The organism is Paenibacillus chartarius (genome assembly GCF_042432825.1).
In the GTDB taxonomy this organism is placed as follows: Bacteria; Bacillota; Bacilli; order Paenibacillales; family NBRC-103111; genus Gordoniibacillus; species Gordoniibacillus chartarius.
In genome coordinates this window covers 1-52,145 of sequence record NZ_JBHLWN010000115.1, presented here as the reverse complement: position 1 = coordinate 52,145, position 52,145 = coordinate 1, and the positions used below count along the sequence as shown (strand labels likewise).

At 49.9% G+C, this 52,145-nt stretch carries 48 protein-coding genes, 1 pseudogene and 1 other annotated feature; of the genes and pseudogenes, 12 read left to right on the top strand and 37 right to left on the bottom strand.

Features of this window, described 5'->3' with window-relative positions; translation table 11 throughout:
- Nucleotides 1-613: 613 nt before the first annotated feature.
- The 11 genes from ACFFK0_RS28235 to ACFFK0_RS28185 form a co-directional block, all read right to left on the bottom strand.
- Complete coding sequence (locus tag ACFFK0_RS28235) at nt 614-1,435, bottom strand: ADP-ribosylglycohydrolase family protein (protein WP_377474315.1); 822 nt, start codon at nt 1,433-1,435, stop codon at nt 614-616.
- 693 nt (nt 1,436-2,128) lie between these two features.
- Nucleotides 2,129-3,472, bottom strand: a complete 1,344-nt coding sequence (locus tag ACFFK0_RS28230) for an MFS transporter (protein WP_377474313.1) — start codon at nt 3,470-3,472, stop codon at nt 2,129-2,131.
- A 108-nt stretch (nt 3,473-3,580) separates the two neighbouring features.
- The gene (locus ACFFK0_RS28225; protein WP_377474311.1) at nt 3,581-5,245 is read right to left on the bottom strand and encodes a response regulator transcription factor; all 1,665 of its coding nucleotides are present in this window, start codon (nt 5,243-5,245) and stop codon (nt 3,581-3,583) included.
- Nucleotides 5,232-6,281: a sensor histidine kinase gene (locus ACFFK0_RS28220; protein WP_377474309.1), complete on the bottom strand. Its 1,050-nt coding sequence runs from the start codon at nt 6,279-6,281 to the stop codon at nt 5,232-5,234. Before ACFFK0_RS28220 ends, ACFFK0_RS28225 begins: the two co-directional genes overlap by 14 nt.
- A gap of 56 nt (nt 6,282-6,337) precedes the next feature.
- On the bottom strand, nt 6,338-7,129 hold the full coding sequence (locus ACFFK0_RS28215; protein WP_377474307.1) for a cache domain-containing protein: 792 nt from the start codon (nt 7,127-7,129) through the stop codon (nt 6,338-6,340).
- Nucleotides 7,119-8,180: an autoinducer 2 ABC transporter substrate-binding protein gene (locus ACFFK0_RS28210; RefSeq protein ID WP_377474305.1), complete on the bottom strand. Its 1,062-nt coding sequence runs from the start codon at nt 8,178-8,180 to the stop codon at nt 7,119-7,121. Before ACFFK0_RS28210 ends, ACFFK0_RS28215 begins: the two co-directional genes overlap by 11 nt.
- 109 nt (nt 8,181-8,289) lie before the next feature.
- Nucleotides 8,290-8,604, bottom strand: a complete 315-nt coding sequence (locus tag ACFFK0_RS28205; protein WP_377474303.1) for a DMT family transporter — start codon at nt 8,602-8,604, stop codon at nt 8,290-8,292.
- Nucleotides 8,604-8,945: a DMT family transporter gene (locus ACFFK0_RS28200; protein WP_377474301.1), complete on the bottom strand. Its 342-nt coding sequence runs from the start codon at nt 8,943-8,945 to the stop codon at nt 8,604-8,606. Before ACFFK0_RS28200 ends, ACFFK0_RS28205 begins: the two co-directional genes overlap by 1 nt.
- 13 nt (nt 8,946-8,958) lie before the next feature.
- Complete coding sequence (locus ACFFK0_RS28195) at nt 8,959-9,540, bottom strand: TetR/AcrR family transcriptional regulator (protein WP_377474299.1); 582 nt, start codon at nt 9,538-9,540, stop codon at nt 8,959-8,961.
- Between the two features lie 183 nt (nt 9,541-9,723).
- Complete coding sequence (locus ACFFK0_RS28190) at nt 9,724-10,260, bottom strand: hypothetical protein (RefSeq protein WP_377474297.1); 537 nt, start codon at nt 10,258-10,260, stop codon at nt 9,724-9,726.
- 304 nt (nt 10,261-10,564) lie between these two features.
- Nucleotides 10,565-11,455: a DMT family transporter gene (locus ACFFK0_RS28185; RefSeq protein WP_377474295.1), complete on the bottom strand. Its 891-nt coding sequence runs from the start codon at nt 11,453-11,455 to the stop codon at nt 10,565-10,567.
- A gap of 135 nt (nt 11,456-11,590) precedes the next feature.
- On the opposite strand from ACFFK0_RS28185, the gene ACFFK0_RS28180 reads away from it, so the two are divergent.
- The 3 genes from ACFFK0_RS28180 (at nt 11,591) to ACFFK0_RS28170 (ending at nt 15,089) form a co-directional block, all read left to right on the top strand.
- On the top strand, nt 11,591-12,502 hold the full coding sequence (locus tag ACFFK0_RS28180; protein WP_377474293.1) for a LysR family transcriptional regulator: 912 nt from the start codon (nt 11,591-11,593) through the stop codon (nt 12,500-12,502).
- Between the two features lie 161 nt (nt 12,503-12,663).
- Entirely contained in the window at nt 12,664-14,052 is a 1,389-nt protein-coding gene (locus tag ACFFK0_RS28175) for a cytochrome ubiquinol oxidase subunit I (protein ID WP_377474291.1), read from the top strand.
- The gene (locus ACFFK0_RS28170; RefSeq protein ID WP_377474289.1) at nt 14,049-15,089 is read left to right on the top strand and encodes a cytochrome d ubiquinol oxidase subunit II; all 1,041 of its coding nucleotides are present in this window, start codon (nt 14,049-14,051) and stop codon (nt 15,087-15,089) included. The genes ACFFK0_RS28175 and ACFFK0_RS28170 overlap by 4 nt, the downstream gene beginning before the upstream one ends.
- A gap of 250 nt (nt 15,090-15,339) precedes the next feature.
- Here the strand turns inward: ACFFK0_RS28170 and ACFFK0_RS28165 are convergent.
- The 10 genes and pseudogenes from ACFFK0_RS28165 to ACFFK0_RS28120 all read right to left on the bottom strand — a co-directional run.
- Nucleotides 15,340-15,435 (bottom strand): annotated as a pseudogene (locus ACFFK0_RS28165) (SDR family oxidoreductase); the annotation flags it as partial.
- Between the two features lie 5 nt (nt 15,436-15,440).
- On the bottom strand, nt 15,441-15,869 hold the full coding sequence (locus ACFFK0_RS28160) for a GreA/GreB family elongation factor (RefSeq protein ID WP_377474287.1): 429 nt from the start codon (nt 15,867-15,869) through the stop codon (nt 15,441-15,443).
- Nucleotides 15,870-16,434: 565 nt separating this feature from the next.
- Nucleotides 16,435-17,214 (bottom strand): Cof-type HAD-IIB family hydrolase, encoded by a 780-nt coding sequence (locus ACFFK0_RS28155; RefSeq protein ID WP_377474285.1) that lies wholly within the window; start codon nt 17,212-17,214, stop codon nt 16,435-16,437.
- A 119-nt stretch (nt 17,215-17,333) separates the two neighbouring features.
- Nucleotides 17,334-20,414: an isoleucine--tRNA ligase gene (gene ileS, locus ACFFK0_RS28150; RefSeq protein ID WP_377474283.1), complete on the bottom strand. Its 3,081-nt coding sequence runs from the start codon at nt 20,412-20,414 to the stop codon at nt 17,334-17,336.
- Between the two features lie 57 nt (nt 20,415-20,471).
- Nucleotides 20,472-20,731, bottom strand: a binding site (T-box leader).
- A 596-nt stretch (nt 20,732-21,327) separates the two neighbouring features.
- Nucleotides 21,328-22,827 (bottom strand): alpha/beta hydrolase family protein, encoded by a 1,500-nt coding sequence (locus ACFFK0_RS28145; protein WP_377474281.1) that lies wholly within the window; start codon nt 22,825-22,827, stop codon nt 21,328-21,330.
- A 249-nt stretch (nt 22,828-23,076) separates the two neighbouring features.
- Entirely contained in the window at nt 23,077-24,648 is a 1,572-nt protein-coding gene (locus tag ACFFK0_RS28140; protein ID WP_377474279.1) for a Hint domain-containing protein, read from the bottom strand.
- The gene (locus ACFFK0_RS28135) at nt 24,648-25,154 is read right to left on the bottom strand and encodes a hypothetical protein (protein WP_377474277.1); all 507 of its coding nucleotides are present in this window, start codon (nt 25,152-25,154) and stop codon (nt 24,648-24,650) included. The genes ACFFK0_RS28140 and ACFFK0_RS28135 overlap by 1 nt, the downstream gene beginning before the upstream one ends.
- Nucleotides 25,151-27,670 (bottom strand): hypothetical protein, encoded by a 2,520-nt coding sequence (locus ACFFK0_RS28130; protein WP_377474275.1) that lies wholly within the window; start codon nt 27,668-27,670, stop codon nt 25,151-25,153. Before ACFFK0_RS28130 ends, ACFFK0_RS28135 begins: the two co-directional genes overlap by 4 nt.
- Before the next feature lie 372 nt (nt 27,671-28,042).
- Nucleotides 28,043-28,564, bottom strand: coding sequence for a PadR family transcriptional regulator (locus tag ACFFK0_RS28125; RefSeq protein ID WP_377474273.1), 522 nt, complete (start codon nt 28,562-28,564; stop codon nt 28,043-28,045).
- Nucleotides 28,565-28,577: 13 nt separating this feature from the next.
- Complete coding sequence (locus tag ACFFK0_RS28120) at nt 28,578-29,585, bottom strand: alpha/beta fold hydrolase (RefSeq protein ID WP_377474271.1); 1,008 nt, start codon at nt 29,583-29,585, stop codon at nt 28,578-28,580.
- A gap of 507 nt (nt 29,586-30,092) precedes the next feature.
- On the opposite strand from ACFFK0_RS28120, the gene ACFFK0_RS28115 reads away from it, so the two are divergent.
- Nucleotides 30,093-31,523 (top strand): Calx-beta domain-containing protein, encoded by a 1,431-nt coding sequence (locus ACFFK0_RS28115; RefSeq protein WP_377474269.1) that lies wholly within the window; start codon nt 30,093-30,095, stop codon nt 31,521-31,523.
- 579 nt (nt 31,524-32,102) lie between these two features.
- On the opposite strand, the gene ACFFK0_RS28110 is transcribed toward ACFFK0_RS28115, so the two are convergent.
- The 6 genes from ACFFK0_RS28110 to blaOXA all read right to left on the bottom strand — a co-directional run bounded on the left by ACFFK0_RS28110 (nt 32,103) and on the right by blaOXA (nt 37,105).
- Nucleotides 32,103-32,699 (bottom strand): TetR/AcrR family transcriptional regulator, encoded by a 597-nt coding sequence (locus ACFFK0_RS28110; RefSeq protein ID WP_377474267.1) that lies wholly within the window; start codon nt 32,697-32,699, stop codon nt 32,103-32,105.
- Nucleotides 32,700-32,767: 68 nt separating this feature from the next.
- Nucleotides 32,768-34,243, bottom strand: coding sequence for an FAD-dependent oxidoreductase (locus ACFFK0_RS28105; protein ID WP_377474265.1), 1,476 nt, complete (start codon nt 34,241-34,243; stop codon nt 32,768-32,770).
- A gap of 382 nt (nt 34,244-34,625) precedes the next feature.
- Complete coding sequence (locus ACFFK0_RS28100) at nt 34,626-34,907, bottom strand: hypothetical protein (RefSeq protein WP_377474263.1); 282 nt, start codon at nt 34,905-34,907, stop codon at nt 34,626-34,628.
- 200 nt (nt 34,908-35,107) lie between these two features.
- Nucleotides 35,108-35,560 carry a GyrI-like domain-containing protein gene (locus ACFFK0_RS28095; RefSeq protein ID WP_377474261.1) on the bottom strand — a complete coding sequence of 151 codons (453 nt, stop codon included), beginning with the start codon at nt 35,558-35,560 and terminating at the stop codon, nt 35,108-35,110.
- Between the two features lie 183 nt (nt 35,561-35,743).
- Nucleotides 35,744-36,016 carry a hypothetical protein gene (locus tag ACFFK0_RS28090; RefSeq protein WP_377474259.1) on the bottom strand — a complete coding sequence of 91 codons (273 nt, stop codon included), beginning with the start codon at nt 36,014-36,016 and terminating at the stop codon, nt 35,744-35,746.
- 285 nt (nt 36,017-36,301) lie between these two features.
- Nucleotides 36,302-37,105, bottom strand: a complete 804-nt coding sequence (blaOXA, locus tag ACFFK0_RS28085; RefSeq protein ID WP_377474257.1) for a class D beta-lactamase — start codon at nt 37,103-37,105, stop codon at nt 36,302-36,304.
- 156 nt (nt 37,106-37,261) lie between these two features.
- On the opposite strand from blaOXA, the gene ACFFK0_RS28080 reads away from it, so the two are divergent.
- Nucleotides 37,262-38,626, top strand: a complete 1,365-nt coding sequence (locus ACFFK0_RS28080) for an aminotransferase-like domain-containing protein (RefSeq protein WP_377474255.1) — start codon at nt 37,262-37,264, stop codon at nt 38,624-38,626.
- A gap of 651 nt (nt 38,627-39,277) precedes the next feature.
- On the opposite strand, the gene ACFFK0_RS28075 is transcribed toward ACFFK0_RS28080, so the two are convergent.
- The 4 genes from ACFFK0_RS28075 to ACFFK0_RS28060 are packed head-to-tail and all read right to left on the bottom strand — an operon-like array spanning nt 39,278 to nt 40,096.
- The gene (locus tag ACFFK0_RS28075; RefSeq protein WP_377474317.1) at nt 39,278-39,448 is read right to left on the bottom strand and encodes a transporter substrate-binding domain-containing protein; all 171 of its coding nucleotides are present in this window, start codon (nt 39,446-39,448) and stop codon (nt 39,278-39,280) included.
- 1 nt (nt 39,449) lies between these two features.
- On the bottom strand, nt 39,450-39,656 hold the full coding sequence (locus tag ACFFK0_RS28070) for a type 2 periplasmic-binding domain-containing protein (protein WP_377474253.1): 207 nt from the start codon (nt 39,654-39,656) through the stop codon (nt 39,450-39,452).
- A complete protein-coding gene (locus tag ACFFK0_RS28065) occupies nt 39,610-39,990 on the bottom strand; it encodes a transporter substrate-binding domain-containing protein (protein ID WP_377474251.1) in 381 nt (126 codons plus the stop codon). The genes ACFFK0_RS28070 and ACFFK0_RS28065 overlap by 47 nt, the downstream gene beginning before the upstream one ends.
- A complete protein-coding gene (locus tag ACFFK0_RS28060; RefSeq protein ID WP_377474319.1) occupies nt 39,908-40,096 on the bottom strand; it encodes an ATP-binding cassette domain-containing protein in 189 nt (62 codons plus the stop codon). Before ACFFK0_RS28060 ends, ACFFK0_RS28065 begins: the two co-directional genes overlap by 83 nt.
- A gap of 321 nt (nt 40,097-40,417) precedes the next feature.
- Between ACFFK0_RS28060 and ACFFK0_RS28055 the strand changes: the two genes are divergently transcribed.
- On the top strand, nt 40,418-40,789 hold the full coding sequence (locus tag ACFFK0_RS28055) for a winged helix-turn-helix transcriptional regulator (protein ID WP_377474249.1): 372 nt from the start codon (nt 40,418-40,420) through the stop codon (nt 40,787-40,789).
- Here the strand turns inward: ACFFK0_RS28055 and ACFFK0_RS28050 are convergent.
- Nucleotides 40,783-42,204 carry a hypothetical protein gene (locus tag ACFFK0_RS28050; protein ID WP_377474247.1) on the bottom strand — a complete coding sequence of 474 codons (1,422 nt, stop codon included), beginning with the start codon at nt 42,202-42,204 and terminating at the stop codon, nt 40,783-40,785. The genes ACFFK0_RS28055 and ACFFK0_RS28050 overlap by 7 nt on opposite strands.
- 575 nt (nt 42,205-42,779) lie before the next feature.
- On the opposite strand from ACFFK0_RS28050, the gene ACFFK0_RS28045 reads away from it, so the two are divergent.
- From ACFFK0_RS28045 to cydS, 3 genes are read left to right on the top strand one after another with little or no spacing between them, the layout of a single operon-like run.
- On the top strand, nt 42,780-44,150 hold the full coding sequence (locus ACFFK0_RS28045) for a cytochrome ubiquinol oxidase subunit I (protein WP_377474245.1): 1,371 nt from the start codon (nt 42,780-42,782) through the stop codon (nt 44,148-44,150).
- Nucleotides 44,147-45,181 carry a cytochrome d ubiquinol oxidase subunit II gene (locus tag ACFFK0_RS28040; protein ID WP_377474243.1) on the top strand — a complete coding sequence of 345 codons (1,035 nt, stop codon included), beginning with the start codon at nt 44,147-44,149 and terminating at the stop codon, nt 45,179-45,181. Before ACFFK0_RS28045 ends, ACFFK0_RS28040 begins: the two co-directional genes overlap by 4 nt.
- A 22-nt stretch (nt 45,182-45,203) precedes the next feature.
- Nucleotides 45,204-45,296, top strand: coding sequence for a cytochrome bd oxidase small subunit CydS family protein (cydS, locus tag ACFFK0_RS28035; RefSeq protein WP_377474241.1), 93 nt, complete (start codon nt 45,204-45,206; stop codon nt 45,294-45,296).
- Nucleotides 45,297-45,311: 15 nt separating this feature from the next.
- Here cydS and ACFFK0_RS28030 read toward each other — a convergent pair whose 3' ends face one another.
- On the bottom strand, nt 45,312-45,659 hold the full coding sequence (locus ACFFK0_RS28030; RefSeq protein WP_377474239.1) for an EamA family transporter: 348 nt from the start codon (nt 45,657-45,659) through the stop codon (nt 45,312-45,314).
- Between the two features lie 149 nt (nt 45,660-45,808).
- Complete coding sequence (locus ACFFK0_RS28025) at nt 45,809-46,888, bottom strand: Gfo/Idh/MocA family protein (RefSeq protein WP_377474236.1); 1,080 nt, start codon at nt 46,886-46,888, stop codon at nt 45,809-45,811.
- A 114-nt stretch (nt 46,889-47,002) separates the two neighbouring features.
- Between ACFFK0_RS28025 and ACFFK0_RS28020 the strand changes: the two genes are divergently transcribed.
- Nucleotides 47,003-47,890, top strand: coding sequence for a helix-turn-helix transcriptional regulator (locus tag ACFFK0_RS28020; protein ID WP_377474234.1), 888 nt, complete (start codon nt 47,003-47,005; stop codon nt 47,888-47,890).
- Nucleotides 47,891-47,986: 96 nt separating this feature from the next.
- Here ACFFK0_RS28020 and ACFFK0_RS28015 read toward each other — a convergent pair whose 3' ends face one another.
- Both ACFFK0_RS28015 and ACFFK0_RS28010 read right to left on the bottom strand, forming a co-directional pair.
- The gene (locus ACFFK0_RS28015; RefSeq protein WP_377474232.1) at nt 47,987-48,976 is read right to left on the bottom strand and encodes a quinone oxidoreductase family protein; all 990 of its coding nucleotides are present in this window, start codon (nt 48,974-48,976) and stop codon (nt 47,987-47,989) included.
- 86 nt (nt 48,977-49,062) lie between these two features.
- A complete protein-coding gene (locus ACFFK0_RS28010; RefSeq protein WP_377474230.1) occupies nt 49,063-49,905 on the bottom strand; it encodes a helix-turn-helix transcriptional regulator in 843 nt (280 codons plus the stop codon).
- Nucleotides 49,906-50,096: 191 nt separating this feature from the next.
- Here ACFFK0_RS28010 and ACFFK0_RS28005 point away from each other — a divergent pair, with 191 nt between their 5' ends.
- Nucleotides 50,097-51,113 carry a medium chain dehydrogenase/reductase family protein gene (locus ACFFK0_RS28005; RefSeq protein WP_377474228.1) on the top strand — a complete coding sequence of 339 codons (1,017 nt, stop codon included), beginning with the start codon at nt 50,097-50,099 and terminating at the stop codon, nt 51,111-51,113.
- Nucleotides 51,114-51,143: 30 nt separating this feature from the next.
- On the top strand, nt 51,144-51,593 hold the full coding sequence (locus ACFFK0_RS28000; protein ID WP_377474226.1) for a MerR family transcriptional regulator: 450 nt from the start codon (nt 51,144-51,146) through the stop codon (nt 51,591-51,593).
- Between the two features lie 144 nt (nt 51,594-51,737).
- On the opposite strand, the gene ACFFK0_RS27995 is transcribed toward ACFFK0_RS28000, so the two are convergent.
- Nucleotides 51,738-52,145, bottom strand: a 408-nt coding sequence (locus ACFFK0_RS27995) for a VanZ family protein (protein WP_377474224.1), incomplete at its 5' end; no start/stop codon positions are given.

Below are 52,145 nucleotides of genomic sequence, written 5' to 3'. Positions count from 1 at the left end.
TTCTACCAAAGATTTGGAGCCCTTTTTATGTTTTTAATGCGCAGTACTTTCGAAATTCAGGCTAAATAAAATAATTGAATTCAAAATTGCAACACTCATGCCAATGATAGTTCCAATCCTAGAAGGAAATTTTACGAAGTGCTTGATTTCTTCCAAATTCTTTCCCACCTTGTTTTAACGATTTTTCCATATAATGAACCCTCAGATTCGAATATTCACATTATGCTGCCGTTTAGTTGAACAGCGGCGGATTAAAAAGGAGTGTCCGCCTACAATTCGCGCTAAAAAAATCGTTGATAAAGTTCTCTCCGACGCTCGCCGGTAGCTGTGCGTAATTGACATGCATAAGTATGCCGAAAGCGATCTGCCCGTTTTGCAAGTAATCCTTCAATATTGTTAACGTTAGCTCCGTAACGTCGAGGTCACCTTTGATGAAGCTGGCAAACGAATCAAGGGTTCAGTTGGAAAACATTAGGCATACGTCCTCCAGCACAAAATGTTGACCCTGGGGTAAGTTCATAACAAAACCTCCCTTTAGAAGCTATTACATCTAGTTTGCTTCTAAGGAGAGGCTTTAATCTGCCTGCTGTTTTGAACTAGCGTCTTCGTTAGTTTAGTCAATTTTGATGTTGTATTTATCATTAAATAAACCAATAATCTCCCGTAACTTATAATCAAGTCTTAACATAACTTCAGTGACGAGGCTTTTTGGTATCTGCTTATAATACGCTTGTGCGATACCACCGGTGATACACGCAATCGTATCACTATCGCCGCCAATTGAGATTGCTTTTCTTATCGCATCTTCAAAATCAGTTGATTCTAAAAAAGCAATGATCGCTTGTGGTACAGACCCTTGACAACTAGGATCAAATCCATATTGAGGCCGTATTTCATCTAGTGTTTGATTTAGATTGTATCTAAATTTACGCATAATGAAATCCTGTATTTCAGTCTTCGAATGATTTTTTCTAGCTAAAAAGACCGCACAGGCCACAGCTTGAGCTCCAACGATACCGTGTTTATGGTTATGTGTCACTAATGCAGATCGTTTGGATTCCCGTATTACTACTTCTAATGAATCATAGGCAAAACCGATGGGAGAAACTCTCATCGCAGATCCATTTCCATAACTTCGATATGCTTGGGCACTAGGATTCGCTGCCCATTCCTCAAATTTCTGTCCATAACCTACGCCTGGATACCATTTGGCATACTGACGCAGTTTATTGGCATACAACTTTTTGCCGTTATAATAATCTCTCAACCAGTTGCTATGCATGTTTTTACTTAGGACAGCATCGGCTATAGCTATGGTCAATACAGTGTCATCAGTATATCTCGTAAATCGATCGAATAATTTAAATTCAGTAGATTTAACGTTATGCCACTCGAATACGGAACCAATTACGTCCCCAACAACCGCTCCTAACATTAGTCACCTCCACAAGAGATCATGATGATCATTCAGCATTAGTATTCTTTCAATAATCGAGTAGATCCGTTAACCATGCACGAATAAACCTTCCATTTACGTGTGCCGAACATGTCTCTTTTCATAAAACGATGCTGCCCGTTAGCGTGGAAAAGCTGTTGGTCGTTCGTGGCATCTTCTTGTTGGAGGTATTGGACTCTTTACTACCGAAACTTTTCGAATTCATTCTTCAACCAGTCATGACTATCTCATTAAGCTCGTTATTTAGAATGCATATTTCCTCAATTACTTAATGGTGGCTAACCTCTCCTTAGCCTTTTCACGAATTTCTTCATCTTTATCTTCCGTAAGGATTTGTAAAACTGAACGGGTTGCTTTTTTATTCAATGCAATCCTCATTCGAACAGAAGAATCTCTGTCGACTGCCAGTTTTAGTTGAATGGGTTCAGATCTGAATAACTTTCAATTACTTCAAGCCAAACTTTCCGGCTGTCGTAGGTAATCCCCCTACTGCCTTTACTCATAAGTCTCAATATTTTTGAGTATAAAGTAAATTTCTCATGAGTAATTTCGTAAGTCAAGCTACAGACGACGATCCGTCTGAAAACTATGAAAATTAAAGTTTGTCAGTGAAATTAACAGCGCTCTGAACAGGAAAAAAAGGAAGGCTCACTGCGCCTCCCCCTGTCAATCTTATGAATTCACCGTTCTGCCGCTAAGACGCGTGCCGGCGGTTTCTTTTTCCGTTGTTTCCTCGCCGTACTGCTCGCGTTCGATTTGCGCCAGCGTCTTGCCTTGTGTATTCGGCGCAAAGACTATACCGATGATGGCCGACAGAACAAGGAACGCGATCATCAGCGTACCTGCCGTTGCAAAGCCCAGATTCGTGATCAGCGTCGGCATAATCAGACTCCAAATCGCCACCCCAAGCCGCGCGACGAAGAACATGATGCCCTGAGCTCTTGCCCGGAAGCGGGTCGGGAACAGCTCTCCTGCCCACAGGCCGTAGAAGGCTTGGGCTCCGAAGCCTGCAGCGATTCCCCACAGCAGCATGAAGCTCAGCAGTACAGGCATGCTCATATCCATGTAGGTAAGCATCAGCCACGAGACAATGCCCATCACCGCCGAAACCGCGAACAGCGTGCGGCGATTCTTCTTATCTCCAAGCTTCATAAATACAAAGTAGCTGGATAGAACCGTAAAGACCCACAATCCCGCCTGCAGCAAATTCGCGTGATCGGTCGAAATGCCCCCGACCGTTTCGTAAATGTAAGGCATGAAGAAGCCCATAGCCCCTGCCGTCAAATTCCAGAACATATATATGCCGAGCAGTACGAGCAGCGACCGGCGGTTCGCCTTATGCTTGAAAAATTCCGAAAGCGACTGACGGGATGCCGTTTGCTTTTGCTTGGAGGCATTTTGCTGAAGCGCTTTTTCTTCCTTCCATACTTTCGATTCGGAAAGTCCTTGGCGGATATACCACGTAATGAACGCAATAACAAGCAGGTGGGCGAAAATAAGTCGGCTGCCCAGCAAACCAAGCGGTGCGAGAGCTACCGAAAGCAGCAATGCGATGACCGGTCCCATGGACCAAGCCAGCTGGGCCATCCCTGTGTGCTTGGCTCTTTGATCGGCCGGCGCTTCCTCCGCGATGTAAGTCCAGGAAGCCGGTACGCCTGCACCGACAGCCAGTCCGACAACAATATAGCCGGTGAGCAGCATCGGGAAGTTGAATAAGCACACGATTAGCAGCATCCCGATCATATAGATGATCAAATCGTACGTATAGATGAATTTGCGGCCGTATTTATCGCATAAATGGCCGCCTATCAGCGCGCCGACGGCGGCGCCGAGCGCGTTTGCGCTGAGGGCTCCCAGAAGCCCTACTGAAAAATCGTTCAAATTCAAGTACTTTGTCCATAAAGATAAGCCGCCTGCGCCGGCTACGATGGAACCAGCTTCAATATAGTTTGACATGGCGACGGATGCCGTTGCCTTCATGCCTGTCGTCTTTTTGCTGCCTAAGCTGATAGCCATTTGTGGTCCTCCTTTACGCTTGTCCCTTGTCTGGTATTTCTTTAATATATCCACTATAAGAAAAAGGACTGTCGAGGCATAGACCACAAAGTTCAGGATAGGTATACGTTATTCAGAATGTATCTCTTTTCCGGCATTCAGCTGCTCTCTGTATTTGGAGGGAGACTGCCCGCTCCACTCCTTGAAGAGTCTGCCGAAATATTTGGGATTCTGGTAGCCCACCTGCTGACTGATCTCCAGCAGCTTGACACCGGGATCACGCAGCATTGCCGCGGCTTGCTCCATTCGGCGGCGCGTGACATAATCCAATATCGTTTCTCCCGTCTGCAGCTTGAAATATTGGCAAAAATAGTTTGGATTCATATGCACCTGCTCCGCGATCCGCCGGATCGTAATATCGCCGCCGAGATGCTCCGCGATCCAGGCTTTGGCCTGCTCGACCGGCTGCGTATTGCCTTGCTCCCTAACCTCTTCGATCTGATTGAGCGACGTCCTGACAAGCCGCTCAAGCTCCAGCTTCATCTCCTGCAAATTCACGGCACGCTTCACGGTATTCAACGCCTCCTCCACAGAGAAGCAGGGAGCCCCGCAGCTTTCAAGCCCAACCGAATGAATGAGTACGACGGTACTCTGAACCGAGCTCTGGATAGCACCGGGCGAGGACATGCGCTCTATCACCTTGAACACGGCTTTGCACAGTTCCGCCGCTTCGTCCTTTCTGCCCTGGCCTATCGCCTGCTTCAGCTTCTGCTTCAGCTGTGTGAGTTCCATGTCCGGCTTTTCTTCGTTCTTGCCCTGCTCCGCCGCCGCCGCAGGCGTAAACCGTTTGTTGCCCCCATGCAGCAGCCGGTAATGGATGAGTGACAGCACTTCCCGCTTCGCTCCCGGCAGCAAGTACAAGTCCTCCAGCCAATCGCCATGGGCAATGGAAACGGTAAATGGCGTGTAGGTCTGAATCGCCGATCGAATCGATTCCGAGACGGCCTCGGCCGCAGCGTCAAGCACTTCGCCGCTATCCGTCGCCGGATGATACAGCAGCGCCCAGAATTCAGCGCCGCTCCCCCGCCACGACCAGCCGCCCGCCCCGGACGGCGTGCCGCACCAATCTGTTCTCGTAACGATTTCGTCAATGATATTCTCTAAAGCATAATAATATGCCTGCCAGTCTTTCTCCGTATAGGCACGGGTTTTGACGGGCATCGCGTCTAAACTGATATACAACAGCAAATACAAGCCCTGCGGAAAATCATCGACCCAGAAGCCGAGATGGGACAAATCATTCCCTGTTGCAGCGGAGGTAATGTAGCTGAGAACCTGCCTTTGCCGGGTTTGCCTTAGCTTGTCCGCCTGCCGCGACATTTCTTCCCATTGCATTCGGCTTAGCCGCTCCTGCTGCACCCTATCCTTTACTGCCGCCAGCCGCTCGCGGAACAGCTCACGGTCAATCGGCTTCAACAAATAATCGATAGCGCCTTCCCGGAGCGCTGTCCGGATATACTCGAAATCATCATAGCCGGTCAGGAGCAGCGCACTTAAGGAAAAGCGGCTCTTCGCCTCCTTGATGAGCGTGAGACCGTCCATCTCCGGCATCTTGATATCGGTGATAAGCAAATCCACTCCGCCTTGATGCTCGATCAAATACTCAAGAGCTTCCACACCATCAGCAAGTAGGGCTACGACCTCCCAATCTTCGCCGCAGGATTGTACGAGCCGTTCGACTCCTCTGCGAATACGGGGCTCATCGTCGGCAATCATTACTTTAATCGTGCTCACCGCTATCCCCTTTCCCATGTAGATATCGTTCAGTTCCATAAGGCACGCGGATGACCGGAATGCGGAGCGTGACCTCCGTTCCTTTCCCCGGTGCGCTGTGCATTTGAAGCCCGTATGGCTTGCCCAGCATCAGACGGATCCGGGCGTGCACATTCGTAAGACCGAAGCCGGCGTTCGATTTCTTCAACACCGTCCCGTCCAGCTGCCGGTTGAGCTCCGCCAGCTTCTCCTCCGGGATACCCGGACCGTTGTCACAGACCGCAAATACAAGCTCCCCGCCGTCTTCCGCTTCGGCGACCTGCAGCCGGATCCCAATCTCCAGCTGTTTGCGGGCTTCAAGTCCGTGCTTGATCGCGTTCTCCACAATAGGCTGAAGAATAAACTTCGGTGTGTACAGCTTGCTCCTTTCCGCTGCAGGCAGTCTTTCTTCGAATGTAAAGCGGAGCCGGTCCTCGAACCGGAACTGCTGGATGGTCAAGTAGTCCCGCACATGCTGAAGCTCTTCCGCTGCCGTAACGAACTTCGACTGGTTGCCGACCGAGAATCGGAGCATGCGCCCAAGCAGTGTCACCATATCAACTACGGCTTCCCGCTCCCCTTCCTCAACAGCCATGCCTATCGTCTCCAGGGTATTGTAAATAAAATGAGGGTTAATTTGCGACTGCAGCGCATACAGCTCGGCTTCCTTCTGACTTGTTTCGATCTTGACGTTTTTGTCGATAAGCTCTTCGATCGTGATCACCATGGAATTAAAGCTTCGTGCCAGCGTACCCACCTCCGCACCGTTCAACGCATGTTCATCGGCCGGTCGGAAACGGCCCTGCTCGGCTTCGCGCATTAAGCCGCTAAGCTTCTTCAGCGGGCGTGTCACGTTCATGGCGAACAGGATGGAGAGGAGCGTCGTCACGGCGGCAAACCCGATGAACAGTGGGATTGTAACATTCCTAATAAGGTCTGTTTTCGCAGTCAGCTCGCGGAGCGGCACGCTATATGTCAGCAGCCATTCGTATACGGGCGATTCGCTTACGCTGACCAAAGAAGCCTCTCCTCCTGCTTTCCGAAGGATGCTCCCGTTAAAGAGCGGATATTTCGCTATCTCCTGATCGGTTGTGCCGATCCTGCTGCGATCCGAGTCATAGATGATCTGCCCAGACGTCGTCTGAAGCCGTAATATGGCCCCGCCGGTCCGCTCCAGATGCTGCAGGATGCGATCGAGATAAACGACAGCCGGACAGCGACGAACATCGTGCCGAGAGTTTTCTGATTATCCATATCGTTCAGCTGCTTCAAGATCAGGAGGTAAGGCTCGTTATTTTCGAAAGCAAGTCCGATGTCCCCCGGGAGTACAACCTTGGCTTGGCCGCGAAGATCAAGGTCTTGTCCGTAAGGGATCTGCATCTTCTCCCAATCAAAGTCGCTATAGGGAAGCCGGGTGCTTTGAAACAGACGGTTCTTGGATAAAATGAAGACGCCAAGTACGTCCGGATTGCCTCCCTCCAGATACGTGCGGGCCAAGTAGCTGTTCACCGTGAACCGGTCCTTGTTCAGATCCGCCTGGCTCTGGTACGATTCCCGGCGGAGGATGGACATGACCGTATCGGAGCTGGACAGCTGCTCCGGCAGAGCCGCCAATTCGTTCATATAATTATCAATATTGGCCCCGGCATACTGGAGCAGCTTGGGCAAATATTCGCCGTTCTGCTCCTCGATCGAGTGCGTATACTGCCGATACGAAATGAAGCCGAGAAGCGACATCGGAATGACCGTAAGAAACAGGTACGCGATGATCAGCTTGGTACTGAGCCGTAAATCCCGGAATTTCCGGCTTTTCGTTCGCAGCTTATGAACCTCCGGGTGTTCCTGCCGCTTACCGTCAAAAATCATACTGTCCTACATTCTGCTTGGTAAAATCAAGCGGCGCCCCCATGATCACCTTATCGCCGCTCACGCGGATATTGCCAACATTGTATACAGCCTCGCCGTTGTAGGGAAGATGTCCGTCCAAATACTGCTTCGCCAAGGCGACGGTCAAATAACCAAGCCTTTTCGGACTCCACAATGTCGCCATTTGGGCCGAGCCATCCTGCAGATAAGAGCCGATAAGGAGCGGAGTCGACAGCCCAACGACTTGGATGGCACCTGCTTTGCCCGCCTCCTTCACCGCTTGAGCCGCGGCCGGTGTCGCAATCGACGAATTGCCGATAATGCCCGCTAAATGCGGGTGCTCCTCCAAGAGCCGCTTTGCCGCTTCATAAGCCTCTTGAGGAACGTCATCCGTCGGCACAACCGCTACCAGCTTCTTGTCAGGATAAAATTCCTCCCTCTGCTTCCGGATCCACTGAATCCACTCGTTCAGATTGGACGCCGACAGCGCCCCGGTTAGAATGGCAAACTCGCTGTTTTCCGGAATATGGGAAGCCATTGTGTCCATAAGATGCCGGCCCAATGTCTCGGAGTCCACCATATTGATAAAGAATGCTCTGGCTTCGGGAAGCGTGTCCGAATCCCAGGTAATGACTTTGATCCCCTGCGCTTTAGCCTGCTTCAGGACAGGGACGAGCCTCGCCGGATCGTTAGCCGATACGGCCAGCAGGTCGACCCCGCTTGCGATAAGTCCTTCGATCACCTTCACCTGCTGGTCGGCATCGGCGGTTTGGGGCCCGCGGAATACCACCTTCATCCCCAGATCGGCTGCAGCTTCACGTGCACCGTCATAGGCGGCGTTGAAATAAGGGTTCTCCATCGCCTTCGGTACGATGCCGATCGTATAGCTCTCCATTCCCTCCGGCGGTAGGGCTTCGCCAGTTTGTTCCGCACCAGACGGCTTTTTTGCTTCCAGGCTGTAAATGACCTCGTACTGCGGCTCTCCGTTTCTCGCGGTGCAGGCGGTCAACAGAAGGCCGATCAAGATGAGACCGCTTATTCTCTTTAGCATGCTGTACCCTCATCCATTGTTAATTTGTATACAGAGTAACATACTCGTTTCGCGAATTGCATCCATCTATCTTTTGGCATTTGCGTCCCTTTCCGGCACCCCTTGCATATTAAGAGATGAGCTTAAGTCCGACGGCAGCAGCTAATACCATAGCAATGAAAAGAATACGGCGCCATTCTTTGGATTCACCGAAGAAAAACATGCCAACTAAAGTGCCCCCGACAGTACCAATGCCGGTCCATATTGCATAAGCCGTACCCATCGGAAGGCTTCTCATTGCGTAACTCAAGCATAAGAAACTTAGAATAATTCCCCCGGCAAAGAGCAGATAAGCCTGTACGTTATTGTCACGTTTGATCCGGTTCATCCCGAGCACACCGACTACTTCAAATAATCCGGCAATAAATAATGATAACCAGGCCATTAACTCGATACCTCCTTAGATGTTGAGGAGCCGCCGACTAATTTCAATCCCAATACGCCCGCCAAAAGTAATGCAATGAGAAATAGTTTGGTCCATTTAACCGGTTCGTCGAATAGAATCATCTCGGAAAGTACGGTTCCAGCCGTCCCAAGCCCTGTGAATACCGCATAGACCGTACCCACAGGTAAAATCGTAGATGCGATAATGATTAAGCCAAACGAAATGACAACGGCGGCAACAGTCCCCGCCCAGGTTACTAAATCATCCGCATGCTTAAAGCCAATGACCCACATTACCTCAAATAGCGCACCGATCATGATGAAAATCCAACCGCGATTCATGTTTAGTCCTCCTTTAGATGGTTCTTATACCCCGCCAAAAAACATGCCATGCAGCCTCTAGTCGTTTCATGAGGTGATCGTTATCGCCATAAAGCATTTCAACAAAAATACTATCCAGAACCGCCATATAGGCGCCGGTCGCTTGTTCAAGCGTAACGTCTGCATGGACCAAGCCGTCTTCCTTCGCGGATTGAAACAGCACTTTGGCTTGATCAGCCATTTGGTCGATATAAAACAAGCTCAGCTGTATCGATTGCTGCCGCAAATGAACGGGAGGAAAAAATGACATCCGCAAGAAAAACTTCGTACTCTCTTCTTTCTCATACCGCTCTTTATATCCGGATAAGAAGCCGAAAAGCTGTTGTTCCAGCCGCACATTATGTTCAGGCCTCAGGTACCCTTCAACAAAATGCAGCTCTCTCTTCGCCGCATCCTGATATACCGCCATAAATAGGTCGTCTTTGCCCTTGAAGTGGTTATAAATCGAAGGTTTCTTGATCCCTACTTCTGCAGCTATATCTGCAAGCGAGGCGCCCTCATATCCATTTCTTGCAAAATGGCGAAGCGCGACATTCATAATTTTTTGCGCTGTCATATACATTCCCCCAAGTCACTAACTACCGGTCGTTAGTTTTTGACTAACGCTTGCCACTTTACCATAGTGACTGTCGAAGTTCAATTTTTTTTATTTGGTGTCACACATTCCGTCCATGTTGCTTCATCGGTATACCGTCAAAACAAAAAAGGCAGCCACTGTCGGCTGCCGCGTATCACTAGGCTATTCGATTCTAACATTGTGTAAGGACCTTCTTTTTTCAATGAGATATTGGAAGAAGTATAACAAGAAGGCTTTTTGATAGAAATACAGAAAAAATTCCAACCGATTAAATTTTACTAGCTTATACCATTTTATTCGCTGTCCGAATTCCGTTACGACAAAAGCAAAAAACGCGTTGTTCACCACATTGGCCAATAAGAAATTTCTGAAATTGCCGTAAGTCCACTTTAGAATCCATAGGGAGGTTACAACAAAAGGCCCGATTTGAAAAGGAAACTCGTTAAAAAGAATCGAATCGGGTTTGCGGTAGAAAACCCACCATCTACGTTTCTTCCCAAAACGAGCATGAATCATTTCGACTATTAAAATCATGACGGTTGCGGGAAGAAATCTTTTTATGCTGCGCGAACTCATCAGAGGCAGTGTCAGCCACGATGCGACCACCATCGCAATGTTGATTAACCATCGATTTTGAATTGACACTTTGATTGCACCTTCTTTTTTGTTTTTAGAATCTCCCCATCCCTTCATGGACATACAATGAAGAGTAATTCCAAAACTTAGCTCAACCCATACATTTGACCTCTTCAACTGCCTTCATGAGAACTCGTTTAAGCAAACAGTTCCCGGGAAATAATAAAAGCGGCATAATCGTGTAGAAAATAGTTTAAAGGAGCTGCCGTCCTCGATCCGCAGTAGCTCCCCCATCCTGAACTGAACAGGGGCACGTATCGCCTCCCTCTTCGCCATTCATAGGGACAGCTTGGCCATTCGGGATCCCGTGGCGGTACACGGGGTCATTATGCAGACTCTCGGCCTGTTTTTCGACAGAAGCAAACACTTAGCGCGCTTCGCGCAGCAGTTTTTTGGTACGCCAGGCCTGCGGCCGGCCCTCCCAATTGACAAAGAAAATCCCGATGCACACGAGAAGTCCGCCTGCTATGGTCTCCACATACACCTTTTCCCCGAGCAGTACCCAGCTTGACAGCACTCCGAATATTGGTGCGAGAAACAATAATGCGCTCGTTTTTCCGGGATCGCCGTTTTTCAGCAAATAGAACCATCCTGAGAATTGAACGATCGAGCACATACTAGCGAGCCAGAGCAGCACAGTAACGGAAGACGCATTCCATTCGAAATAAGGATGCTCCGTCAATGCGCTTAACAAGAGCAGGATGAAACCACCAATTAGCATCTGATAAGCGGTAAACACGGTCAAATCGAATCCCGGTCCCCAGCGTTTGATCAGCAGGGTGGCCGCCGCAAAGCAAACAGCACCGGCAAAACCGATGAAGGTCCCCGTATTAAAGCCCACTTGAAATCCGAAGCTGAATGCCACGCCGGCAAAGCCGAGCGCCGTTCCGAGCCATTGCAGCGGCCGATATCGGGCCCCAGCAAAAACCGTTCCGAGTATAACGACAAGCAGCGGATTCATGAAGGTAAGAATGGCCGATTCAGCCGATGTGATCCATCGCATGCTGTAATATGCGCAGCCCATAGTCCCGGCGGACTGGAACAGCCCGACCACGGCCGCCTGCAGCCACTGCCGTAATCCGCGGGGCTGCCGCCTTTTGGCGGTAAATAGGGCAAGACCTCCTCCGGCAAGAACGAAGCGGATTCCCATAAGCAGGAATGGCGTTGAATAGAGCAGTCCGATTTTCCCGACAGGGAACGCCACGCCCATCAGAAAAGTCGTAGCAAGCACAAGCCCAATATAAGCGAATCTGTTCATCTTCTCTCCTCCTAGCAACATACCCAAGATTTGACTTACGTCATTGTACTCCCGAACTGTTTTCATGTAAAATGATTGAAAATGAAAGCAGTGTTCATTATTATTGATAGCAGAACCCAGGGGAAGGAGAACAAGATGGAGAGTTCGGATCTTCGCGTTTTTCAGGCCGTAGTCCGGGAAGGTTCCATTACAAGGGCCGCCGAACGTCTCGGTTATGTGCAGTCGAACGTAACGGCACGGATCAGGCAGCTGGAGACGGAACTGCAGACCGTTCTATTTCATCGGCACAACCGGGGAATGACACCGACCCCAAGCGGCAAAATGCTTCTCAGCTATGCTGACAAAATCATCGGTCTCCTGGATGAAGCCGGTAAGGCAATGTCCCTATCCTCCGAGCCTCACGGCCCACTTCAACTCGGTTCGACCCAGACGTCCGCGGCTGTTTACCTTCCGGCGCTGCTGGCCAATTTCGGCAACCGGTACCCGAAGGTGGTGCTGTCGCTCGCAACCGGGTCGTCTAGGGATATGGTGGAGAAGGTGCTCCAATACGAACTCGACGGAGCGTTCGTCACTTATCCGGTCAATCATCCCGAACTTCAGATGCTGAAAGTGGCCGAGGAAGAACTCGTTGTCTTCACTTCGCCGGCCATCACCGACATTGAAGAAGCCATGACGAAGCCTATTCTGGTTCTGCCAGGAGGATGCTGCATCCGAAACGTGTTTGAGCGGTGGCTGGAGGCAAACGGCAAACCGACCGGCATCATTATGGAATTCGGCACAATTGAAGCGATCATCGGCGGCGTATCTGCAGGTCTCGGTATCTCCATGCTGGCACGGGACGTTGTCCGCAAGGCCGGGATGGAAGGACGCATTCGCATCCATGCCGTTTCCGAACCGTTCCGCCGTTCCGAGACGGTCTTCGTCACCCGCAAAGACACTATTCCTTCGGGCGCGCTTCGCGCGTTCCTCGAGATGCTGCAGGAACGTACAGACTATTCGCAGAGAAACACCTGCAGTACGAGCAGCGGGTTTCCGGCGGACTTCTGACCTACTGAACCTCCAGCTCTTAAGTTCATTCGATAATTGAAAGAACCCGTCCTTCCCGCCGCAAATAACCCAAGATCAAATGCTTATTGAGCACAGGTCCGTGCATAATCCCTGTCCCGGTGCGCCATAGTAATATGGAAATATCAGGGGGAGGTCCACTCATGGGTACAACCGAAATGGCTCGAGCCTTGTTCGGAACATCGATGGCATTTCACATCATTTTCTCCACGTTAGGTGTAGGGCTGCCGTTTATGATCGTGATTGCGGAAATTTTGTTTCATTGGAAGAAGGACCGTGACTATGCGGTATTAGCGAAAAGGTGGACGAGGGGCTTCGGCATATTGCTCGGCGTCGCTATCCCGTCCGGGACGATCGTCGGCGTCATGCTGGCCTTGCTGTGGCCCGGGTTCATGGAAATCGTCGGCCAAGTGATCGCGCTGCCGTTCCAGGTAGAGATTTGGGCGTTTTTCCTGGAAGCGCTGTTCATGGCCATTTATGTGTATGCCGCCGATCGGCTGTCGCCGGTTATGCGCATCGTCAGTGTTGTGCTGGTGGCGGTCGGCGCAAGTGCATCCGCCGTACTGATAACGGACGCCCATGCCTGGATGAATACCCCCCGCGGCTTCCAGCTCGTGAACGGGCAGGTGACCGACATTCATCCTTGGGCGGCGGTATTTAATCCGAGCTTCTTTATTACATCGATGCATGTGCTGTCGACCGCCTACTTGACGGGAGCCTTCGCCGTGACGTCGATCGCCGCTTATAAGCTGCTGCGGGGTAAGCTGGAGGAGCGGGAAGCCGCCTACCATCGCAAGGCGCTGATGCTGTCGCTGATTATCGGCGGGGCGATGGCGCTCCTCTCTTCGGCTAACGGGCATTCCACGGCCCAAATGCTCCACCATCATCAGCCGGAGAAGCTTGCAGCGGCCGAAGGCCTGTTCGAGACAACGGCTTATGCTCCGCTATCTATCGGCGGCTGGACCGTAGAGAGCGAACAACGGGTGCGCGGCGGCATCGAAATTCCTTGGGCCCTTAGCTTTCTGGCCGGCAATCGCTTCGATACCGTGGTAAAGGGCTTGAACGAATTTCCGCGCGATACGTGGCCGCCACTCTACGTTCATACCTTGTTTAATCTGATGGTTGGAATCGGGGTATTCCTCATGGCCCTCGCTTTCGGCGCGATCTTCTGGCGGGCTTGGCTCAAGCGACCGTATCCGCGCTGGCTGCTCGCCCTTGGCACGATTACGGGTCCGCTTTCCATCGTCGGAATCGAGACGGGATGGATATTCAGCTGTACGGGACGGCAGCCATGGACGATTTACCATATTCAGCGTACGGCGGAGGCGGCGATTCATGCCCAAAGCTTGGCCGGGCTGTTCGTGCTGTTCGTCTCGCTGTATGCGTTTCTGCTGGTTGTGACGATTTTCGTTATGAGGTTTTATTTTCACCGCCACCCGGTCGCACCTGAGCTGCAGCATCCGCTGGAAGCGCCGGCATCGCTGCACAAGAAGCGAATCGGCGGGGGCCGGCTGGGAGGCTCTCCGGCATGAGCGGACTGTCTCCGGATGATGCGACGATCGGGATCTTGATCATCGGGGTGCTGCTGTTTACGTACTCGATTCTCGGATCGATTGATTTTGGCGCGGGCTTTTGGGCTATGCTGTATGGACGCGGCCGGGAGACGCGGGCCTCGGAGCTGGCCAACCGTTATTTGTCGCCGACGTGGAAGGTAACCAACGTATTTCTGGTGCTGTTCGTCGTCGCTTTGGTCGGGTTCTTCCCGCGTGCGATGTATGTGCTGGCTTCCTTGCTGCTCGTGCCTGTCTGCCTTGTGCTTATTCTGCTGACCGTGCGGAGCACGTTCATGGTATTTGCTTATTCGGCGGACAAGTACCGGGGGCTGCTGCGAGTGGTGTCCGGCATCACGGGGATGCTGATCCCGGCTCTGCTCGTCAGTGTACTGCCGACGACCCTTGGCGGCTTCATTGTGATGACGCCGGACGGGCCGCAGCTGGACTACGGCCGCTTGCTGTCCAGTCCGACGGAATATGCGCACTTGGCGTTCGGCTTCGCCTCGGAGCTGTTCTTGGCGGCGTTGTTCCTGGCGGATTACGCCCGTGAAGCGGAGGACGAAGCCGCTTATGCCGTGTATCGCCGGGCATCGCTGCTGCTAGGACCTCTGACGCTGATGACCGCGGTGCTGGTAACCTATACGATGGTGCCGGAAGCGCAGTGGATTGTCGCCAAACTGGAGCGGCAGGTACCCTTGTTCGGCTTATCGGTCGCGGCGTTCGCGCTGGGCTATACCGCGTTGTTCTGGCACGCCGGCGGCGGACGAATCGGACGGCCTCGGCTTGCGATCGTGCTGGTCATCGCTCAGTATGCCTCGGCCAGCTTCGCGTACGGCAGGGCGCACTATCCTTATATCGTGTATCCGATCATGACGATCGAGGAAGGATTCACCAACAAGCTCATGTTCCAATCGCTGTTGATCGGATATACGCTCGGCGCCTTGGTAATGGTACCGTCTTTTATTTTGTTTTGGCGGCTCTTCTTAAAGGACAAGAGGTATCTGCGGCAGGAGTAGCCGGCTTGAGGGTTGCTGCCATACAAGGCTCACGCGTGCAGCGGGGGTATGCGGGGAAGCGGTGCCGCGAGCTTTCCTCATTGAAAGCGCGCTTTTATCTCTAAGAGCATGTACACGGAAATTAGTCATACAGACGAATTTGCAAATTATAAAAAGGTTGTCGGCATGTTGGTTTGAACACTTGTATAAAAATAATAGACTGCTTACCTTCTCTTTGAAGGGAAGCAGCCTTAAATGGCGGGTTTATGATTTAGTATGCCGTCCAGCCAGCGTCTGCCGTAATCGTGGTTCCGTTGACGAAGCTAGAGTCATCGGAAGCCAGGAATAAAGCGACCTTCGCAAGTTTTTTTGTTATTCGAATAGTTTCGTCTCGATAATCCGAACGGAGTGTTCGGCTTGTGGAGTTTGCAGAATGAAGGTTTCACCTTTGGCTCTCGACAATAATTGAATGCCGATTGGAGAGAAGAAGGATATCCTATTTTGGTCCGGATCGATCTCTGACGGAAGAACAACTGTAAATGCTTCATTTGTTCCTTCTTCTTCATAACAAATCGTAACACTGCTTCCAATTAAGGTAACTGTGTTTAACGTCTTTAGAAGATCGGCGTCATTTAATTGCAGGAAACTCACAAGCAGCTTCTTGTACTTTTCAATATTTTCCTGCATGATCTTTTTCTCTCTAGGAGTGTAAGAATGAAGAATCATGGGCATTTGTTCATCAAAATAAATGAGCTGATTAACAAGCCTGCCTCGAGGATCGGACAATTGACTATGGCTCATCGTATATTCCACCCCATGTGATTGATTTCCAAAATCGTTCCGTACGGCTCATTGAGCAAAACCTCCGTCAAAATTTTTTCACCCGACTTGCGCAGCCACTTCGATACGTGAGATCAAGCCCACAAAGACTTATCTCCATTCCGCAGCTTCTTACAAACTCCGAAGGACTACCATCACCAGCATTGCTGCGATAAGAACCACAGAGATAACTGAAAGTACTCTGAAAAAAGTAGCCATTATTACTTACCACCTGTAGGTTATTTATGAGTACTCTCCTTAGATCGATAAACAAAGAAGTTGATACTTCCAGCGCTTTCCTAATTTTCACATAGGATCATTAGGTATCTTCAATCTAATCATAATTCGCACGGATCTCACCTCCCGACAAGAGAAATACATTTAATGTAAAATATCCTTAAAAATACAACAAGACACCCCGCTGTAATAGCGGAATGTCTTATGTTTACGACACTATACCACCAATTAATACGACTGTCAATGTTTGGGGATAAAATCGGCAAAAGCCCGCTGTCCACGTTATGTGGGACGGATGACATCGATTGTTTTATCCGGCTATTAGCCCCATCTTGACCAATCCGATGCGGATTCCCTCTTCATCCACATGCTTCGTAATGTAATCGGCATATGGCAGCAGATCCGGGTGCGAATTGCCCATCGCCACACCGAAGCCTACAAACGAGAGCATCTCTTTATCGTTCAAGCCGTCGCCGAATGCCGCCGCTTCACCGGGCGTCAAACCGACCAACTTCAAAAGCGCGGCAATCCCCTGCGCCTTGGAACCGCCTGCCGGCAGCACATCCATCGCATGCTCATGCCAACGGATCAGCTTTAACTCTGAGTGCAGTTCCTCATACAGATGTTCATCCTTGCTTTCGCAATGTAAAAATATCTGATAAACATCGTTTGTTTTCCAGAAATGAGGGTCGTACCCCGGCATATCCACCTTCAGAGAAGAGACTGAGCTTGTTACGAAAGGATGCTCCTCCGCATCGGCAAAGAAAGCGTGCTCCCCTTCAAACACCAGCGCGTGTTTATGCTTGGCGGCCAATGTAACCAACGCTTCGACGCTGCTTTTCGAAATAACCCGTCTATGCAGCGGTTCTCCCTGATAAACGGCATAGCCGCCGTTAAAGCACACGTACGAATCGATTCCCAGTTGTTCGGTGAGCGGCTTGATGAAGTATGGCGCTCTTCCTGTCGCGATAACCGGTTCAATTCCGCGCGACTTGAGTTGTTTAATTGCAGCTACAGTACTGTGAGGAATCTGCTTGTCCTCATTAAGCAGCGTGCCATCGATATCGAAAAATACAATTTTGTAACCCATAACGGCCCACTCCTTATCCCTGGAAATATGATCTAGTCCAGCTTCTAATCTTATAAGTACACACCAAAATAGATAAACTTTCAAGATCCATATGAAAAGAATCTTCCCCACAAATTGAGCTACTCAATAAACATCCCTACCTGCTTCCCCTCGATCGAAACCACTTCCATTCCTGCCTTATCTCCATATCGGATACTTGTCAGAAGCACGTTTGCTCTCAATACGTGTTCGAACCGCTCCATGGCTGCTTTCACCTGCGGATCCGCATCAAGTACGAGGTTCACGCGTTTCTCAATCGGCAGATCCAGCTTTTTCCGGTAGTCCTGAACAGCGCGAATGACTTCACGAACAACGCCTTCTTGATATAGCTCCTCCGTGATTACCGTATTCAGAGCGACATTCATTTGGTAGCCGGCTGCCGAAGCGAAGCCCTCTTTCGCATGTTTCTCTACGAGCAGCTCGTCAATTGAAATATGAAAATGTTCATCGTCAATCGCGATGTTGTAAAACCCATCATCGACGATTTGTCTGGTTTCCCGAGCGGTCAGTTCCTTTAAGCGGTTTTGAAGAGCCCCGACGAATTTACCATACTTTTTGCCGGCTACTTTCAAATTCAATTTCAGTTTCACATCGACAAAATCGCTATCGCTGCGTTCGATCCGAATTTCCTTCACATTTATTTCGTCCTTAATGATCTCTTCGAACCTGGCCAAGTTCCATTCGCGGTTATGCATAATAATCAGCTCCGACAACGGCTGTCGCGTCTTAATTCCAGTTTCATTCCGAATGCTTCTCGCCAGCTCGACGATCTGCCTCACGGTTCCCATTTCAGCTTCAAGGTTATGATCTCGGGCGAATTCATTCGCTTTCGGAAAATCCGCCAGATGAACGCTTCCCTCTCCTCCCAGGTTACCAAAAATATCCTCTGCAAGGAACGGTGTATACGGAGCCATCATTCGGGCCATCGTCAGCAATACTTCCTCCAGGGTCTGATAAGCGGATACCTTATCCGCGGTCATTTCACCGCCCCAGAAACGGTCACGCGAACGGCGGATGAACCAATTGCTGAGATCATCGATCAACACTTCGATATGCTTCGCCGGATTCAAGAAGTCGTTCACCTCGAGACCCTTCGTAACCTCTTGCAGCGTGCTGTTCAGCCGCGACAAGATCCAGCGGTCCAATTCGTTCGCGGAGGCCAGCTTCGGATGGTCTTCCTTGCAATATTGATCAACCGTTGCATACAGCGCATAAAACGAATGAACATTAACCAATGTGTCGATCACTTTCGATTTAGCTTCAGCTACGATTTGCTTCGAGAATCGCTTACTGTTCCAAGGAGCACTATCGGACAGCAAGGCCCAGCGGAATGCATCGGTACCGAATTCTTCGATGATTTCCCAAGGGTCGATAACATTTCCTTTGCTCTTGGACATCTTTTGGCCGCTTTCATCAAGCACATGACCGGTTGAAAGAACGGCTTTATATGGAGATTTACCGTTATAGAGAGTAGAGACGGCCAATAGGCTGAAGAACCAGCCTCTTGTCTGGTCTATACCTTCGCAAATGATATCCGCAGGGTACTGCTCACGGAATAGCTTCTCATCCCCGAACGGATGATGGTACTGCGCAAACGGCATCGATCCGCTGTCGAACCAGACATCGATGACTTCCGGCGTTCTCTGCATCCTCCCGCCGCAGGAACAGTGCACATAAATTTCGTCCACGTAAGGCTTATGCAATTCCAGGTTTTCACTTAGCGGCTGAACCGACTTCTCCATCAGCTCCTTTAGACTGCCGGGTGCATATTCGGACCCGCAATCCGGGCATACCCATACATTAAGCGGTGTACCCCAATAGCGGTTTCGGCTGATGTTCCAATCGATGAGCTCCTCCAGAAATTTTCCAAACCGCCCTTCTTGGAGATGCGATGGATACCAGTTGATAGTTCTGTTATTTTCGAGCAGCTTTTCTTTAACCGCTGTCGTCTTGATAAACCAGCTTTCCATTGCATAGTAGAGCAGCGGAGATTTGCACCGCCAGCAGAAGGGATAGCTATGCTCGTAACGTTCCTTGGAAAAGAGCAAGCCGCGTTCGGACAAACATTTCACAATATCGATATCGCAATCCTTAACGAAACGCCCCGCATAGTCCGTAACCTGTTCGGTATAACAGCCTGCGGAATTGACGACATTCACGAAATCAAGCATGTGCTCCTTGGCGGTGCGATAGTCGTCCTCCCCGTGGGCAGGTGCCAGGTGGACGATCCCGGTGCCGCTTGTATCACTGACATAATCGGCATCCACAACGATATGTCCTTTGCCTACGTCAATATAACCGAAGGGCGGTTCATAAGGAATCCCAACCCATTCCGAGCCCTTATGCTTGGACAAGATCTCGTAATCTGCCTTCAGGACCTTCTCCACCAGCTTCTCTGCGACAATGTAGACTTCACCATGATGCTTAACTTTCACGTAATCCATGTCCTTATTTACCGCCAGTGCAATATTTGCCGGAAGCGTCCAGGGGGTTGTCGTCCAAGCGAGAAATATTTCACTGCCTTGCTTGCTTCTAAATTTGACCGTGGCACTCAAATCCTTGACATCCTCATAGCCCTGCGCCACCTCGTGAGAGCTGAGAGTCGTTTGACAATCCGGGCAATACGGACTGACACGATGCCCTCGGTACAGCAATCCTTTGTTATGAATGACGGACAAAATATTCCAAACACTCTCGATATAATCGTTCGTCAGCGTGATGTATGGATGATCCATATCCGTCCAATAGCCGATCGCTTCGGTCAGCTCGCGCCACTGCTTTTCATACTCGAACACACTGTCTTTACATTTCTTTACGAATTCAGCGATGCCGTATTTTTCGATCTCTTGTTTGCCTGAGATACCTAGCTGCTTCTCAACGCCAAGCTCAACAGGTAGGCCGTGCGTATCCCATCCGGCTTTGCGAACGACACGGAAACCGGACATTGTTTTGTAGCGGCAGATGAAGTCTTTAATGACACGTCCAAGCACGTGCCCAATATGTGGCTTTCCGTTTGCAGTAGGAGGTCCCTCATAAAAAACAAAGTTCGGTTTTCCATCTCGGTTTTCGATCGATTTGCGAAAAGTCTCCGATTGTTTCCACTGCTCAAGAACGCGCAATTCACGAGTTCTTGCCTTCTCTTTGACATCAACTCTTCTCATGCATACCATCCCTTCTCAATAAAAGGTTGTTCTGGAAAAACAAAAAAATCCCGCCCCGTAAGGGACGAGATTTCATCTCGCGATACCACCCTTGTTCCGTAATGATCATCATGTATATAATCTTACGGCACCTCATACTACGTACCATCATACGCGTCCTTTTTAACGGCAGGATCCCGGGTCAGCTTACTTCACTTTCTTCGGCTTTCCTTCTCGGAGAGGATTTTCCGCTAACTCTTGAACATTGGCTTTCAGCACAAGGCCAACTCTCTGGGGAACAAGGGGTTTAGCATACTCTTTCTCGTCAATGAATTTGAATAAGGGTATTCAATTAGTTCATTTTTACACCAATTTCAACAAAATGTCAACTCTAACGAACGGAAAGCCAGTCTGGATATAGACTAATTAGCAGGCTGGACGAGGTCAGCCGCGTGCCGATCGTATACCCGGCCTTTACGTCTAGTAGAACCCGTGGAGCGATTCAATTAAGCTCAATGGTGATTTCACTGCAGCTCGTCTCCTACGTATACAATTTGTAAATATTTCATGTTTTTCAACAAAAACAATACATATTCCTTCCTAAAAAAATATATCAGGTTTCAAATATTCACTTAACCGCTATTACGACATAATCCTCTCGCCGGTAGTTGACCATCTTGTTGTAAGCGCCATCAATTGACGGGATCACTTTGCAAAAAGGAGCTGATGTAAAGCTGAATCATCTTCATCCAAATACCACCGTAGTGTACAATCCTTTCCATACGCATGATAGATGACAATCCGGATGCCGTCAAGCGCAATAATCCTGCCGATATTACTACTGCCTCTAGCGGCAAACTTATGCTTCCAAAAACAAAAAGCCCTTGAATTTCAAGGACTTTGATTTTGTTGACTGGATATTAAACCCCGTTCTTTACAGCGAGGTTACGAACTTCACCTCCGGAAAGCGGCTATCCGGTCCGTTCATTAAGCTTCCGCCTTGATTTTTCAGATACATATCGAAGAAATCCAGCATATAGGCGTTGATAACGGAGCTTGCTCTTTCGGGCGCAATCGTTCCAGTAATGCCCAGCATGTTGAAAATCGGAGAAATGAACTGGGCGTCGGCAAAATTCAAATGCTCCGTATTTTCGATATAGAGGACTTCTCCTCCTTCGTCGACCGTTTCGCGCATCCGTTCAAGCTCCAGCTTTTTATCTTCCGTTACTTGATCTTCCCACTCTCTTGTCGAGCCCATACGGATAAGCTCAGCATCCGTGTATACCCGATTATCCATCACCCTTTTTAATTTTTCGAAATAGCTTTCCGAGTTGATGAACAAAAACGGCTTTCGCAGACCCTCTCTGTCACGCAGCCGATAAAGTCCTCCATCAAGGTCAATTCCAACCGCGATTCGCGGATCGAAAGAAGCGTCATAGGCCGTCGCTCCGCCGATGGAATGACCGAACACCCCGACATGACCGAGATCAATCCTCCCTTTTAGATGACTTGGAATCCGCCCCGATTGGATGAACTCGAATTGGTCCAACACAAACGCCACATCGTCGGTTAAAACTTTTCCCAACTTGTCGCGATTTCCTCTACTCGTCTGGTAATCATCGCCGGGCGAAAATATGTCGTCGGTTGTGCTGGTCGTGATTCGCCCGTCTGGGAACTCGGTTGCGAATGTATTGTAGGTGTGGTCGATCACGGCTACGATATACCCGTGACTCGCGAGATTTTCGGCTTGCGACGTGTGGAGGAACCTGGAAGAGCCGTTGCCGGGACTCGCAAGGATCAGCGGATATGAAGTCTGTGCCGAAGAGACTTCGGCCCCCGAATAAGCATGACTGGATACGTACTTCAGGTGTTGAAACGTAAACCCGGGAAGGCCATAGTCCGCAGCCATATAATGCAAAATCTGGTTATCGGGAATAAAGGAAGCGTACTTGCCCATGCCAGCTTGAGCCGGATACCATACCTGAACCATCAATTCTCTCTTACCATCTGTAGTTTCGTCGAAAACCTCTTCTCTGTTTGTATCCACGAAATGAAAAGTTTGCGTTCCAACCTTAAATTCGCCTGTCGGTTCAGGTAGTTTACATACAGGAAAAGCATACATGAGACCCGCTGTTACGACCAGCATGATCGCTATAGCGGTATAAGCCGATCCCAGCATGAATCGCGGGATTTTGTGGGGGCCGGATTTTTTATAATAGCTATAACCTGAAATGGCTAAAAAAACGATCGTTATGCAATATGGGAAAAATAGCTGAACTCTGTATCCTTCCACCGTCCAATGAATAACCAGTAAAAGTGTGGCGATCCCGCTTGCAACGAATACTGGAATTCTACGCCGTCCTTTTTTTAATAGGACTATTAAAGCAAATAAGCCGATGTTTGACAGAAAAAGGAACAGTTCAAACAATCTCACCTCAAGTCTCCTTTTTAAAAAATTTTCCCTTTTGTTCGTTGCAATCTTGCCTGCCAGGCTAGCCGCAGCCCCCCTTCCTTTCGCTGCTTCAGTATAAAGACGGATTCGGAATTCAAAATGTATCAGTTACCTCTAATGGAATCGATCATGACTTCTGAGTCGACATCTCGATAGCGTAAAATATAAAAAAGGCCGTACCCCGACGAATTAGCTCATCACAGATACGGCCATACATCCTATGTCTGTTTATTAACGGTCTGCAAGGGATCGGTCCAGCACCTGCTGGACGAAATTGCCCATACCAACCTTTAGCAAGGGCATGATCGGAGCCAGACTCTTACGAATCAATGTGCGTTCGGCCGAGCTGAGCCTAGCGAATGCCCGAACGAAGCTGTCCTCGGTAATGTTCGGATAATTGACCGCCACGCAAAAGCCGTTGGCATGATACCCGGCATTCTCCCGTTGCAAATGAACGGAGTATATGGGTTCGGTCGGGTCGCCGACCGTTCGGGTGATCTCTTGGATCTCCACTTCCTTGTAGCTGAACGGCTCGACGGAATCGACCTGATAGAGCACGTCCCCCACTTCCAGCCTGGTGATATTCAGATCTGGATTGATCCTTCTCGCAGCCGCAGGCGAAATCGCCTTCCAGCCGTCCTTCGTCAGAAACGGATGCGATGCATTGAAAAACGGCGGGTACTCGTTGATGCCGAACAGCAGCTCGTTGTGCTCCAAGTCCCACACAACGCTCTGACTGCTGCGATGCACGATAACCCCGTTACGGCCGTAGATCGCCTCGCCTTCGGCGACCTCCTCAATCGGCTTGCTCGTGCCGTCGGCAAGCAGGACGGGTGTCCCCTTCGTGAAGCAGCATCCCCCTCCTCCGCCGTGCACATCCTCGACATTATGCGGCGTGACGCCGGTCAGAAATTCAAACCGATTCCGCTTCAGCCACTCGGCCACCGGAATGCCGTAGGTGAATTGACTGGGCACCTGAGTGGTCGTACAATGAGCGGCCGGACCGCCCGTACAGCCCAGCGTTTCCGTGCGCGTGGCCGTCACCGTGGAGTGATTGATGGCCGACTGCACCTCATTCATGAAGGTTTGCTCGGAAAATTTATCGGCCTGCATATACGTATAAATTTCCCAAGGCCCATGCGTTCCCTTGTCCTTGAGCAGCTGATCCCAGAATTGCATGACGCGGTCCGATTGTCCGGGGGCCAGCCGATGGACCTTATAGAAGTTCATATACAGTTTCTGATAAAACCCATTCGGATCGGCATCGAAGGTAAGCATTTCTTTCGCGGCGAAGGCCTTATCCGTCAGCCGGTCGGCCAGCTTCTTTCCCCAGCTCTCCGGCTGATCGTCAAGAAATCTCTTAAAGCTGACTTCATGATACGTGCAATAAATGGGAAACAGCGCCTCGTAGTTCACTTTCGCCAGCGCTACGAAGCCAGCATGCTCGGGACGCAGTGTTGATGCAAGAAACGCCCTCGCCGAGCCTTCGTTCACCGTTTGCGCGAACCCGTGCTGGGAGGTGTGGGCGAGCGATAGAGCGACCAAGGCGGCGGCGGTCTTGCCAATCCAGCCGTCAGGGTCCTGAGCCTGTACCGGCGGTCCGCCCTCATTTGCGAAGAACGTGCCATGCACGACGGGATGCGCTCGCAGCTGAGCGGTAAAGCAAACGCCCGTCTGCTTTCGCACCTCACTATCCTCCATGGCGATCAGCGTATTGAGGTCGTCTTCACTTGCGTCCTTCAGAGTTAAATTCGTCCCTTCTCCTGCACTGACGATCGAATGGAATATCGTGCTGACACTCATTAGACTCCCTCCTCCCTCTGCCTGTTCGCAATCCACGATATGCGCCATGCGGCTGCTTCTAGAATTCGGCGGTCCAGTGCCGTACCGGAATGAACCGATCCTTTCCATAGATAAGGCTTATCGCCAGCCATATCGGAACAGGTGGAAGCCACTCCTCCGTTAAAATGGCGCCCGTCGGAATCGATGACCGCCTGAGCCTTCAAGTACATTCCCGGTTTGCTCCGGCAGACGATATCCATGATCTCCGACAGATTAATGTCGATGACGAGGCGGTCTCCTTCTTCCATCGTCAATGCGGCATATAAGCTGCAATCCTCTTGATCGAGACGGATAATCGGCACCGGGGCCGCCGATTCAGGCGGCCACTCGAATCCGATAAGAAACGGCAATCCCGGGAGCAGCGCATCCGGGGAATGACGCCCGCTCGAGACCCGGGTATCGAATACAGAGGTTACCGGGCCGTCAGCCAGGAAAGCGAGCGATTCGGGAATGGGCCACGGCCTCATGCAAGTACCGGCGAGACCACCAGATTGACGCGAACCGGAGCTGCGTTCGATTTCAATGATGGCAGCCCCTGAACGAACGGAATCCCTACATCGACCATAAAGTCGTCTATCGGATTCTTGGGCGTCTCGAAGAAATTCGCCAGGAAGGCAATGAAGATGCCGGCGATGGCTAGTGCCGCTCCGAGGATTGGTAAGAAAGAGGTCGCGACGAACAGGTCGGCTACCAAGCAGACCGCCGAAAGGAAGTTAGCTGTGAAAATCAACGAATCGAAGACAATGGTTGAGACCGAGCCCCTCGCCTTGATATCGTTGACAAGCTGCCACAAACTCCAGCCGGCCATCGCCGCCGCAGCCACTGCGCCGACTATTTTGAGGACGCCGGCCAAGATGCTCTCCCCGAATAAACGCGCGTAAAGGGTCCCTTCGCCCAAGGCCCCTTCGGCCGTGTTGAGCAGCGGCTGCAGCTCCTCGCTCACGGCAGGAATCAGATCCTGATTCTCCTCCGTCAGCTTCTCCCCAAGGCCTTCCACTTCACTCTGATGCTCCGGGGAGTAGAATTTCGACATCAGCTTATTAAAGGCTGAGACAGACACGCTTTTGACGCCGTTATACAGGATCGGCACCGCATCAAAGCCTTGAATAACCGACTGTACGCATTCTGTAACGAATTCCCCCTTCTCTACACCGGTCATCTTCTTCCAGTCACCCTTGACCAGGGCAGTAATGATGGAAGCAAGACCGCCAATCCAGCCGATCACCAGGAAGAGCTTGGCTGCCTTGGCCAGCTTCGGATATTTCTGTACGATTTCCTTGAAGCCTTCCTCCATCTGCTCTACCTTCTTGATCAGATTGGAGGCAATGATCGCCTGCATCAACTCAGCCACCGAGCTGGTGATCTCGTTCTGATGCTTCAAGTATTCCTGATATAGCTCCTCCGCTTCCTGCTTCGAAATGTCGATTTCCTCAGGCAGCTCTCCGTTCGCAAGCCTGCGGAACATTTCCTGCATCGCCGTCGGCAGCCACTCCATAATCGTGTCCTTATCGTTCTGCGAGGTTTGCGGCACAAGCTTGACTATGACCCCCGTCATGACCGACTTATAATAATTGCGGGCTAACTCACCGGAGGGCTGCAAGGCGGTAAGCAAACAAGCAAAGTTGTTCAGCGGAGCCAGTTTGGCCGGGTCGCCGGAGGCCCCGCTGACCCGGTTCACCATCAGTACGAACTGAGGGGAGTTCGTCAGCACCTCGTAGAGCTCTTTCGCCCACTTCTCGCCTCCATTTTGAATATAGACCCTTAGGCGAGGCTTCGCACCAATATAAGCGTCAACAAAAATGCCTTGGTGCTGAACATTGAAATCCTTAGACGCCGCAAGGCCTTCCTTCAGGAAGCTGTCCAGCTTTTTGGCCAGTGCGTCATCGAGTCGATGCGAAGGGGCGTTCGGTCCGGCATACTCCTGGAAGGATTGGGTCAGGTAAGCCTTAGCGAACTTGGACTGATACCAATCCAAGCTTTGCTTGACTAAGGCCACTTGATCCTCTTCGTCGATTACGGGCGGCTTCTGTCCGAAAAACGAACTGAGCCACTCCCGTTGCGTATCGTCTTGCCCCATCGCCCATTTCATATTGCGCATCAGCATGGAATTGCTGTCGTCATTCACCGATTGATCCGGCAAAATCGTCATCAATTCGTTTATAGTCAATTCGGTCGGCGCGGCGAGAACATCGTGCGCGGCAATCGATTCGAACGGAAGCTCTGCGAATAGCACCTGATGCTGCACGGGGACGGCCTTCCAGAACCGAACCTCGGCAGCTTCCTTCGACTCCGGTTCGCTGCATAAGGCACTGATTTTCCCCATGCCCTCCGGCAAAGGCACATACATGTCAAAGGCAATGACTGCTTGCTTATACAGCTGATTTTTTATAAAGCAAATTTCATCGTCCAGCTCCACAGTAAGCACGGTTCGGTCTTGCGAATCGATACTCCAGCTTGTATTAAGCGTAACGTCTTCACCGTCAAGCATGACTTTAGGCGAGGGCAAGCTCTCGCCGAGACTCAATTCATAGGAGATCGTGAGCGGCAGCCCTTCTTCCCATTCCTCGGTCGGAAGCTTGGACGGGTCCGTCGTGGCTGGATGCGTGTTTCGGGTAATCGTTGTTTTATATGTGACTGGTTTCACTGCAGTTCCCACGATATCGTGCCTTACGGCATCCATAGGAGTGCTGCCATGGTACACGACGCCATGGACGCTCCGGCCGCCGTCATGGATAAACAGATGGCCGCTCGTATACCGATCCTGTGTCTGCTGGATCCAAGTAATATGATCCTCGGTGAAGGTGGCGGTGTGGACCGGCGTCCTTCCAACCGTAAGCGCGCCGCGGTCGAGGATGATCGAGGGCATGGCGGCATTCGGAACAAAGCCCTCCTCCGAATCATGAGTCAATACGTGGAAGCTGGCGCGAAGAAGCTTAGTCCCTTGAGGGTGACGTCGACGGTAGACGAGGCGAAGCGGTTTCATTAGTTTCCTCCTTTGTGGGATAAACTGCTCGAATACACAAGAAGACGGACGCCATTGTGTAGCACAATGATGTCCGTCTTCCTGATATTCCCATAATAACAAGTAAGATATAGGTTGTCATTCTAATTTTTTCTTGTGATAAAGCATGCGCTTGAGCGGAGTTGGGCTCCATTACACCGATAGACAAAAAAAATCGGACCTTTCAACGGGACAAGTCGCGATGGTTAGAATCGAAGGCTTAACAGCAAAGGCCAATTCTCCGTAAGATTATATTCCTATATCATTTAACGCTTCTCTCCAAGTTTTGGGCCTGCCGAGTTGCATGGACTCCTTTCATCAGCCCTCCCGATTCGGTCGGGCTCACTTAGCGTTTTATTCTTCCGCAAGCAGCGCTTTCACCCGGTGGAGAAACTGAAGATGCGCCTCGTACAGCTCGAACATATGGTCGAATACAAGTTTCGATGCGGCGGGCAGCGAGCGTTTCTGCTCCTGTCCAGCTTTGGCAGCGGCATATTTAGCCTGTACGCCGGCCAGCTGCGCCTCCAATCCTAGAAGCGCCTGCTCCCTGGGCAAATCATGATGAAAGAGGAGCCCGGTAAAGAGATCGGAAGGAAAGAGGAAGGGCGTGGCGGCCAATGCTTCGGCAATCAGTCGGATATATTCCTGCGAGCCCTCTTCGGTAATCCGATAAATCGCCTTCGCCCGGTTGCCAGTATTCTCAACCGCTTCAACGGTGACGAAGCCTTCCTTCTCCAGCTTCTTCAAGGCATGGTAGATGGAACCCGGCAGGATGCCCGCCCATTGATCGACATGGCCGAGTTGTAGAAATTGCTGCATTTCATAGCCGCTCATCTGTTTATGGCGCAGCAAGCCAAGTACCATTAAACGTGTCATGCTCACACCTACTTCATGAATAATTGCCAATGCCACGGAGCCTTACTAGCTCCTGCACATATTTCTGCGGCTCCTCGAACTGGGGCAGATGCGCCGACTGCTCGAACCAGACCAGCTCTTTGTGCGGCGCATCAAGAAGCTTCAAATATTCCGCGGCTTGATGGCTTGGCGTCGCTTGATCGTAAGTCCCTAGAAAGAAGGATACCGGAACCTCAACCTTCTGTACAGCTTTTTGCAAATCATGCGCTAACAGCTCCCGATAAAGATGCTTGACGCTGAACATGACCCCTTGAATGTAGCGGAATCGATCGGCCAGCGAATATTCGGGCGCTGTCCAGATCGACCTGAACACGGCCCCCCCTGGCTTGCTGTGCACCTTGCCGCCGTATTTCTGAAGCAGCAGCGAATACTTCCACAGCCCTTTAGCAAAACTGACGAACGGCGGGGGCCCGATCTTCGCCAGCTCACGCAGCGTTTTGCTATCTCCTGCTCGCTCCGCTTCCCTGACAATATAGGCGTAGGAAGCCTTTAGATTCTCCTGCAGACCAACAGACTGGCAAAGTCCGATATAGCGGCGGATGAAAGCCGGATAACGCTGCGTGATGAGCATCCCGAGAATGGTGCCGAAGGAATGGCCAAGCACGTACAGCTTCTCGGTGTTAAGCTTCGCGAGCACATAGCGGATTACTTCTCCTGCATCCTGCAGCAGCTGCTCCAACCGCATTGCGGCCGGATCTGCCTTGCCCGCCGCGACGGATTTGCCGGCTCCCCGCTGGTCCCAGTTAACAATGGTGAAATACTTCTCCAGCTCACCATCCAACAAGTGAGACAAATACATATTGCTCTGCCCAGGACCTCCGTGAACAAACAGCAGAACAGGGTTACGCAGGTCTTCGCCGCGAATAAGCAGCCATTGGTCAACCCCGCCGATCTTCACCTTCATCAGCTCCGCAATACTGCCGGGAATTGGCGCACCGGTTTGATCCTTATGCGGTGATGTGGCACCCTTCAGAAGGAACATCTGTATCCAGCCTCCTCATAGTCAACATTGTTTATTCAATGTTGATTATAAGATCGAGACTGATCTTCGTCATCGGTCCGAAGCCCGATCCGCATCAAAGGTTCGCCATGCCGGTTTAAACTTCATGCGATCCCATCCGCCTCCCCATGAGCAAACAGTGCTTGTCCCCGACATCGCCTAGCAGGCGAAAGGAAAGCACTTCAGCATGTCTCTATACGGTATCTTCAATCTGCGGGTGGATCGGCTTAGGATGTCTCGCTTGCCGTAAGCAACAGCAATCATTGCTCCCCCCAGAATGAAAAGCTTGTTGAGGTAGAATGGGTTTAACGTACCAGGAAGAACACTATTTGTAACTAATAATCAGAAAATTTTGTCAAATAATAAGCCCTGAGGAGGAGGACCGATTCTTCTAAAATATGAAACTATTCTTCCTTGTCCAAGCGTAAAAAGAATGCTATGCTGTGGATGATATTTATTTCATAATATCCCAAATTAAGGAGTGAGAAAATGCTTATCTCCGCAAGCAAGAATTTACTTCGTTGCATGTTGTTTTTTGGTATATTTATATTCCTGCTTCTTGGATTATCCTCATTAGTAAAGGCTGAATCCGTAGAAATCACTTCAGTCCAGGGCTCTATCGTAGATTTTGATACAACAAGAATTTTATACTCAAGCAATGCTGATAGTTCATTGCAACTTAGAAATATAAGTACGGGACAAGATAGCGTCATCAGCGCAACATATGCTCAAAAAGGATACGTGACAAGTAGTGGAGTTATCTATATTACAAACTCTGGCGTATATTCGTGGAAGAACGGAGTAACTCAAACTCTTCTAAGCGATAATATGGGCCAGTTCAGTCAAAAAAATGGCAGGTATATCACGTTCACTACAAAGCAGGAAAATGATTCTATTCAAGTCTGGGTATTAGACACAACTAGTAACAGTTTAAAAAATGTTTCGAGTCAAAACGGGTATAATGCCAAATATGAAAATGCTCTTCTTTCCAAAGATGGTTTCTTAGCATATATAAATGAACAAGGCGAAATCGTTTTTTATTCTGATGGACAAACAAAAAAATCTCATTTGAATGAATCTGCTTATCCAAAATTAAATCTCGGAAGTATTGTTGGGAAAACATTATATTTTACTAAAGAGCTTTATTATACAGATGATGCTGATGTGTATGTGTATAGTTACGACTTTCAAACCGATGAGTATAGAAATCTAATAATTTTTTATGACCGTTACAATGATAATTATACTGAATACAAGCTAACTGATAATAACTATATTGCCTTTTCTTTCGGAGATCGGATCGCCGTATCATCACCTATCGGGTATGGCAAATCTGATGTGTATGAAAATCCTTCTTGGTCAAACGCACAGATTGAGGGTCTTTCCGATACTGGCGATATCGTGATAAAAGTTGGTGAGAAGAGATATTTGGGTAGTAAAGGTCAATTGAGTTTTGTGGAGACATCCCCTTATTCTGCTCAAATCCTCAAATTAGCTGATGGTAATTGGTACTATGGGCTCGACACAGGCAAGTTTTATAAATTCACCCCGACCCCTACATCTGAGATTCCTACAGGTAAAATTAAGTTTGATTTCAATTCATTATTAGTATGGGCAGATGAGAATGCTGATACAGTGACAGTTAATGTATATCGGACTGGAGGCAGTAAGGGGCAGATATCTGTGAATTATACTACTCTCGGTGATACAGCTAGTTCTTGGGATTCTGATTTTATTCATGCAACTGGAACAATTACTTTTGCCGATGGAGAAACTCAAAAAAGCATTAAAGTTAAACTTCTGGACGATAAGTTAAAGGAAAACTTTGAATCGTTTCAAATAAAGTTAACTGGTCCACAGGAAATTTTAGCTGCTTATGAAACGAACAGAGTATTTATCGTTATTCGTGATAACGATTAAACTAACCCTTGTCTTGCTGCTTATTAGCAGCTGGGCAAGGTTTTTTTTTCATTACGAATTGAGTATAAGTTGAGACGAAGCATTGAGGGGAGTCAACTAGGAGGCATGTCCCCCGGCTACCGGCTCCTCTGTATATTCTTAGCTCTACGGCATTATTGATCTTTTCTTGTCTTTCCTGTAACTTCTTCATTTTTCGCTCAATCTCGTCGAGTCGTCTTTGCCCTCCATGCTTGCGTTTCCCCAATAGAAAAGTTCTCGTTTGGGGAATCAATCGGCCTGTTGGAGATCCTCGACCTTAAACCAGTCCCCATTTATCATTAAACGGTTTCCAATTGGATCAACCTTCTCAATCACACCCGGGGTTGCAGTCGTTCAGGTACCGGCTTTAGCCTGCTGCCCCAGAAACGTAAATTTTGATTCTCCTGTGACATCACAATCGTCCCCTTGACTTCTTGATAGCTGTCACTTCCCGCCTTGTGACAACTTCAAAATAATGGTAAACGGTTCCCGGCCAGTTCATAGCTAGTATATGCCAACTTCTATTCCGCTAACGTATCCGATAGGTAAAATAATCATTGGTCATGACACAGGAGTGACAATCAACCGCATCAACATATCGACCTTTGGAATTCTATAATCTTCAGTACCGTTGATGACCATGATACCGGAAAGGACAGATAAAAAACAGGCGATGAGTTCCCGGGGATCTTCTTTCGCCAATTCTCCGTTCTGCTGACCTTCTTGGAATAACGGAAGCAGCATATCGATGAAAGTATCCATCGAATATTGCCCCAGCAACTGCTTGACCTTTTCGGGCACACCGTCGGACGTGCGCGCCTGGTGAATGAGCATGAAGTACGGTGCGCCGCTTTCATCGAGAATTTCCGCCGTCAACGCCCTGATTTTCTCGATCGGCGTTCCAGGCATGTCATACACGCTTCGCATGGCTGCTTCCGTTTCAGCCATAGCCTCTTGAACGAGCGACGTGAACAACTCGTCTTTCGATTTGAAATAATGGTAAAGCAGCCCGTTGCTTATGCCCGCCGTTTCCGCGATCAAGCTCATCTTTGCACTAATGATACCTTTACGGGCAAATACCTGGATGGCCGCCGCCTTAATTTGCTCTCTTCGTTCATCGCGAATTTGGTGCAATTTTTCATCATTTAATGGTGTCAATGTCAAGTGCCCCTTTACCGAATATGAATAGACATATATTAGTATAACAAATGTTATCTTAAGAATCGCTAATGCGTTGCCGACTCGAAGGGCGATTCCGAGAACCGAGGCAGCAGTTCTTCCAGAATCACCTTGACTGGCCGTTCGTCATTCGCCTTAAGCTCGGAAAGCAACCGCATTCCCTCATCCGAAGCGGATAGTACTTGTACGGCGGTCTCCGGGTTGAGAATGTGGCGAGGGGATAGGGATAACGTATTTACGGCCCAGTAGAGCCCGTAGAGTTGCCAATCGGGCTTGCTTATAGCCTGTTTGAGCAATAGTTCCATGTAATCCCGGCTAAAATTATTCCCCGAGCTCGAATCCGAACCTTCGTATTCGACGCCTTCCCATCGTAGATCAGCCGTACAATTCAACCAGAAGGCTGGCTCGATCGCTTCTTTGATTCGACGAAGTACGCCGTGCTCCCATTCGGGCAGGAACTTATCGCGTCGTTCTAACAGACAGACCTCCAGTTTTTCGACAGCCATCGCAGCCGCGGTCATACCTTGGCCGAAGATCGGGTCGTAGATGCAGTAAGAGTCTCCCAAAACCAGTAATCCCGCAGGCCAGTGGGACATCTGCTCGTAGCGATGGCAGTACAATTCCGGTACGCGGAAACCTCGGGGAGAGGAGATCGGTTCAAGATCACGTACGATTTCTGCGATGATCGGGCTAGGAAGCTGCTTTATGGCCATTTCGAATTCGGTTGCATCCGTCGGTGGATAATTCCCGCCCGGACGGTAGAGCAGCACTTCGGCAATCTGATTCTCGATAAAAGAGAGCACGCCTGTGTAAGTGCCACAGGCAGGTTGACCCTGGAGGTTGATCACTTCCCATTTATCGATCATGTGGGTCAGGTGAGAAGGCACTTTATATCGACGGGTGCTGTATCCGAGCGAAACTTTTAGAAGATCCGGTTTCGGCACCTCGTATCCCAATTCCGTAAGCCACAGTGAAAGTTTCGAGGAACGTCCACTCGTATCGATAACCAAATCGGCTGTCAGAGCTTTCTCCTGCTTGGATTGATCTCGATCTCTAGCTTGAACGCCAATGACGGATGAACGGTCAGGCGTCGTTAGCAACCGGATCACATCGTGCCTAAGCAGGAAGCGCACATTGGAAATGGTTTTTACGCGTTCGCGGATGACCCATTCAAGTGCCGATCGGCTAAATTTAATATCATTCCTATCATACTTCATTTCCAGACTCCCATGTTGATTCATGAAAAAGACGTCTTTGTTCAGGGACGAAGGGCAACCTTGTGCCACCAAATCGTGCTCATATCCCGGAAAGAGTCGTTCCGTGATCGTTTTCCCGCGCATCGTGAAGCGATGCGGGTGGAATGCCTGCGGAGTACCGGGACGGAGGTCTGGTCCTGAAGGGATGTCGTCCTTCTCTACGATCAGCACTTCGTCGTAATGATCCGATAGTACGCGAGCGGTCATTAATCCTGCCATACCTCCACCGATGATGATAGCCTTGCTTTTGTTAAAATGTGTAGTCATGTAATACATTCCCCTCGACTTAGATTGAACAGTTCAGTCAATCATGTTGCAAAAAAAATATTTCCGCAACTTTTCGTTTTTAGATTGAATGAGTCAGTCAATGTTATTGTGCTATAATTTCTTATTTTTGTCAACACAGCTTACAACTTTATTTTCCATCCCTTATCCATCATGGCCGCTGCCACGGCGATCCTCGTTGTTCCGCAATAACACGTTTCCCATAAATCAAACAACCGCAATGTATGCGGCTTTTAGCATTATCCCTCCTCGTGCGATGAACATGAAAATAGCGATCACTGCCAGACTTGGCCAGAGATACTTAAAGAGCCGAGAGCTGCTATCCCTCTCTTGCATACACGCCCTAAATCATTTTCGAGGGAGTTCATCCCTTCCCAACATAGTGTGCTTTCACCTTTGGCGGTATCGGCAGATTATTCTTCTTTATAAGGGTCACCAGCTCATCGCAAATATCCAAAAAACCATATTGCGGGCTTACGTCCGCAAAGCTGGTCAAGTACCCAAGATACCCCGGGAATTCACAACTAACCTGGTTAAGGTAAGGATCTGTTTTTGCTGACTCCCAGTGGATCGTCATCATGACCCACCCCTTATCCGGGTAAGCCTCTGACTTGAACAACTCAACTATCCTTTCATACTCTTCCATCGCTTTCCTTTTCCGGCCTGAGCGGTAGAGGGTTGAAGCATACTTGCAAAAAAATGGAGGTTTTTCGTTTCCTGGTACAACTTTCGAAAATATGGGACCGCGAGAGCTTTGCATTCCGTATTTTTGGAATCCGCTATGTCTCTGAGCCTAACGTGAAAGTCCACAATCCAAGGATTATGCGTTACTATAGAAGAAGTTCTTCATATTGATATTATGGGCACATAAATATCCGCATTATTTACATGTTGTTCTTCACCGAATTTGAATACTTCTAGGGCTAGCGATCTTGGATTATTATCCAGCCTATTTTCTTCTAAGAAAGATTTTATTAACCTATACGGATCTTTGTCTATTGATCTTACCTTGGCATAACGTTGACTTGGTGTACTGAATCCTACCATGCCTTTGGGAACATCTTCGATTCTTGCTACTTCCATACAATACATATAAGTAAAAAGTACATCATTCGCAAAATGGGGACATACATATTCACGATGATTTAATATCCCTTTTATCTCGCTCCTTCTAGCTAGAAATTCTTCGTTTGCTTCTTTAATGCTATCCCTATCAATCCTTTGAAAAGCATTAGTTACTGATACCCCGACAAAATACTTTTCCTCAAGAGTAACGATCTCGATTTGATTTTTTTGCACGAATCCATCTCCTCGTATCACGCTTTGGAAATATAATCTTCTTTAAAATTCTCCGAACCATTTTGCATTTTTGAATGAAGCACTTCCAGACCACTCAATATTATACCACATATTGGAACTAAACTGTCCGTAACTTCAATTAAAAATTGGAGCATTTGCCGCGGCAAACTGCTCCTGGAACGTTCAACTATCGTTCCCCGTCGAAAATCTCCGCTTGAAGCAACGCCTCATGAGAAACTGTTCATTCACAGCTAAATCGCGCTGGTACACTTCGGGGGCGCTGTTTGGAACCAGTTTGGGCATCAGGATGGGAACCTTATGCTGCCCGCTCGTATGCAGCCCCTCGAAGTGCTTTTTGTTTAAAACCTGCTCCCGTTTGCCTAGTGCCTTCGGATGATCGGCATTGACCGGGTCGCCGCTAAAAATCGTGATCAGGCCATTTTTCTGGTCCTTCACGTCCGCCGAGACCTTGCGTGGATGCCGCTCAACCTCCTCAAAGTGTCAGATAGATCGCTTTGAGCCCTTCTTCTAACCAGCGATGCATGGGATTTATTCTGGGGTGGCCTTTTATATCCATAGTATCCATACCTCTTAACCATTCCCCCTTGGAGCAGTTTTCGTTACTCCTTAAACAAAGGGATGTGGCATACTAAAATGATAAATTGAGTTACTCCCCTCAACCGATCTTCATAAATGAACTCTAGACCGCTTTTCCGGTAACATCAAAACGTTATCAGGGACTCATTCCATCACACGCAGATCTTGCAAGGCGTTCAGTGCAATCTGTTTCGCCTTGCTGCCGGGGCCGTCAATATTTATCGCAAATATCCAAGTCTCCTTATTCGTTTCAACATAACCGATATACCAACCAAGTCCCATGTCCGACAGCCGTGTACCTGTTTTGCCATGGATGGTATAATCGTCATGTTCCAGATCAATCATGATCCGTTTAACTGTTTTCATTGTTTTTTCTTTGACCGGTAACTGTTCCTCAACCAATTTCTCCAGAAAATCCAGCTGTTCAATGGCTGAAATTTTTAAGCTGCTGTTCAGCCAGAAATTGCTTATTCCGCCTGAAATATCCCGATTGCCGTATCCGAAGCGATCTAGGTAATCCTGCATTCGTTCGCTCCCGATGTCTCTCGCCATGATTTGATAGTACCAAATAGCAGAATGTCTCATGGCTGAGGCCAGACTGTGATCCCGGTTCCACACTTCGAATTCTCGCTCGATGCCATCCCATCTCTTTACGTCATATTCGTCCTCAACCGCTTTCTCCTCCAAGCCAATCAGAGCATTGGTAACCTTGAAGCTAGACTCTGGTGTAAACCGCTCTCTGCTTCTCGTCGGATTAAATACGTAAACCTTATCCGTCCTAAGATTCTTGGCAACAAAAGTACCCTCTGTCCCGTTAAATAGGTACCCAAGGTTCACTTCAATTGGTTTTGGTCTGCTACCCGCATTTGCATCTGTTGTCATCGCTGCCATTAGTACCAGTACCGAAAGGACGATCGGGGCTATAACGTGTTTTAGTCCAATTCTCATGTTAATTCCTCCTCTTAATCTCGAATCGTTTGACAGCCTGGAAAACCTTCAAAAGGGATAAAGGATTTTCTAAACTTAAGTATACGAGGATCGATTGGACTCGGGAGAGGTCTTTTTACAAGGTGTACCTATACAGATAGAGGGAGCTGCGCGCGCATGATTTATGCCAAGATTATGCACCATATCGAGCGACAAATCGAAGCAGGGACTTTGAAGCCAGGCAGCAAGCTTCCTTCCATTCGAAGCTTGTCCGAAACTTTTGGCTGCAGCAATAATACCGTTATCAAAGCCTATTCCGAACTGGAGAAGAAGCATCTGATTTACACTGTTCCAAAAAGCGGCTTTTACATTGTGGAAAACATGTATCCGCGTAATGCTGATGCAGCTATAAACCCGGTGGTTGATTTCCTTTCTGCCGGCCCGGACAAGAGCATAATGCCTTTTCGTGATTACCAGCATTGCATCAATCAGGCCATCGAGATTTACAAGGAAGACATGTTCACCTATTCTGACAAGCAGGGGCTGTACTCGCTTCGCAGCGAGCTTGCACGGCATCTTCAAGACCTCCAGGTTTTTACCGTCCCTGAGCGAATTTGCATCGTTTCCGGATCACAGCAAGCGCTTCACCTATTTGTTTCGCTTCCTTTTCCGAACGGAAAGCACGACATCTGTGTCGAGCAGCCTACACACAGGAGCCTTATCGAGTCCATCAAGCTGCAAGGAACCAAGACGTTTGGGGTGGGGATTACGCACGAAGGGATTGATCTTAATCATCTGGAGTCCCTTTTTAAGCGGAACACAATAAAATTTTTTTATACGGTTTCCCGATTTCATAATCCAACCGGGTTCAGTTATTCGAATGCTCAAAAACGAAAAATTGTAGAGTTGGCCCAAAAATATGACGTATATATCATTGAAGATGACTATATGGGGGATCTGGATACGAATCTTAAGCAGGACCCTATGTTCGCCTATGATCCATCTGGACGTGTAATTTACACAAAGAGCTTCTCCAAGGTCATGCTTCCCGGATTGCGCCTGGGATTGGCTGTGGTCCCGGATTCAATGAAAGATCAATTCCTTAGGACGAAATTCGCATCGGATTTGCACACACCTGTACTCACACAGGGGGCGCTCGAAATCTATTTGAAGAGCGGTATGTATGCCGCACATATCTTGCGGATGAGAGAGATCTATAGCCGCAAGGCTGAGCTTCTGCAGGAGGCTTATCGAGCGCATCTTCCCGCGGAGGTTACTTATTCTGGTTCAATGTCTGGCTTCTATTCGACGATCAGTTTGCCAGGCCGCCTTAAAGCAAAGAACCTCGTTGACCATTTACGCAAGCAGCAGGTATTGGTGGACGATGTTCGAGGTATGTTTCTACCTGAATTTGAGCGCGACACGATGATTCGGTTGAGTGTATCCCAAGTGGATGAGGCTCTGATCCATACAGGTATACGGCTGATTGCTTCCGAAATTACAAAGCTGCAATTGAACAAATGGGACGTCAAATTTGTCTGAGATAACAGGTATCTGGAATATAAGATGAAGGGCCTCTCGGGGTTCCTACATACTCGAATCCAATGGACGCTTTCCGGGTACTCGTCAGGCCTTACAAGCTTGGATTCCCGTTCCCGAAACAGATGCTGACCCTCAATAATGACTTGAATAATATCGGTCACACCGCAGATGGCATAACTCTGGCCACATCTGAAAAGGCAGTCATCCATTTACAGTTCACGTTAATAAAGTATAGATATGATCCGTATACTTAGTAACTCAACTTTCGCACCTTAATAATCTAACCTAAGCCTGATGTAACGCGCCTTGCGAACGATTAATTCTTTGAATTGACAGAAAAAACACCTTTCGTTTAGTAAAATGGAAGTTGTCGAGATCCCCATTCCAAACAGAAAGGTGCGAATCTTCATGGTACACCAGAACGCTTTGTCTGAAAGAGTTTGCATCGATGCTGTTTGTTATTTGAAAATCGGTCCGTCGATATACTTCATCGTATGACCGCCAAGACTGCTTTCCAAGCGCTTATTCGCTTCCCACGCTTCCGGATGTTGGATGACAAATATGTTTTGAAGTGGAGAAAGCCAGTAATTTCCCGTGATATGCAAAGATTCCAACTGGTATCCGGTTTACAATAGGGGTCAGAAGGTAATTTCACCTATGACTTTCCGAGATGTCGCTGCCGAACCATTTACTTGAAATTCGTGAGTACGATCCATCGGTATACATGTCGCTGATCGCTTTATTGAACGCCTGCACGAGCTCTTCGTTGTTTTTCTTAAACGCACACGATGCCGTTTCTACCTTCTTGGCTTGGTCAACGATTTTAATTTTCAGATCCGGACGAATTTTTCTTTAGATCAAGGAAAAACAAATTGTTAAATATAAGGGCATCCACCCGCTTCGTCTTCAGCAGTTCCACCGCTTCGTTAACGTCCGGCTCGAGAATAGCTCCGTACTTCAGTTCTAGCGCCCCTTGCACGCTCTCAGCCGTACCGTTCGTTTTCTTTCCTTTCAGATCCTCGAAGCGCATGATGTCCTGGTTTTCCTCCAACGTAATCAAAGTCAAATTGAAATACTGGAACGGATCGGTAAACAAACTCTACGACCGCGAACTTGATGTTGATCCCGATACGTTTTCCAATTTCATTGGAAATATCGATATCGAATCCCGTCAAACCATCCTTGTCTTGAAAGGAGTAAGGCGGGTACGTGCCCGTCGTTGCAACGACAATCTCTCCTTTTTGCTTTAGCTTCTCCAGCGCGTCTATTGGCTTGGTTGCTTTAACGGAAGCGGGAGTACCAGCTCTGGAGACGTTCGTTACGGCTGCCGCCGAATTTGTCTTCGGGCGTACCTGCTTCCGCAATCGATCCGCGATCCATAAATATGATTCGGTCCGCCGCTCGATGGGCGAATTCCATCTCGTGAGTGATGATGATCTGCGTCATGCCTTCTGGGGACAAAACCTCCATGACCTCCAACACTTCCTCCACCAGCTCGGGGTTTATTGTACTTTTTGACGTGCCAAAGCTACGAAAACGCGAAAATCAACCCAATCACGAAAGATAAAACGGATAAAGGGATCGTATAGATGAGGGTGCCTTTCAACAATGGCCACGCGGACATGGAGATAATCTCCAGAATGCGTTCAATTCGATCCAATGTCATACAAACTATCACCTGCCTCGGAACATGAACCGTGCGGCCCGGTATTGAAGCCGCATGATTCGTTTGCTATAATTACGACAAAACCTATGTAATTAATCGGAAATATATCAGAAAAGAGGTGCTTCATGTTTCATTTTAGAGATCAAGATTATCGATGCAGCTCCGAGATCGTAATGCGATTGGTCAGCGGTAAGTGGAAGCTAGCCATTTTATATGTGTTGTCTCAAACATCGTTACGGTATCACGAGCTGCAAAAACGGCTTCCCGACGCGACTCAGCGCATGCTGACCATGCAGCTTAGAGAACTCGAACGCGACGAGCTTGTCGTACGCAAAGTGTATCCTGTCGTGCCGCCGAAGGTTGAATATTCGCTTTCCGAGCTTGGGATCCAAATGGTGCCTCTGCTGAATGCTCTATGCGATTTCGGCACTTTATATATGGAAAGCCCTCTTCGTAACCATTCGAAGGCGGATACCAGCTCAGTCCAGTATCAATAAATGATGAATTTGGCACCGAACTTCTTCCCCAGCTTATCGGCGGCGGCTATCGCAGCATCATCCGACCGGTCGATAAGAATGACGTTCTCGGGATACAATTTGCCTAATAAGACCCATTTGACGAGAGCATTACCGCCGGTTGCAATGAAATGAACCCCCGATTGATTCGTTACGAGTCCGGATCGCTCAAGAATATCTCCTGCTTGGTGTACTTGATACGGATACGGTTCCATCCGCTTCAACTCGGAAATCGTTTCCTGGTCCTGCTCCTGGCGATACATAAACCGATGACCCCGGAAAGCCTGCCCAAGATCGACTTCTATCACTCCTACGGAATTCAACGGCAATTGAAACGCGATGAGCGCCCGCATAGGTTCTACCATACTTGTTACGAGCCGAGCCTCTCGAATATGCACAAGCTCTTGCCCCGATACGGTGCGTCCGGTAACCGTTTGACCATGCCCGGCTTCACTGCGCGGAGCCGAATAATAATCGCTGTACGCATAATCAAAAGCTACCGCATCGGATTCATCGCCGCCCGTCAATTTAACGGGATACCATTGGAGAAGATAGCGGGGCGCATAATCGGGCACTAATCCTAAACTGGCAGGAAGTATGGTTCCGTAACGGTATTGAAAACCATAACCCGCAATATCAAGATCAGGACTTAAGAAGCTTTGGGCAAACTTGACGATTGACCTGTGCGTGATTCTTTTGGACAGCAGCTTAGACAGAAATTCTGTATGCGCCTCCTCCAGAAACCTTAAACCTCTGAACTTCCGACCTTCCCGAATCTCAATCGGAACCTCTTCCCAATTAGCGAAAGGTAACAATGCATTTCTCAAAAGGACGAATTGATGCAGATACTCGTTGTACAGCTGCATAACGACGGGGCCGCCTGCCGCGCCGGTCAGGAGGTCTGTAGCTTGATCGGTCCACAGATGGTTGTCGCACTTGCTTCGGAAGGCAAGACGGCTCAGAACCGAACTCTCGGCTTCTTCGAGAGTCCCCTGTTGCAAGTTCAATTCTCGAACCCAACGAACCAAAGTCTCTCCGATCAGCTCGGCTTGACGGGTAAGCTCAATCCCGACCTGAACTCCAAACTGCAGAGACTCTAGCGGTAATGTCGACTCTCTTCCGGATATCGCCAAACTCGCCTGCAGGGCATCCAAAAGCGTCTCCGCATCCGCTGCCTTGCCCCCAAGCCGCACAACGACCGCTTGAAGTAGAACGTTCAGTGCTTTTACGATGTCCCGGGCTTGGTAAACTCCATTGGGCAAATTCCAAATGAACGTATGCTCATCTTCGCCTTTGATAAATGGATCGATTGGCGGCTTACTAAATACCGAATCCAACTCTAACGCCGTTCCCCCTGCAATACTTCGATTGCCTACATTCCATCGATAAGAAGTCATGTCGTTTCACCTCAACTCTTTTTTTCGACTATACCAACTCCCTTTTCACTTGAGAAGTACGCACTTTTTTGTACGGAAGGATGAATAATGTGCCATAGGATCAAGGTTGTTCGTTCAACACGGAATTTCTCGGAGTATATTTTTAAGACGGGCTCTGAAAATAAGTGGCATTTGTTGTAATAAGTTAATTACATCATCCTTAGTTATGGGATGTTAATTTGGTTTTTCACCTTTGATAAAATATCTTCAAACAAATCAAGGAACTTTTTGCATGCTTCATTCAGATTATCCGGCCGCCGCCGGCACCCGCCCCAAATCCGCCAAACATCTGTCAAACATCCTCCACATTTATGTGAAAAAAATCACAATCTATCGCATACAATAAAAGCAGATACCTCCCATCCAGAAGCACCAGCACCTTGCACCCCCATCCCCTCCAGAAAGCAGGTGATCGCGTCATGACCCCCTCCGACCGGCAAGAAAAACGGCTCGTCGTCGTATGCATAGTAGTAGCGGTCATTATGATGCTGTCGTTGTCCCGTCACATATTCAGCTAACAAAGGAGTTGATCCCCTATGTCCGCTTACGATCCGATTCTGTACAGCCGGATGCTGACCGAGCTGACGCTGGCGTTCCACATTTTGTTCGCGACCATAGGCGTCGGTGTCCCGGTGATGATTGCCCTCGCCGAGTGGACCGGCATTCGCCGCAGCGATCCGCACTATTTGCTGCTCGCCCGGCGCTGGGCGCGAGGTTTTGTGATCACGGTCGCCGTCGGCGTTGTGACCGGCACCGCGATTGGACTTCAGCTGAGTCTGTTATGGCCGAGCTTTATGCAAATTGCCGGACAGGCCATTGCGCTGCCGCTGTTCATGGAGACGTTCGCGTTTTTCTTCGAGGCGATTTTCCTTGGCATTTACTTGTATACGTGGGACCGGTTCAAGCACCAAATGACCCACTTCCTGCTCATGATCCCGGTCATGATCGGGTCATCGGCTTCGGCCGTGTTCATTACGATCGTCAATGCGTTCATGAATACGCCGCAGGGCTTTCGCCTGGATGGCAATAAGATCGTCGATATCGACCCGATTCTGGCGATGCTGAATCCGGCGACGCCGACGAAGGTTGCTCATGTGCTGACTTCCGCCTACATGACAAGCGCATTCGTGCTCGCGTCCATCACCGCATATGCGCTGCTCAAGAAGCGCGACCATATCTATTATCGCAAAGCGCTCCGGCTGACGATGGGGGCCGCTCTCGTATTCTCGATCGCAACCGGAGTTGTAGGCGACTTCTCGGGCAAGTTCCTCGCCGAATACCAGCCGGAAAAGCTGGCTGCGGCGGAGTGGCATTTTGAGACAAGCACGCAGGCTCCGCTCGTATTCGGCGGCATATTGACGGAGAATAACGAGATTAAATACGGTCTCGAGCTGCCCTATGCGCTCAGCATTCTCGCCAAGGACGATCCGAACGGCGAGGTGACCGGACTGAATGAGCTTCCGCCGGACGAGCGTCCGCCGCTGATCGTGCATTATTTTTTCGATGGGATGGTGGCTATCGGCGGGTTTCTGATTGTACTGGGACTGGCATACGCTTGGTGGAGCTGGCGGAACCGCAGGCTTGAAGCCCTGAAGCCGGAGAAAACCAAGCTTCCGCGCTGGCTGCTGCGCACGACGGTTTGGTCCGGTCCGCTTGCGCTGCTTGCGATTGAGCTCGGGTGGATTTTTGCGGAGGTAGGGCGTCAGCCTTGGATATTGCGCGGCTATATGCGTACGTCCGAGGGAGCGACGACGTCCGCTCATGTCGACACGATGCTGCTTGTGTTTTGTGCATTGTATCTGGTGCTTGGGATTACGTCCGTCCGCGTCCTCACCCGCATGTTCCGCAATAACGACGCTATTGACGAGCTGCGGACCCGCGGCATAGAAGGGGGGCTGCCGAAATGAGCTACGAGCTGATCGGCATAACGGTGCTATGGACGTTCCTGTACGGATATCTCATTGTCGCTTCCATTGATTTCGGCGCCGGATTTTTCGGCTATTACAGTGCGGTGACCGGCCACAAGCATCTGGTGCAGGGCATTATTGAGCGCTACTTGTCCCCGGTGTGGGAAGTGACCAATGTATTTCTCATTTTTTTCATCGTCGGCATCGTCGGCTTCTTTCCGGATACGGCGTACTATTACGGCACGGCACTGCTCGTTCCCGGCAGCATCGCCATCGTACTGCTCGCGATCCGCGGCTCGTACTACGCCTTCAGCCATTACGGAGGCAGCGGCACGAAGGATAATGCGCTCTATCTGCTGCTGTACGGTGCCAGCGGATTGTTTATTCCGGCATCGTTATCGACGGTGCTGACGATTTCCGAAGGCGGCTATATCGTGAAATCCGGCGATCAAGTCGTGTTCCTGGTCGATCGGCTGTTCCGCTCTCCCTATTCGTGGTCGGTCGTGCTGCTGGCGCTCGTGAGCGTTCTTTACATTTCCGCCATGTTCCTCACGTATTATACCGACCGGGCCCGGGACAGCGCGGCGCTGGACGTCGTCCGCATTTATGCGCTCGGCTGGAGCATCCCGACGATCCTGTGCTCGCTGCTCGTCTTCTTCGCCATAGACAAGCACAATCCGGTGCATTTTGCAGCGATGATCGACTTGTCCTGGATGTTCGCGCTGTCGCTGCTCTGCTTCCTCATTGCCGTATGGAACGTCTGGCGGCGCCGGCGTTACGGCCTCGCTTTCATTATGGTTATGCTGCAGTTCGGCTTCGCCTTCTACGGTTACGGGGCGGCGCATTTGCCGTATATTTTGTACCCGTACGTGACGATCCATCAAAATTTTACAAGCCCGACGATGGCTCTGGCGCTTATCATCGCCTTCGTCCTCGGCCTGCTGCTGCTCATCCCGTCGCTCTGGCTGCTGATGAAGCTGTTTCTGTTCGACGCCGCTTACGTGCAAGGAAAAGTGCAGACTCGTAAATAATCAGGGAAAGGGTGAAACGGTGATGGAACATTTCCTTATCACCTGGGCGCCTCCGATCGTTGTCGTTGCCGCCCTGGCCGCTGTGTTTTGGTGGGCGCCGCGCGGGAAAATTTGACAGGCCTCCATGGCGTTATCCTTTCCAGCTGACAATGACGATGCCGCTCAGGATGACCATGACGCCAATCCAGCGATGCGGCGGAACGACCTCGCGGAGCACGAATGCCGCAATGAGCAAGGCGACCACATACGCAGCGCTCTGCATCGGATAAGCTACGCTGAGCGGCAGCCGCGACAGGATCGATAGCCAAAGTACGGTTGCCGCACCGTAGCATACGATGCCAAGGAGAATATATGGGGACAGCAGGACGTGAGACCAGTTGCTGAGCTGGAGCCCGCCGAGCTTGGTCAGTCCGATTTTCCAAACGGTTTGTCCCGCTACGAGCAGCAGGATGTTGATCGCCAACAAAATATAGACCATGATGCGATAGTTGCCTCCTCCGATGAGTCGTACTGTATAGTGTACACTCAGCGGAGCGATTTTCCAAATTCATACGGCAAAAGAAGAAGACTGCCCGGCCGCCAAGCTTACGCTCAGGACCGAACAGTCTTCGTTAGTGTCACGTTATATTACAGATACACGGCTTTGCCCGTCTTCGCGGACTCGTAAATCGCTTCGAGAATCTGCGATACGACGAATGCCTGCTCCGGCGTTACGACCGGATCGGTGTCGTTCTCGATCGCTTGAATCCAGAGGCGCATCTCCAGGTCTGGAGCGCTCTCCGTCGCGCCGTCATAGAACGCCACGCCGCCGGATTTCAGCTCGACCTCCTGTGTATACAAGCGGCTGTGCTTCTCGCCGTTAATACGGAGGCCGTCCTTCATGTCCGCGCCCGCTTCCGTACCGGACAGCGTGCATTTCGCCTCGTCGACTTCGAGCGTGTTGAGCGCCCAGGACGATTCCAGGATAATCGTTGCGCCGTTCTCCATCACGATCATGCCGAACGCGGAATCTTCGACGGTGAACTTTGCCGGGTCCCATGGACCCCAGGCATTCGCCGCATTTTCACGCTGGGACAGCTTGTGATACGCGGTGCCGAGCACAACCTTCGGCTTGTAGTTGTTCATCATCCACAGCGTCAGGTCGAGCGCGTGCGTGCCGATATCGATGAGCGGACCTCCGCCCTGCTTTTCCTCATCGAGGAACACGCCCCATGTCGGTACTGCGCGGCGGCGAATCGCATGACCCTTCGCAAAATAAATCTCCCCAAGCTCCCCGTCTTCGCACAGCTTCTTCAGATGCTGGCTGTCCGGGCGGAACCGGTTGTTGTAGCCGATCGTCAGCTTCTTGCCGGTGCGCTTCGCCGCATCGACCATGCGCTGCGCGTCCGCAGCCGTCTTCGCCATCGGCTTCTCGCACATGACGTGCTTGCCCGCTTCCAGCGCCGCAATGGTAATGTCTGCATGGGAATCGTTCGGCGTGCACACATGAACGATGTCGATGGAGCCGTCGCTCAGCAGCTCATTGTAGTCCGTATATACCTTCGCGCCTTCCGCGCCGTACTTGCCGGCCGCTTCTGCTGCCCGCTCCTCGATAACATCGCAGAACGCAACGATCTCTACATTGTTCAGCTTCTTCAGACTTGGCAAATGCTTGCCGTTGGCAATGCCGCCGCAGCCTACAATTCCAATTCGATATGTACGAGACATGCTTCAGTTCCTCCTCGATATGGACTACAATAAGTATATTGCACAGCTAGACAAAATAAAATTTCCATTCTAGTTGTTTGTTTATGCGATTTTGGCATGTGGAGGATGAGCCATATGGAACTCCTTGACATTCATAAAGAATTGATTCAGTATGAAAACCCTTTTATGTCTCTTAAAATTTTCCAGGCCCAGCGTGAGCATGAGCACGCGACCCGCTGGCATTATCACAAGGAGATTGAGCTGCTCGCCGTGCTGGAAGGGCGCATGGATGTGTTTATTGAGGAAGGGCTTGTGCAGCTGCAGGAAGGCGGCGTTGCCCTGGTCGGCTCCTCCCAGCTCCACCGTGACCGCTCGTATGCGGAGGAGAAGCTGGACTATCTCGTGCTGCAATTCGATCTGGAGCAAGCGATCGACCCCAGCACGATGCCGCATTATCGTTTCTTCTCCGAGACGCGATTTCCGCTCAGCCGGCTGAACGACACGCTGCGCGAGCAGCCCGAAACCCAGCGCGCCGTCTTCGACGCTATCAAGGACATATACCGCGAATGGTCGGCCAAGCGCGACGGCTACGAGCTGGCGATCAGCATCTCCGTCAAGCGAATCTTGCTGGCCCTTCTGCGCAGCAGCGCTTACCGTACTATCGATTTGATGGAGAACGCGGATCTGATCCGGCTGAAGCCCGTGTTCGATTATGTCGAAGTCAATCTCGACGGCAAAATTTCCGTGGAGGAAGCGAGCCGAGCCGCCAATGTCAGCTATTATTATTTTGTGAAATTTTTCAAGAAAACGCTTGGCATGACGTTCATGGACTATGTGAATCTGAAGAAAATCAAGCGTGCGGAGAAGCTGCTGCTTACCCGGCCCATCAGCGTGGCTGAGGTCGGCGAGCAAATCGGGATGCCGAACATGGCTCATTTCTACAAAATGTTCCGCAAATACAACCGCTGCTCTCCAAACGAATTTCGCAGGCGGATGCAGGAGTGGGGCCCGGTAGAGCGGTGAAAACGGCAGGGCGGGGCAGTTCGTCGGAGGCGAATAAGGGAGCAGCGCCGCGGCGTTCTGCTCCCTGTTATGGTAGAACCTATCGTTTATCTTGATTTATATTTTCAAAACCAGTTTGCCTACCGTGTTTTTTTGTTCTAAAAGTGCCAGAGCTTCTGCCGCTTTTTCCAAAGGATACACACCGTGAATCTCAGCATGGATCTCTTTTCTTGCCAGCATGCTTAACGCTTCCCTCGCTGCTTTACCGGTCTCTGCGGGATTGCTTTCCGCGTAGGCTCCTAATGAAAACCCGGCCGTCTGTCTGTTGGAAAACCAGATTTGGTTAAAAGAGTACGGGACATCCTCTTCACCGCTGGCGTTTCCGACAACAACCAACTGACCGAGCGGGCGTAGCACCTCTAAATTTTGTTTGCGAACGCTTCCCCCGACCGGGTCAAAGACAGCGTGAACGCCTTTCTGTCCCGTAGCCTTCAAAGTTTTCTCTGCAAAACCGGACCGGATAAATAACTCGTCATATCCGAAGGAAGCGGCTAGCCTCACTTTCTCCGGATTCCCGACGGTCCCCCATACCTGGCCGGCTCCCAGACGCCGTGCAACCTGCCCCAGAAAGCCGCCCAACCCGCCTACAGCCGCATGAACAAGAACGCTGTCGCCCTCTCTCATCCGATACACATCTTTGACGGCCAAGTAAGCTGTTGTCAAATTTACAATGGATGCCGCCGCTGTCGCCAAGTCGAGCTCAGCCCCTAATTGATCCAACGGAACCGTCAATTCCGGCCTCACATTCGCGATCGATGCAAACCCGTTAAAATCGAGCAGTGTCATCGAGGCTACGGGTTGACCGATATAGAATCCCTCTACGCCTTCCCCGATGGCACGTACATAACCCGCTACCTCTAAACCGGGCGTTAGCGGCAGCGGAAAATCCGACAAAAATTCGCCGCGGCTTAGCAGCACTTCAAAATAACCGACTCCTGCATACGCGACATCGATGGTAAGCATTCCGGCGGCGGGCTGCAGGTCCGGCTTCTCGCCATATCGTAAGCTTTCCGGTCCTCCTGGTCGATCGATTACAATAGCTTTCATCTCCATAAACCTCCTGGATTGGGAATGAGCTCATTATAGTTAGTAACCCAGGAGGCAACCAGTTTGCCTTTATACAGGTATCCGGACTAACAGGATAGCTTACGCAAGTCTGCTAATTTCTCCTCCGTACCGGTAGTTGCGATCGGCGTAAATATACAGCAATGAAGGTCTTCATCACCGTTAATCGTAGAAAAGGTATTCAATTGAAAATACAATCTTCCTGCAACACAATGATCGAACGTGTAAAGGATGGCTTTCTTTTGCTGAACATTATGCAATCGCCATAAGCGTTGAAAATCCCCGCTCTCGAGGCACATCCGCTGAACGAAGGCTTCAAACCAACGATCTCCGGGCTTTTGGTCATAATACATCCGAAATACACCCATCGTATAATTCGCAAACTCATTCCAGTTTACCAGCTGCTCGCGCAGATTGGGATCTGCAAATATGATTCTCGTCATGACGCGCTCGTCCGCGGGAACGGCATGAAAATCCGTTATCATTTCAGTTGCCAGCCGATTGTACGCGAGTACCTCAGTTCGATGATTTGCGATAATGGCCGGGTAGTTGACTTGGTCTATAATCTTTTGCAGGTCCGGGTATGCTTCCCCGGTTTTCAAGCTGGCGTTCCTGTCACCGCCGTAATCGGCCAATCGAAGCACATGCGCCTGTTCATCCGAAGACAGCTGCAAAGCTCGAGCGACGCTCTCAAGGACTTCCCTTGAAACGGAACCGACTCTGCCCTGTTCCAGCCAGGTATACCAAGTGATACTCACACCCGCAAGCTGGGCAACCTCCTCCCTGCGCAAGCCCGGAGTTCTTCTTCTGCCAAAGCGGCTTGCGATCTCGACTCGATCCGGTTTCATCCTTTCACGGCGGGATTTTAAAAAGTCTCCAAGTATTTTAATCTTATCGTTCTCCAAAACCATGCAACCACACCTTACCAAGAGTTTATTCCCTTATTCGTAACCGGGCTATCGTTAACCCTAATATTACCACATTCTAGAACGTCCTGTGCCCGTTCCTGGAGCAAGCAAGTACACTTCAACTTTACGTGTTGACTTCGAGCCAACTCTAAGTTTTACAATACGTGTAATTTATGACGAAGGAGCTAGGAAGCATGAATAGACGAATTGAGGTCGCAAGCTACGGCGGAGAAGAGGTACTGAAGCTCGTACATGAACCGTTACGGGAGCCGCACCCCAACGAGCTGCGCATCCGTGTGGAAGGCGCAGGGGTGGCTCTTGCGGACATTATGAGGCGCGAGGGAAAATATCCGAATTCGCCGGCCGTGCCATTTGTACCGGGCTACGATGCCGTCGGTATCGTTGACAGGGTTGGGAGCGATGTGGGACAGTATAAGGAAGGGGATCGGGCAGGCGTTTTTTACAATGGCACGGGAGCCTACGCGGAGTACGTGTATGAGGCGGCCGATCACGTGTTTCGCATACCGGCATCCGTTGATGCGGCAGAAGCCGTGGCCATTGTGCTAAATTACGTCACGGCTTATCAAATGCTGCACAGGCTTGCCCAAGTATCACATGGGGAGCGGATACTGGTTCACGGCGCCGCCGGAGGAGTCGGGTCAGCTCTTCTTGATCTTGGAAGGCAGCTCGGTCTTCGGATGTACGGAACGGCTTCCGCAGCCAAGCATTCCGTGCTGACTGAGTTCGGAGCGCTGCCCATCGATTACCGCAAGGACGATTTCGTCCGAGTGCTGGCCGAAACGGTTCCCGGTGGTATAGATGCGGTGTTCGATCCGATCGGCGGCGAGCATTGGATGCGCTCCTTCCGCACGTTGGGAGCGGAAGGCCGTTTTATCGGCTACGGGTACACATCGGTTCTAGGTCACGGACAGACCGCGGCTTGGGTAAGCGATTGGAGCTCTTTGGCGGAAAGCGGCAGGACGCCTCAAGGACACCCGGCCTATCTGTACAGCATCACCGGGCTTAGAGGGACTCATCCCGAATGGTTTCTGGAGGATGTTGCGCTGCTGATGTCCTGGCTCGAGGAAGGAAAGCTCAAGCCTCTTGTATCTCATCGTATTCCGCTGTCCAGAGCAGCGGAGGCTCACCGGCTGCTGACCTCTTCCAACGGGAACGCAGCGGTTGGGAAAATCGTGTTAATCCCAGGATAACATGTTGCTAGCAGGCGAGGAGGCACAATCATGTACACCATCAGCGAGGTAGCCCGGTTAACCGGAATCACGGCATTTACCCTGCGTTATTATGAGAAGATCGGCATTCTGCCTAATCCGGTCCGCCGGGGAGAAAAGCGGCATGGAGCCCGGTTTTACAGCGATCAGGATCTTCAATTCATTCGGTTTATTCATGGCCTGAAAGAGACTGGGATGTCTTTGGAACATATCGCCGCTTTCGCCGAGGACGGCTGCCTGCTTGCTCCCCGAGAGGAAGAGCTCGATGTACGGCGGACAATAGAAAAGCGGCTTAGCTTGCTGGATCTGCATACGGAACGGCTCGAACGGGAGATGGAACGGCTCGCGGCAGTGAGAGCGGCTGCCGAGGAGAAGCGGGCGTTCTATACGGAGCTATTGGAGAAGGAAATGGGGTCTGCAGGGGCCCGCAGCAGTGTAGCGAATCATGCAGCGGAGACATAATGTGACAATAGGGCCGGCCTGTTGATTACCACTAAATGGTGAAAGAGAGCCGTCAACTCGGTAAAATCGTTTGTCCCCCTACAAACCACCGAAAGGTGACGACTCCAAAGCAGGCAGGTATCCTCTGCATATCCAATAAAGATTTCAGAGGCGCAATCTCACTGCAAATAATAAATATAAAACAACAGGTAATCCTCCCGCTGAAAGTATTGTGATTGCAGTACGTACGATCTTCTCTTCTCGTAATATCCGCAATAATAATTTATACCCGAAAATACCAACTAATCCACCCAAACAATTTAATAGGATGTCATCAATGTCTGATGCTCCAATGCCAAAAAGCCCCTGAATGATTTCAATAAATGAACTCAATATGAAGATAAGGAGCAGATTGGTTAATACTCTTTTATCGTTTTTGAATAATGACAAATAGGTGCCAATAGGAATAAAGATCACTATATTGCCAACCACATTAACAAAAGCGAAATTTTTTATTTGAATATCAAGTTGCCTCAGCAAATCCTTCACATGCGAACATTTGTTTGATATATT

Excerpts from the sequence above, each read along its gene's own strand:
- ACFFK0_RS28235 (WP_377474315.1), bottom strand. The coding sequence starts at position 1,435 with ATGTTAGGAGCGGTTGTTGGGGACGTAATTGGTTCCGTATTCGAGTGG.
- ACFFK0_RS28230 (WP_377474313.1), bottom strand. The coding sequence starts at position 3,472 with ATGGCTATCAGCTTAGGCAGCAAAAAGACGACAGGCATGAAGGCAACG.
- ACFFK0_RS28215 (WP_377474307.1), bottom strand. The coding sequence starts at position 7,129 with ATGATTTTTGACGGTAAGCGGCAGGAACACCCGGAGGTTCATAAGCTG.
- ACFFK0_RS28210 (WP_377474305.1), bottom strand. The coding sequence starts at position 8,180 with ATGCTAAAGAGAATAAGCGGTCTCATCTTGATCGGCCTTCTGTTGACC.
- ACFFK0_RS28205 (WP_377474303.1), bottom strand. The coding sequence starts at position 8,604 with ATGGCCTGGTTATCATTATTTATTGCCGGATTATTTGAAGTAGTCGGT.
- ACFFK0_RS28200 (WP_377474301.1), bottom strand. The coding sequence starts at position 8,945 with ATGAATCGCGGTTGGATTTTCATCATGATCGGTGCGCTATTTGAGGTA.
- ACFFK0_RS28195 (WP_377474299.1), bottom strand. The coding sequence starts at position 9,540 with ATGACAGCGCAAAAAATTATGAATGTCGCGCTTCGCCATTTTGCAAGA.
- ACFFK0_RS28190 (WP_377474297.1), bottom strand. The coding sequence starts at position 10,260 with ATGTCCATGAAGGGATGGGGAGATTCTAAAAACAAAAAAGAAGGTGCA.
- ACFFK0_RS28185 (WP_377474295.1), bottom strand. The coding sequence starts at position 11,455 with ATGAACAGATTCGCTTATATTGGGCTTGTGCTTGCTACGACTTTTCTG.
- ACFFK0_RS28180 (WP_377474293.1), top strand. The coding sequence starts at position 11,591 with ATGGAGAGTTCGGATCTTCGCGTTTTTCAGGCCGTAGTCCGGGAAGGT.
- ACFFK0_RS28175 (WP_377474291.1), top strand. The coding sequence starts at position 12,664 with ATGGGTACAACCGAAATGGCTCGAGCCTTGTTCGGAACATCGATGGCA.
- ACFFK0_RS28170 (WP_377474289.1), top strand. The coding sequence starts at position 14,049 with ATGAGCGGACTGTCTCCGGATGATGCGACGATCGGGATCTTGATCATC.
- ACFFK0_RS28160 (WP_377474287.1), bottom strand. The coding sequence starts at position 15,869 with ATGAGCCATAGTCAATTGTCCGATCCTCGAGGCAGGCTTGTTAATCAG.
- ACFFK0_RS28155 (WP_377474285.1), bottom strand. The coding sequence starts at position 17,214 with ATGGGTTACAAAATTGTATTTTTCGATATCGATGGCACGCTGCTTAAT.
- ileS (WP_377474283.1), bottom strand. The coding sequence starts at position 20,414 with ATGAGAAGAGTTGATGTCAAAGAGAAGGCAAGAACTCGTGAATTGCGC.
- ACFFK0_RS28140 (WP_377474279.1), bottom strand. The coding sequence starts at position 24,648 with ATGAGTGTCAGCACGATATTCCATTCGATCGTCAGTGCAGGAGAAGGG.
- ACFFK0_RS28135 (WP_377474277.1), bottom strand. The coding sequence starts at position 25,154 with ATGAGGCCGTGGCCCATTCCCGAATCGCTCGCTTTCCTGGCTGACGGC.
- ACFFK0_RS28130 (WP_377474275.1), bottom strand. The coding sequence starts at position 27,670 with ATGAAACCGCTTCGCCTCGTCTACCGTCGACGTCACCCTCAAGGGACT.
- ACFFK0_RS28125 (WP_377474273.1), bottom strand. The coding sequence starts at position 28,564 with ATGACACGTTTAATGGTACTTGGCTTGCTGCGCCATAAACAGATGAGC.
- ACFFK0_RS28120 (WP_377474271.1), bottom strand. The coding sequence starts at position 29,585 with ATGTTCCTTCTGAAGGGTGCCACATCACCGCATAAGGATCAAACCGGT.
- ACFFK0_RS28115 (WP_377474269.1), top strand. The coding sequence starts at position 30,093 with ATGCTTATCTCCGCAAGCAAGAATTTACTTCGTTGCATGTTGTTTTTT.
- ACFFK0_RS28105 (WP_377474265.1), bottom strand. The coding sequence starts at position 34,243 with ATGACTACACATTTTAACAAAAGCAAGGCTATCATCATCGGTGGAGGT.
- ACFFK0_RS28100 (WP_377474263.1), bottom strand. The coding sequence starts at position 34,907 with ATGGAAGAGTATGAAAGGATAGTTGAGTTGTTCAAGTCAGAGGCTTAC.
- blaOXA (WP_377474257.1), bottom strand. The coding sequence starts at position 37,105 with ATGAGAATTGGACTAAAACACGTTATAGCCCCGATCGTCCTTTCGGTA.
- ACFFK0_RS28080 (WP_377474255.1), top strand. The coding sequence starts at position 37,262 with ATGATTTATGCCAAGATTATGCACCATATCGAGCGACAAATCGAAGCA.
- ACFFK0_RS28070 (WP_377474253.1), bottom strand. The coding sequence starts at position 39,656 with ATGCGCTTCGAGGATCTGAAAGGAAAGAAAACGAACGGTACGGCTGAG.
- ACFFK0_RS28060 (WP_377474319.1), bottom strand. The coding sequence starts at position 40,096 with ATGGAGGTTTTGTCCCCAGAAGGCATGACGCAGATCATCATCACTCAC.
- ACFFK0_RS28055 (WP_377474249.1), top strand. The coding sequence starts at position 40,418 with ATGTTTCATTTTAGAGATCAAGATTATCGATGCAGCTCCGAGATCGTA.
- ACFFK0_RS28050 (WP_377474247.1), bottom strand. The coding sequence starts at position 42,204 with ATGACTTCTTATCGATGGAATGTAGGCAATCGAAGTATTGCAGGGGGA.
- ACFFK0_RS28045 (WP_377474245.1), top strand. The coding sequence starts at position 42,780 with ATGTCCGCTTACGATCCGATTCTGTACAGCCGGATGCTGACCGAGCTG.
- ACFFK0_RS28040 (WP_377474243.1), top strand. The coding sequence starts at position 44,147 with ATGAGCTACGAGCTGATCGGCATAACGGTGCTATGGACGTTCCTGTAC.
- cydS (WP_377474241.1), top strand. The coding sequence starts at position 45,204 with ATGGAACATTTCCTTATCACCTGGGCGCCTCCGATCGTTGTCGTTGCC.
- ACFFK0_RS28030 (WP_377474239.1), bottom strand. The coding sequence starts at position 45,659 with ATGGTCTATATTTTGTTGGCGATCAACATCCTGCTGCTCGTAGCGGGA.
- ACFFK0_RS28025 (WP_377474236.1), bottom strand. The coding sequence starts at position 46,888 with ATGTCTCGTACATATCGAATTGGAATTGTAGGCTGCGGCGGCATTGCC.
- ACFFK0_RS28020 (WP_377474234.1), top strand. The coding sequence starts at position 47,003 with ATGGAACTCCTTGACATTCATAAAGAATTGATTCAGTATGAAAACCCT.
- ACFFK0_RS28015 (WP_377474232.1), bottom strand. The coding sequence starts at position 48,976 with ATGAAAGCTATTGTAATCGATCGACCAGGAGGACCGGAAAGCTTACGA.
- ACFFK0_RS28010 (WP_377474230.1), bottom strand. The coding sequence starts at position 49,905 with ATGGTTTTGGAGAACGATAAGATTAAAATACTTGGAGACTTTTTAAAA.
- ACFFK0_RS28005 (WP_377474228.1), top strand. The coding sequence starts at position 50,097 with ATGAATAGACGAATTGAGGTCGCAAGCTACGGCGGAGAAGAGGTACTG.
- ACFFK0_RS28000 (WP_377474226.1), top strand. The coding sequence starts at position 51,144 with ATGTACACCATCAGCGAGGTAGCCCGGTTAACCGGAATCACGGCATTT.